This is a genomic window from Tychonema sp. LEGE 07196, from assembly GCF_963890365.1.
Taxonomy (GTDB): domain Bacteria; phylum Cyanobacteriota; class Cyanobacteriia; order Cyanobacteriales; family Microcoleaceae; genus Microcoleus.
The window spans coordinates 57,672-115,342 of sequence record NZ_CAWPRX010000029.1 but is presented as its reverse complement, the minus strand read 5'-3'; the positions used below and the strand labels follow the sequence as shown (position 1 = coordinate 115,342).

General features: G+C 44.7%; 51 protein-coding genes, 2 tRNA genes and 1 pseudogene (2 of these 54 cut by a window edge). 29 read left to right on the top strand and 25 right to left on the bottom strand.

Annotated elements, in window-relative coordinates; translation table 11 throughout:
- The 3 genes from AACV78_RS04295 to AACV78_RS04285 all read left to right on the top strand — a co-directional run.
- Positions 1-175: the 3' end of a nuclear transport factor 2 family protein gene (locus tag AACV78_RS04295; RefSeq protein ID WP_194008189.1), read on the top strand. Its footprint begins 188 nt before the window's first position; the window shows 175 of its 363 coding nt (coding positions 189-363); the start codon falls outside the window, past its left edge; it ends in the stop codon at positions 173-175.
- Between the two features lie 266 nt (positions 176-441).
- Entirely contained in the window at positions 442-1,080 is a 639-nt protein-coding gene (locus tag AACV78_RS04290; protein ID WP_194008190.1) for a bifunctional 4-hydroxy-2-oxoglutarate aldolase/2-dehydro-3-deoxy-phosphogluconate aldolase, read from the top strand.
- 101 nt (positions 1,081-1,181) lie between these two features.
- Positions 1,182-1,697, top strand: a complete 516-nt coding sequence (locus tag AACV78_RS04285; protein ID WP_194008191.1) for a L,D-transpeptidase — start codon at positions 1,182-1,184, stop codon at positions 1,695-1,697.
- A 280-nt stretch (positions 1,698-1,977) separates the two neighbouring features.
- Here AACV78_RS04285 and AACV78_RS04280 read toward each other — a convergent pair whose 3' ends face one another.
- Positions 1,978-3,567 (bottom strand): Hsp70 family protein, encoded by a 1,590-nt coding sequence (locus tag AACV78_RS04280; RefSeq protein ID WP_194008245.1) that lies wholly within the window; start codon positions 3,565-3,567, stop codon positions 1,978-1,980.
- Positions 3,568-3,777: 210 nt separating this feature from the next.
- On the opposite strand from AACV78_RS04280, the gene AACV78_RS04275 reads away from it, so the two are divergent.
- The 6 genes and pseudogenes from AACV78_RS04275 to AACV78_RS04250 all read left to right on the top strand — a co-directional run bounded on the left by AACV78_RS04275 (position 3,778) and on the right by AACV78_RS04250 (position 8,736).
- Positions 3,778-4,464 carry a CPBP family intramembrane glutamic endopeptidase gene (locus AACV78_RS04275; RefSeq protein WP_194008192.1) on the top strand — a complete coding sequence of 229 codons (687 nt, stop codon included), beginning with the start codon at positions 3,778-3,780 and terminating at the stop codon, positions 4,462-4,464.
- Between the two features lie 425 nt (positions 4,465-4,889).
- Positions 4,890-4,994, top strand: a pseudogene (locus AACV78_RS04270) (hypothetical protein); the annotation flags it as partial.
- A 91-nt stretch (positions 4,995-5,085) separates the two neighbouring features.
- Complete coding sequence (locus tag AACV78_RS04265) at positions 5,086-5,268, top strand: hypothetical protein (RefSeq protein WP_228042072.1); 183 nt, start codon at positions 5,086-5,088, stop codon at positions 5,266-5,268.
- A 158-nt stretch (positions 5,269-5,426) separates the two neighbouring features.
- Complete coding sequence (locus AACV78_RS04260) at positions 5,427-6,797, top strand: O-antigen ligase domain-containing protein (RefSeq protein ID WP_194008193.1); 1,371 nt, start codon at positions 5,427-5,429, stop codon at positions 6,795-6,797.
- Positions 6,798-7,208: 411 nt separating this feature from the next.
- Positions 7,209-7,967 carry a WecB/TagA/CpsF family glycosyltransferase gene (locus tag AACV78_RS04255; protein WP_194008194.1) on the top strand — a complete coding sequence of 253 codons (759 nt, stop codon included), beginning with the start codon at positions 7,209-7,211 and terminating at the stop codon, positions 7,965-7,967.
- A 325-nt stretch (positions 7,968-8,292) separates the two neighbouring features.
- Positions 8,293-8,736 (top strand): DUF4079 domain-containing protein, encoded by a 444-nt coding sequence (locus AACV78_RS04250; protein ID WP_194008195.1) that lies wholly within the window; start codon positions 8,293-8,295, stop codon positions 8,734-8,736.
- 57 nt (positions 8,737-8,793) lie between these two features.
- Here the strand turns inward: AACV78_RS04250 and AACV78_RS04245 are convergent, their stop codons facing one another.
- The 5 genes from AACV78_RS04245 to ubiG all read right to left on the bottom strand — a co-directional run bounded on the left by AACV78_RS04245 (position 8,794) and on the right by ubiG (position 14,072).
- Positions 8,794-9,690: an alpha/beta fold hydrolase gene (locus AACV78_RS04245; RefSeq protein WP_194008196.1), complete on the bottom strand. Its 897-nt coding sequence runs from the start codon at positions 9,688-9,690 to the stop codon at positions 8,794-8,796.
- Between the two features lie 1,205 nt (positions 9,691-10,895).
- Positions 10,896-11,633 carry an alpha/beta fold hydrolase gene (locus AACV78_RS04240; RefSeq protein ID WP_194008197.1) on the bottom strand — a complete coding sequence of 246 codons (738 nt, stop codon included), beginning with the start codon at positions 11,631-11,633 and terminating at the stop codon, positions 10,896-10,898.
- Positions 11,634-11,856: 223 nt separating this feature from the next.
- Positions 11,857-12,369: a flavodoxin FldA gene (gene fldA / locus AACV78_RS04235; protein ID WP_194008198.1), complete on the bottom strand. Its 513-nt coding sequence runs from the start codon at positions 12,367-12,369 to the stop codon at positions 11,857-11,859.
- A 162-nt stretch (positions 12,370-12,531) separates the two neighbouring features.
- The gene (locus AACV78_RS04230; protein ID WP_194008199.1) at positions 12,532-12,858 is read right to left on the bottom strand and encodes a cupin domain-containing protein; all 327 of its coding nucleotides are present in this window, start codon (positions 12,856-12,858) and stop codon (positions 12,532-12,534) included.
- A 362-nt stretch (positions 12,859-13,220) separates the two neighbouring features.
- Positions 13,221-14,072, bottom strand: a complete 852-nt coding sequence (gene ubiG, locus AACV78_RS04225; protein WP_339383459.1) for a bifunctional 2-polyprenyl-6-hydroxyphenol methylase/3-demethylubiquinol 3-O-methyltransferase UbiG — start codon at positions 14,070-14,072, stop codon at positions 13,221-13,223.
- Positions 14,073-14,313: 241 nt separating this feature from the next.
- On the opposite strand from ubiG, the gene AACV78_RS04220 reads away from it, so the two are divergent.
- Positions 14,314-15,045 (top strand): TIGR04283 family arsenosugar biosynthesis glycosyltransferase, encoded by a 732-nt coding sequence (locus AACV78_RS04220; RefSeq protein WP_194008200.1) that lies wholly within the window; start codon positions 14,314-14,316, stop codon positions 15,043-15,045.
- A 679-nt stretch (positions 15,046-15,724) separates the two neighbouring features.
- Here AACV78_RS04220 and AACV78_RS04215 read toward each other — a convergent pair.
- A complete protein-coding gene (locus tag AACV78_RS04215; RefSeq protein WP_228042070.1) occupies positions 15,725-16,297 on the bottom strand; it encodes a CNNM domain-containing protein in 573 nt (190 codons plus the stop codon).
- Between the two features lie 334 nt (positions 16,298-16,631).
- Positions 16,632-17,720, bottom strand: a complete 1,089-nt coding sequence (locus AACV78_RS04210; protein ID WP_194008201.1) for a hypothetical protein — start codon at positions 17,718-17,720, stop codon at positions 16,632-16,634.
- 114 nt (positions 17,721-17,834) lie between these two features.
- Between AACV78_RS04210 and AACV78_RS04205 the strand changes: the two genes are divergently transcribed.
- The 4 genes from AACV78_RS04205 (at position 17,835) to AACV78_RS04190 (ending at position 21,247) form a co-directional block, all read left to right on the top strand.
- Entirely contained in the window at positions 17,835-18,722 is an 888-nt protein-coding gene (locus AACV78_RS04205; RefSeq protein ID WP_194008202.1) for a YhjD/YihY/BrkB family envelope integrity protein, read from the top strand.
- A gap of 1,009 nt (positions 18,723-19,731) precedes the next feature.
- The gene (locus AACV78_RS04200) at positions 19,732-19,971 is read left to right on the top strand and encodes a hypothetical protein (protein WP_228042068.1); all 240 of its coding nucleotides are present in this window, start codon (positions 19,732-19,734) and stop codon (positions 19,969-19,971) included.
- Positions 19,972-19,982: 11 nt separating this feature from the next.
- On the top strand, positions 19,983-20,159 hold the full coding sequence (locus tag AACV78_RS04195) for a hypothetical protein (RefSeq protein ID WP_228052061.1): 177 nt from the start codon (positions 19,983-19,985) through the stop codon (positions 20,157-20,159).
- A 110-nt stretch (positions 20,160-20,269) separates the two neighbouring features.
- Positions 20,270-21,247: a glycoside hydrolase family 24 protein gene (locus tag AACV78_RS04190; protein WP_228042066.1), complete on the top strand. Its 978-nt coding sequence runs from the start codon at positions 20,270-20,272 to the stop codon at positions 21,245-21,247.
- Between the two features lie 314 nt (positions 21,248-21,561).
- Here AACV78_RS04190 and AACV78_RS04185 read toward each other — a convergent pair whose 3' ends face one another.
- The 5 genes from AACV78_RS04185 to AACV78_RS04165 form a co-directional block, all read right to left on the bottom strand.
- Positions 21,562-22,734: a citrate synthase gene (locus tag AACV78_RS04185; RefSeq protein ID WP_194008203.1), complete on the bottom strand. Its 1,173-nt coding sequence runs from the start codon at positions 22,732-22,734 to the stop codon at positions 21,562-21,564.
- Between the two features lie 249 nt (positions 22,735-22,983).
- Positions 22,984-23,478, bottom strand: a complete 495-nt coding sequence (sixA, locus tag AACV78_RS04180) for a phosphohistidine phosphatase SixA (protein WP_194008204.1) — start codon at positions 23,476-23,478, stop codon at positions 22,984-22,986.
- 89 nt (positions 23,479-23,567) lie between these two features.
- Entirely contained in the window at positions 23,568-27,176 is a 3,609-nt protein-coding gene (locus AACV78_RS04175; protein WP_194008205.1) for a diguanylate cyclase domain-containing protein, read from the bottom strand.
- A gap of 1,131 nt (positions 27,177-28,307) precedes the next feature.
- Positions 28,308-29,582, bottom strand: coding sequence for a DHH family phosphoesterase (locus AACV78_RS04170; RefSeq protein ID WP_194008206.1), 1,275 nt, complete (start codon positions 29,580-29,582; stop codon positions 28,308-28,310).
- A gap of 588 nt (positions 29,583-30,170) precedes the next feature.
- Complete coding sequence (locus tag AACV78_RS04165; protein ID WP_194008207.1) at positions 30,171-30,668, bottom strand: HNH endonuclease; 498 nt, start codon at positions 30,666-30,668, stop codon at positions 30,171-30,173.
- A gap of 367 nt (positions 30,669-31,035) precedes the next feature.
- Between AACV78_RS04165 and AACV78_RS04160 the strand changes: the two genes are divergently transcribed.
- Positions 31,036-31,500, top strand: coding sequence for a COP23 domain-containing protein (locus tag AACV78_RS04160; RefSeq protein WP_194008208.1), 465 nt, complete (start codon positions 31,036-31,038; stop codon positions 31,498-31,500).
- A 290-nt stretch (positions 31,501-31,790) separates the two neighbouring features.
- Here AACV78_RS04160 and AACV78_RS04155 read toward each other — a convergent pair whose 3' ends face one another.
- Entirely contained in the window at positions 31,791-34,559 is a 2,769-nt protein-coding gene (locus AACV78_RS04155; RefSeq protein ID WP_194008209.1) for an AAA-like domain-containing protein, read from the bottom strand.
- Positions 34,560-34,695: 136 nt separating this feature from the next.
- Here AACV78_RS04155 and AACV78_RS04150 point away from each other — a divergent pair, with 136 nt between their 5' ends.
- Entirely contained in the window at positions 34,696-35,505 is an 810-nt protein-coding gene (locus tag AACV78_RS04150) for a 5-formyltetrahydrofolate cyclo-ligase (RefSeq protein ID WP_194008210.1), read from the top strand.
- 48 nt (positions 35,506-35,553) lie between these two features.
- Positions 35,554-36,072 (top strand): O-acetyl-ADP-ribose deacetylase, encoded by a 519-nt coding sequence (locus tag AACV78_RS04145; protein ID WP_194008211.1) that lies wholly within the window; start codon positions 35,554-35,556, stop codon positions 36,070-36,072.
- A 155-nt stretch (positions 36,073-36,227) separates the two neighbouring features.
- On the opposite strand, the gene AACV78_RS04140 is transcribed toward AACV78_RS04145, so the two are convergent.
- The gene (locus tag AACV78_RS04140; protein ID WP_194008212.1) at positions 36,228-36,827 is read right to left on the bottom strand and encodes a Uma2 family endonuclease; all 600 of its coding nucleotides are present in this window, start codon (positions 36,825-36,827) and stop codon (positions 36,228-36,230) included.
- Between the two features lie 357 nt (positions 36,828-37,184).
- Positions 37,185-39,044, bottom strand: coding sequence for an AAA-like domain-containing protein (locus AACV78_RS04135; RefSeq protein WP_194008213.1), 1,860 nt, complete (start codon positions 39,042-39,044; stop codon positions 37,185-37,187).
- A 364-nt stretch (positions 39,045-39,408) separates the two neighbouring features.
- Between AACV78_RS04135 and AACV78_RS04130 the strand changes: the two genes are divergently transcribed.
- The 3 genes from AACV78_RS04130 (at position 39,409) to AACV78_RS04120 (ending at position 41,533) form a co-directional block, all read left to right on the top strand.
- A complete protein-coding gene (locus AACV78_RS04130; RefSeq protein WP_194008214.1) occupies positions 39,409-39,582 on the top strand; it encodes a hypothetical protein in 174 nt (57 codons plus the stop codon).
- Between the two features lie 31 nt (positions 39,583-39,613).
- Positions 39,614-39,994 carry a hypothetical protein gene (locus AACV78_RS04125; protein ID WP_194008215.1) on the top strand — a complete coding sequence of 127 codons (381 nt, stop codon included), beginning with the start codon at positions 39,614-39,616 and terminating at the stop codon, positions 39,992-39,994.
- Between the two features lie 204 nt (positions 39,995-40,198).
- Positions 40,199-41,533 carry a serine hydrolase gene (locus tag AACV78_RS04120; protein ID WP_194008216.1) on the top strand — a complete coding sequence of 445 codons (1,335 nt, stop codon included), beginning with the start codon at positions 40,199-40,201 and terminating at the stop codon, positions 41,531-41,533.
- A gap of 206 nt (positions 41,534-41,739) precedes the next feature.
- Here AACV78_RS04120 and AACV78_RS04115 read toward each other — a convergent pair whose 3' ends face one another.
- A complete protein-coding gene (locus AACV78_RS04115; RefSeq protein ID WP_194008217.1) occupies positions 41,740-42,111 on the bottom strand; it encodes a DUF4342 domain-containing protein in 372 nt (123 codons plus the stop codon).
- 346 nt (positions 42,112-42,457) lie between these two features.
- The gene (gene glgA, locus AACV78_RS04110; RefSeq protein ID WP_194008218.1) at positions 42,458-43,933 is read right to left on the bottom strand and encodes a glycogen synthase GlgA; all 1,476 of its coding nucleotides are present in this window, start codon (positions 43,931-43,933) and stop codon (positions 42,458-42,460) included.
- A gap of 533 nt (positions 43,934-44,466) precedes the next feature.
- Between glgA and AACV78_RS04105 the strand changes: the two genes are divergently transcribed.
- Positions 44,467-45,963, top strand: a complete 1,497-nt coding sequence (locus tag AACV78_RS04105) for a glycosyl hydrolase family 57 (protein WP_194008219.1) — start codon at positions 44,467-44,469, stop codon at positions 45,961-45,963.
- A 150-nt stretch (positions 45,964-46,113) separates the two neighbouring features.
- Here the strand turns inward: AACV78_RS04105 and AACV78_RS04100 are convergent, their stop codons facing one another.
- Positions 46,114-46,335, bottom strand: a complete 222-nt coding sequence (locus tag AACV78_RS04100; RefSeq protein WP_194008220.1) for a hypothetical protein — start codon at positions 46,333-46,335, stop codon at positions 46,114-46,116.
- A 117-nt stretch (positions 46,336-46,452) separates the two neighbouring features.
- On the opposite strand from AACV78_RS04100, the gene AACV78_RS04095 reads away from it, so the two are divergent.
- Positions 46,453-47,823, top strand: coding sequence for an NACHT C-terminal helical domain 2-containing protein (locus AACV78_RS04095; protein WP_194008221.1), 1,371 nt, complete (start codon positions 46,453-46,455; stop codon positions 47,821-47,823).
- 74 nt (positions 47,824-47,897) lie between these two features.
- Here the strand turns inward: AACV78_RS04095 and AACV78_RS04090 are convergent, their stop codons facing one another.
- The gene (locus tag AACV78_RS04090) at positions 47,898-48,197 is read right to left on the bottom strand and encodes a hypothetical protein (protein WP_194008222.1); all 300 of its coding nucleotides are present in this window, start codon (positions 48,195-48,197) and stop codon (positions 47,898-47,900) included.
- 49 nt (positions 48,198-48,246) lie between these two features.
- Positions 48,247-48,858: a DNA-3-methyladenine glycosylase gene (locus AACV78_RS04085; protein ID WP_194008248.1), complete on the bottom strand. Its 612-nt coding sequence runs from the start codon at positions 48,856-48,858 to the stop codon at positions 48,247-48,249.
- 21 nt (positions 48,859-48,879) lie between these two features.
- Here AACV78_RS04085 and AACV78_RS04080 point away from each other — a divergent pair, with 21 nt between their 5' ends.
- Entirely contained in the window at positions 48,880-49,002 is a 123-nt protein-coding gene (locus tag AACV78_RS04080; RefSeq protein ID WP_096830678.1) for a hypothetical protein, read from the top strand.
- Between the two features lie 420 nt (positions 49,003-49,422).
- Here the strand turns inward: AACV78_RS04080 and AACV78_RS04075 are convergent, their stop codons facing one another.
- Both AACV78_RS04075 and AACV78_RS04070 read right to left on the bottom strand, forming a co-directional pair.
- On the bottom strand, positions 49,423-49,941 hold the full coding sequence (locus tag AACV78_RS04075; protein WP_194008223.1) for a pentapeptide repeat-containing protein: 519 nt from the start codon (positions 49,939-49,941) through the stop codon (positions 49,423-49,425).
- Between the two features lie 101 nt (positions 49,942-50,042).
- Positions 50,043-50,201, bottom strand: a complete 159-nt coding sequence (locus AACV78_RS04070) for a hypothetical protein (RefSeq protein ID WP_194008224.1) — start codon at positions 50,199-50,201, stop codon at positions 50,043-50,045.
- Between the two features lie 251 nt (positions 50,202-50,452).
- Between AACV78_RS04070 and AACV78_RS04065 the strand changes: the two genes are divergently transcribed.
- Positions 50,453-50,956, top strand: a complete 504-nt coding sequence (locus AACV78_RS04065; protein WP_194008225.1) for a hypothetical protein — start codon at positions 50,453-50,455, stop codon at positions 50,954-50,956.
- Between the two features lie 101 nt (positions 50,957-51,057).
- On the top strand, positions 51,058-51,372 hold the full coding sequence (locus AACV78_RS04060; RefSeq protein WP_194008226.1) for a translation initiation factor: 315 nt from the start codon (positions 51,058-51,060) through the stop codon (positions 51,370-51,372).
- A 92-nt stretch (positions 51,373-51,464) separates the two neighbouring features.
- Here AACV78_RS04060 and AACV78_RS04055 read toward each other — a convergent pair.
- Positions 51,465-51,549: transfer RNA gene (locus AACV78_RS04055), tRNA-Ser, on the bottom strand.
- A 48-nt stretch (positions 51,550-51,597) separates the two neighbouring features.
- Positions 51,598-51,670 (bottom strand) — tRNA-Arg (locus tag AACV78_RS04050).
- Positions 51,671-52,024: 354 nt separating this feature from the next.
- Here AACV78_RS04050 and AACV78_RS04045 point away from each other — a divergent pair.
- From AACV78_RS04045 to AACV78_RS04030, 4 genes are all read left to right on the top strand, one after another.
- Positions 52,025-54,880, top strand: coding sequence for a hybrid sensor histidine kinase/response regulator (locus tag AACV78_RS04045; RefSeq protein WP_194008227.1), 2,856 nt, complete (start codon positions 52,025-52,027; stop codon positions 54,878-54,880).
- Positions 54,873-56,309 (top strand): hybrid sensor histidine kinase/response regulator, encoded by a 1,437-nt coding sequence (locus AACV78_RS04040; RefSeq protein ID WP_194008228.1) that lies wholly within the window; start codon positions 54,873-54,875, stop codon positions 56,307-56,309. The genes AACV78_RS04045 and AACV78_RS04040 overlap by 8 nt, the downstream gene beginning before the upstream one ends.
- A gap of 269 nt (positions 56,310-56,578) precedes the next feature.
- Positions 56,579-56,974 (top strand): response regulator, encoded by a 396-nt coding sequence (locus AACV78_RS04035; RefSeq protein WP_194008229.1) that lies wholly within the window; start codon positions 56,579-56,581, stop codon positions 56,972-56,974.
- Positions 56,971-57,671, top strand: the beginning of a protein-coding gene (locus AACV78_RS04030; RefSeq protein WP_194008230.1) for a PAS domain S-box protein. The gene runs 1,906 nt beyond the window's last position; only the first 701 of its 2,607 coding nucleotides appear in the window; the start codon lies at positions 56,971-56,973; its stop codon lies beyond the right edge, outside the window. The genes AACV78_RS04035 and AACV78_RS04030 overlap by 4 nt, the downstream gene beginning before the upstream one ends.

Sequence of the window (57,671 nt, the reverse complement as noted above, 5' to 3'; positions counted from 1 at the left end):
CAAAAAGGGGCTGGAAGTTTATCCCGATCTCAAGTTTGAGCTACTGGATGTGATGTGGGGAGTTTCCAGTGTTGTCCTTTACTACATCAATCAAAAAGGCACGAAAACAGGTGAGTTTATGGAAGTTGGTTCAAGAGGAAAAGTCACTAAAGTTGTTGCTCATTATAACGGGTAAAGCTAGGTTGTACAAATTGCGATCGTTCGGACGGCACAAGCTACCGCTAGGGTGAATATACACCCACTATCCTCAAACCAAGAGCAACTATCTCATAGATCCGCACCTGTTCCATCACTAAGTAGTTCGACAAAATTAATTACACAAAACGTTGTCTAAAATCTTTACTTAGCAAGACTTAGCAAGACTTAGCAACAGAGCGTAGTGTAATTAATTTTGTTAGGCTAATTATAATTTATAGTTACCAATCTAAAATCTAAAATTGTATGAATAATGAATCTTGGTTGACACTACTCAAAAAACACCGCGCCATCGCCGTGATCCGTTCTTCGGAAAAGGAACTCGCTTGGCAGATGGCATCGGCGGTAGCAGCAGGCGGATTTTTGTTTATTGAAATTACTTGGAACACTCACAAAGCTGCTGAATTAATTGCCGAACTCCGCTCCGAATTCCCTACTTTTAGTATTGGTACCGGCACTTTATTAAACTTAAAACAGTTGCAGCAAGCCATAGATTGCGGCGCTCAATTTTTGTTTACTCCGCACACAGATGTAGCTATGATTAAAACAGCAGTTGATGCCGGAGTGCCGATCGTCCCCGGTGCTTTTTCTCCCACGGAAATCGTGACAGCGTGGCAAGCAGGCGCTACCTGCGTTAAAGTGTTTCCGATATCCGGTTTGGGAGGTGCAGCTTACCTGAAAAGCCTGCAAGGCCCTCTGGGGAACATTCCTTTGATTCCCACGGGCGGGGTGACAGTGGAAAATGCGAAGGTATTTATTGACGCAGGGGCGATCGCCGTTGGTTTGGCGGGAGACTTATTTCCCAAACACTTAGTGGAAAATGGAGATTGGCGGGCGATCGTCCAAATTGCCCGAACTCTTACCGAAAAGTTAACAACTTGTTAAGCCCTCTTTCCCAATCTAAAATCTATAATCTACAATCTAAAGTAGTACAAGCTAATCTAAAATCTAAAATTTCAAGTCTAAAATCGTTTTGGGTGTGAGGAATGAACAGCATTATCAACTCAACTTACTTTCGCCGCGCCGGCATTTTCTGTGCCGGCTGCGCCCTCACAGTTGCTGCATTTTGTGGCGGGCAAAATCCTGCAATTGCCGGCTCGCAGCACAACAAAATTGCCAATAGAATTATGCAGTTGCAGCAGTCCAGTCAGCGCTGGATTGAAATTGATTTGTCAAGACAAAGATTAACAGCTTGGGAAGGAAACAAACCAGTTTATGCGGTGACTATTTCCAGCGGCAAATCATCGACTCCCACCCGCACGGGAACCTTTGCCGTTCAAACCAAATACCGCGTTGCCAGAATGACTGGGCCGGACTACGATGTGCCCGACGTTCCCTATACAATGTATTACGACGGAGGAATGGCAATTCACGGCGCTTACTGGCACAATTTGTTTGGCAATCCCGTCACTCACGGCTGCACGAATGTAGCTGTAAATCACGCTAAATGGCTGTTCAATTGGGCCTCGGTGGGGACACCGGTGGTGGTGCACAAATCTTAGGTTTAGGGCATTGGGAATTGGGCATCGGGCATCGGGCATTGGGAATTGGGCATCGGGCATCGGGCATAGTCGAACATTACTAGAACTTATGCACCGGTAGTTAGAAACCGGGTTTTTGACCGAAATACTGCGTTACAGCCGGCAGATTCGGTCAAAAACCCGGTTTCTTCGATCGGATGCACCGGTAGTTAGAAACCGGGTTTTTTTGCGAAATACTGCGTTACAGCCCGCAGATTCGGTCAAAAACCCGGTTTCTGAGCTCCTATGCGTTCAGGAATGCTTAACTTAGCTGCACCACGGGTTTATCCTCCAACAACGTTTGATTTGTCAGCAAATCTTCCACGGTAATGCGTAAAAATCGCTGTTCGTCAACGCGGAAGAAGATTTTGATGCGATCGCCCCCCGGATACCCAGGCGGTGTCAATTGCGCGATACTGCGAGCTCCGTCTTTGTCATTTAGCGGCTGTACCGAGGTTTGGCCCGCGATTTGGCGAGTAATCAGCCTGTCGCCGTCAAAATATATCTCCGTGCCGCCAGTTTCCGCTCCCAATTCACCGATAATTAATTCAATACTCGGCTGATTTTCTAAAGAAGCTCCCAAGACTAATTCTACGGGTTCGCTCATCGGATAAGACTGGCCGGATTTGATTAAACTGTGCCAACTGTGGCAATTTTCGCGGCGGTTCCAGTAGCGAATTCCGTAACTGTGATAGAGAAAATCTTTGATTTCTATGCCTTGACTCAGTTGCAGAGCACCTTGGGCGATCGCCTCAAAGGGTTTGTCGCACCGAATCTTTGCCGGCTCGAAATATTGCTCAACCCAACGCTTTACGGCGGGAATTTGAACCGTACCGCCAACGAGCAAAACTGCATCGATGTCGTCAATTTCTAAGCCTTGGCGGCGCGCTTGCTGCAATACTTGATTCATGCACTCGTCGAGGTTGTCAAAAAACTGATGTTCGGCGAGGATAGATTCAAAGCGCGATCGGTCTAATTCTAATTCGTAACTCTCAAAATTTTCATCATCAAAATAAACTTCAACCGCCTGATTTACCAAAGATAACTGAATCTTTAACCGTTCTGCCAATCTCGTTGTAATCGGAGATTTGGCCAGCCCTTTTGTTTTGACAAAATAGTCAACCAGCCAATTATCAATATCAGAACCGCCCAAATTTTGTCCGGCTTTAGCCAAAACCCGAGCAACTTTTACCTTTTGTGCCGAAGATTCAGCTAATAATTTTTCGCCCCATTTGAGCAGAAAACCCAAGGGCTTTTTGCCAGCCGAAATGTCGAGGCGTACTAAAGAAAGGTCGAGAGTTCCGCCGCCGAAATCAATGACTAAGAGAATTTCGCGATCGGCTAAACCGTAGCCCAAAGCAGCCGCCGTCGGTTCGTCCAACATCCGCACCTGTTCTACTTGCAGAGATTCAGACACTTTACCCAACCAATGGCGGTAAGCTTCAAAACTATCTACAGGCACTGTAAAAATTAAAGAATCTACCGGCAAGGGCAGTTCGCGAATTGAGTTAACAATTTTGCTCAAATACCACTCACCTACTCGTTCAAAATCCACAATTTGCCCGTCTAGTTCCGGCACAAAACCCTGAACAGAAGTGCCAATTCCTCGCTTGAAATTGCGGAAAAACCGAGAATCTCCACTCAGATCGAGACCTCTGTCGCGGACTTGTTGACCGAGTATTATTTTATTTTGAGCAGCGTCCTCAACGTAAAGCAAACTGGGAATTAGGGGCGGGTTTTGAGCCGAAATTGCCGACAATCCCGGTAATTTCAAAGTTTCTGGCTGCTGGATGGCCTGATTCCAGCGAGCGACGACGGTGTTGCTAGTTCCAAAGTCAATGGCGATCGTCATTGGGCCAAAATACACAGCTATTAGGGATTAGATTATATTATGGTATTTTGAGCCGCAAATGCAAAGAGGCGATCGAATTGTTCTTACATGAACATTTTGTTGCAACTGAAAAGGCACGCCACTTTGATAAGCGGCACAAAACTCTCCTGTCTGCAGCAGCCAAGCTTTTACCTTCGATCTCAATACAATTTTTCAAATGTCGCGTAAAAAATGCTGGATAATGGCGATCGCAAAACAGCACTCTTAGCTCTCACATTGCTTGTCCCTGCCGCCAGTATTGGTGCAGTAACAGCATTGTATATTGGCGGAAGCTGGGGACAAACACTGTCAGTTTTGTGTCAAGTTTGGTTGCTGGTTTTTCCGATCGCGTGGTCTGTTTTTGTCGATCGCGTTAACCTGCGTTTCTCCCTCCCCAAGCGCCTAGAATTGCTGTCTGGAGCTATTTGGGGAATATTCATGTTTGCGGTGATTGTGGGTATCTACAGCCTTTTCGGTCAGCACTGGATAGATCCTGTAACTGCCAAAAAAAAAGCGCAGGAATTGGGTATTAGCAGCCCTAATATTTACTTGATGATTGAAGCATATTTTGTGCTAGTTAACTCACTGATTGAAGAATTTACTTGGCGGTGGTTTGTCTGCAACAAATGCCAGATTCTGATACCTGGAAAAAAAGCAATATTTCTCAGTGCACTATTTTTCACCCTCCACCACATTTTTGTAATCGCAGCCTACAGCGATTGGCACGGTGTGATTTTAGGCTCATTAGCTGTCTTCGCCGCCGGAATAATTTGGTCGCAGTGTTATCTGACTTATCGTTCGCTTTGGTCTAGTTATATCAGCCACGCGATCGCCGATTTAGCACTAGCAATTATTGCTTGGCAAATTCTTTTTAATTAGCTAATTGTTTAGCGATAAGCGCTGGTAATTATACAGTGAAATTTGACATTTTACCCAACTCGCTCTCTCGAATATCTCCTCCCATCATCTGACATAATTTCTTTGCGAGTAAGCGATTTAAAGTTCCAAATTCGTACTGCCCTACCGCAGACTTGTCCGCAGGAGTATCTGTGTTTTGCAAAAAGCATTTTGGGAGCATCTGTGTTTTGCAAAAAGCATTTTTTTTATTATAGAACCCATTTGACATCTTTTGTAAAATCCTTACAGGGCAACTATTCTAGCCTAAATCTAGGATTATACTGATTCGGTCCAAACCTAGTTGTGGTAATAAGTCTGGAATAGATGTCAAATGGGTTCTATAGTTATGAAAATTACTTTTGTCTTTCCTACCCTCGGTCTTACGGGTGGGATGAGGGGAATATCCTGTGGCGTATTTGCCGCTGCCACCTGGTACTGGGTATAATAAAGAACCTAGACAAGACCAACTCAAAGAATTTTATAGCAAATGGGATGCTTGGCTGTTTTCCAGCAGCTCCGAAGGCTTCGGTTTGCCAATTTTAGAAGGGATGGCTTGCGGTAGGTACTCCAGTCATCGGTACGACCGTTGGTGCAGCTCGGGAATTGCTGGCTGGCGGGGGCGGAATCCTGGTCAAGCCAGAAGACCCAGAGGATATGGCAAAGGATATGGCAAAGGCGATCGAGCAAATTTGTCAGTTATCTGATGCCGAATGGCGGGTAATGTCCGAGACTGCTTTGGAAACGGTGATCAATTATACTTGGAAGGATGCGACCGACCTATTCTAGGCTGCACTGGACACTGCTCTGGAAGGTCAGCCACAATTAACGAAGAATGCGTAAAATTGAGGTGGATTTAAAAGCTCGGGGTTGGGCGATCGTTTAATCGAGAACTTCGATCGGGCAAATTGAGTTCTCTTTCTGCAATTTTACTGCAAAAAAAAACTATGGTTGCATTAATCCCAATTGCTCTGTTCGGCTGGCTTCCGATCGTTTTTTATCTGTTTGTGAGGTTTCCGCCTCACCGGGCGGTAATTATCAGTTTTATTGTAGCGTGGCTATTTTTGCCACAAGCTTCTTATCCCATCCCCCTGTTGCCACCTTATGACAAAGTTTCGGCATCTTGCTACGCGATTTTGCTGGCTACTCTGGTCTACGATACTTCGCGCATTACCACTTTTAAGCCCGGTTGGTTAGACGTACCAATAGTAATTTGGTGTTTGTGTCCCATTGTTTCACAAGTTACTAATGGCGGCAGCCCGATTTCTCCGACTTTCACCCAAATCATTGCTTGGGGTCTGCCTTATTTTGTAGGACGATTGTATTTCGGTAGTTTAGACGGGCTGCGACAACTGGCGATCGGCATGTTTGCCGGTGGGTTGGCCTACATTCCTTTTACTTTAATTGAAGGAGTTAAAGGCCCAATTCTGCACCAAATGGTTTACGGTGTCAATGCCTTTGAGGACTGGGGTCAAGCAAGGCGTTTGGGGGGGTGGAGACCGGTAGTATTTATGCAGCACGGTTTGATGGTGGGCGTCTGGATGATGACAGCCGCCTTAATCGGAGTTTGGCTTTGGCAAACTGGGACGCTGAAAAAGTTTCAGGGCCGCAACATCAAGACTCTAGTAATTGTATTAACTATTGCTTTTTTCCTGTGCCGTTCTACTGGCGCTTACAGTTTATTTGCGTTCGCGTTAATCGTATTATTTTCAGCGAAGCAGTTTCGCACCTCTTTGCCCCTGTTATTCATAATTGGATATATAGTATTTTATCTGTACGTAGCAGCAGCGGGTCAATTTTCGAGTCACGACGTGATTGACTTCATGACTCAAATATTTGGCGAAGAACGAGCCGCTTCTCTAAAGTTTAGATTTGACATGGAAGAAATATTGGGGGCAAAAGCACGGCAAGCATTTCTTTTTGGTTGGGGAGATTCGGGTGGAAACCGCGTGTACAACGAGTACGGTAAAGATATCTCGGTGACCGACAGTTTATGGATTATTGCTTTTGGGGTCAACGGTGCAGTCGGTTTAGCTAGTTTATTTTCTTCTTTGTTGCTTCCTGTAGTCGTCTTTTGCGTGTCCAAGTATCCCGCCCGAACCTGGGCTCATCCCAAAGTAGCGCCCGCTGCGGTCTTGGCAGTGTCTTTAACTATGTACGTGTTTGACTGTGTTTTGAACGCCATGGTTAACCCAATTTTTGCGCTCATTGCTGGAGGACTATCGGGTCTGGTTTTAAAAGCTCCAGAAAGTCTTAAGACCAAGAAAACCATGTCCCCGCCCAGAAGAAAGTCGCTGGTTCACCACAAATCAGGATGATTTTTAGGAATGCGAGCCGATCGCACTCACAGCTTAAATATATCTGGCATTCGCTGAATACACAAACTAAAAAACCTACCTCCTTTGCCCCAAACCTAGTTCGGGAGTTGCGCTCTCTTGCTCAATTGCTCACCATTAATTTACAATATTTTAACTATTCGCACGAGATAGTCTTGTTCAGAAAATTGTGCTGCGAATTGTAAACAAAAAAAATGGCTTGATACACTTTTCGCTAAAAATAGGTGATTCTTTACACAATCTTTAAAATTTATTACTAGACAGGTAAGGTATACGGGCATATACTGAATAAAGTATATTCACCCCCCGCGCCCAAAAAGTGAAAATACGAGGTTGCCGTGTGGGTTAGAGTTTGAGTTGCCGTTTAATATAAAGGGTGAAAGGGAATAACCAATGAAAACCGTTAATGTATTGAATGTCTCCATAGATAACCTGTCAATAACAGAATTGTTTGAAAAACTCGACAGCGAAGGCGGTGTCGTATTTACACCCAACGTAGACCACTTGATTAAGTTGCAGTACGATCGCGATTTCTATGAAGCTTACAATCAATCTAGTTATCGAGTCTGCGACAGTCAAATATTGATGTATGCCTCAAAATTCTTGGGTACTCCAATCAAAGAAAAAATTTCAGGTTCTGACTTGTTTCCTGCATTTTATATGTATCACAAGGATAACGAGAACACGAAAATATTTTTGCTCGGAGCGGCGGTCGGTATTGCGAAAAAAGCCCAGGAAAAAATTAATCAAAAAATTGGTAGAGAAATAGTGGTTGAAGCACTTTCTCCTTCTTTTGGCTTTGAAAAAAATGAAGAAGAGTGCGAAAAAATAATTGACGCGATCAATAAATCAGGAGCTACAGTTCTAGCCATAGGAGTGGGAGCGCCGAAGCAAGAGAAGTGGTTGATTAAATACCAGAGCAAATTTACACATATCAAAATTTTCTTGGCCGTAGGTGCAACCATTGATTTTGAAGCTGGTTGCAAAGCAAGATCGCCCAAATGGATGAGCGAAGTTGGCATTGAATGGGCGTACCGACTGTTAAGCGAACCGAGAAGGTTGTGGAAAAGATATTTGATAGACGGTCTGCCTTTTTTTCGATTAATAGTCGAACAAAAGTTAGGGTTTTATAAAATGCCTTTCTTTCATTGACAGCAAAAACACGAAGCTAGAATTGTAAGGATGCTCCTAAAAACTGGATCGACAAATCATACCATTTTAGATTGAAGAATTGGGAATGATTTACTGAAGATTAGTTTGGAGTTTGCCTGTAGTTGCATTTTTGGGTAAATTGGTATCAATAACGTCAATAAAGCTGAGTATGAGCTTTAGCGTTTGACTTCGGGTTTGTAAGAAAGATGCAAGCTGTGGATAGCCCGATCGCCCTTTCTGCCAAAAATCTGCATTTTTTGCTGGAAAATGCCAGTAAAATCGGAAGGAAACCTTTTTTGGAAATCCCTAATTAGGGATGCAACGGATGAATCTGCCTTCTTTCTTGTGGTTGTGGAAAATAGCGGCTTGGTCAATGGGTATTTCCCTCTTAGCTTACCTGTTGCTGGCGGTTACTGGAACATGGATGTTTGCCGCCCGCAGTACCAAACAGCAGCGCCCAAAATGGCTGCGTCCCTTTCATTTGGCGACTGGTACGGGAATGGCGACTTTGGTAATTTTACTGCTGGGAATTGGCGTAGTCGGTACGCTGGGATACTACGGAAATTTGGGTCACTCAGGTCATTTACCGGCCGGGTTAGCTGTGGTGGCTTTGGTGTTGGTTTCTGTTGGGAGTGGTTTGCAAATTGGCCCTAAACATCCTTGGGCGCGCCCCATCCACATTGGCACTAATATATTTTTAGGTGCTGGATTTGTGACTGTGTTGCTCACGGGATGGACGATCGTACAAAAATACTTACCGAAAGTTTAATGTTAGTAGTAAGGACTTCAGTCCTCTGATAACAGATGCGGACTGAAGTCCTAATTACTAACCTGCTGCTTTGGCTGTGAAATCTAAGATATGTTGAGCGGTAATTTGCGGTTTTTCTAGGTGAGGAACGTGGCCGCAATCCGGTATCCAAATTAATTGAGAATTGCCGATCGCACTTTCAAGCTTTTCCGCATCCGCCGTCCCCAAAATTCGGTCTTGTTTTCCCCACAAAATCAGCGTTTGCTGCTGAATTTGCGAGAGTTTCCCCCCAAAACCTCCGTAACCGCCGCTTTTGGTAAAAGCAATTAAAGCTTGATTCCAGTTAGGCGTTTCTAAGTGCAAAGCAGCGCAAGTTTGAGCATCCACCGTAGCAAAAGTTCGATCGAAATAAGCATTGACGCTAATTTTTTGGCGGATTTTAGGGTTTCGCAAAAATGAAGTTGCCAAATATCCTAAAGGAGGAATGAGAAATTTTCCCTTGTTAGAAGTGACGGCAAAACCTGCACTGTCGATCAGCACTAATTGTTTGACAGCTTCGGGATAATTGAGGGTAAAATCAATTGCGGCAGCACCTCCCATCGATGCGCCAACTAAGATTACAGGCTGCGAAATTAGCGATTTCCAAAAAGAGTAAAGATGAGTGCCAATTGCCATGGCGCTAAATGCCAAATCCGCCCCTCTTTCTGTAAAGCCAAAACCCAATAAATCGATCGCCCAAGTTTCATTTTTTTCAGCAAGCAGCGGCAGCAGGCGGCGAAATTCAAATACGGAACTGTCGAAGCCGTGAATTAGCAAAATCGGGGTGTTGCCGCTGCCCTGACGCACGTAAGTGGTGGCTATTGGCTGCGGGCTCAGCGGGGTTGTAATTGCTGACTGTTGAATGCTTTGGGCTAAGGCGATTGAGGTAGATTCTGTGAGTTGTGCGATCGACTTTGGCAGAAAACTTGCTGGCATAATTCTTGATAAATTGTAAATTCGTCGCGGCGGTGTTCCCGCGATCGCCCTAACACTCAAGTATAGAACCCATTTGAGATATTTTCACGATCGCCTCACAGCAGTCGATCGCCCCCAAAAGCTCTTTTTTGAGGTCGTTCAGTTTAAATGAGCGCTTGAGAAGGTTTTCAAGTTGGTTGTCCCCCCCCTGAGGGTTTCAAGGTAAAATTACCAGAAAAATACACGCTTTGCCGTAGGCAGTATTCTAGTAATCTCACGGACTGTGAATGGGAAATTCAAAGGAACCATACTGCATCAAATATTGCCACTTAACAAGCCAACTCGGCCGCCAAAATGGACTAAAAGATAAATCTTAGATTGCATCTTCTATCAACTTAAAAATGGTGCCAATTGGTAAAATTCACCTAAATACTTACCTCCTTACTCAACCGTATATTGGTATTATAAACAGTGGCGATCGCAAGGAGTGCTTGAAGAACTGATGATAGTCTTACATTGTCAAGTCCGCGAACAGGTAAAAAAAACCAAAATGGACTACGTTGAGGATTATCAATTCACAGGATGTCACAAATACCTGTAATGCTAGTATTGCATCTAAAGGGTATTGTTTTTATAAATATGCCAATGGTGTTAAAAAGCATCTAGCTGTTGATACGCGATCGTTTCCCTTCTTTACTCACTGCACCAAAGCCAATTTATCTTCTGGATGCAGGTTTGATTGAGATATTGAGTAAAAACATCGATTATTTCAAATCTAAACCTGTTAATATTCCCAAAATTACTATTTTGCTGGACAACGGATATCATCCCGAACCCTTGACTATTGAATTAACAAAAATTTATCCACAAATTATGACTAAAATCAACTTTGAACTCTCAAAAAAAGACCTCAAAACAATAAAAATAAACGCTTGAAAAATAGGAAGTTTTTCCGGTTCGGGCAAGGTGGATACTTGAACGGTCAAATGCTTAGACGGAGAAGTGCAAAATTCTGAGCGAGAACTTCGAGAGAACTTTAGCTAATGCAACTACCAAGATGAATTTTTGTTTTATTAGGCTCGTGGTTAAAAGGCTTGTCGCCTAAAAGATGTCAAATGGGTTATATAAAGAAGTAACAGCGCAGGAGTTTTTCGGCTTCAGGCTCGCAGACTTCTTTCAACCACCAAGATTATTGAATATTGATTTCAATAGTGGCGATCCAGCTTCTAGAACTTCAAATCTAAAACTGGTTGGCGACTGTGTAGAGATAGCCAAAAATTCAATATTTCTTCCCCGACTTGTTCTGGATAGAAGTGATGGAAAAAATGCCGCCCGTCTGGACATTCCCAAAAGCGATCGCCTTTTTTAAGAAAATTTGACCAGCGGCGCATCACAATAGGAGATACCACAAAATCAGTTTTGCTGCTGCATATCAACAAAGGCACTTCTACACCCTCATCGCGGGAATTATTCATCCTAAATAAGGAGTGAGGACAAGGAGAACAGGCTAAGTCATCCTCAAAATATGGTATAAATTTTTGACTGATACTTTGATTTTGACATCCCAGCATATCGTCCACCATTTGAGTCAAAACTTGTTTGCTACTCCACGGAAAACCTGCAAGATGCGTATAGTAATGTGCTTGCCAATTAACAGAAGATGGCAAACCGACAGCTAAAAGTCCTAAAGAACTAACTTTGTGAGGATAGCGGCGCGCATACATTAAACCGACTAATCCGCTGGTACTGTGGCCGATGAGATGAATTGGGCGATCGCGCATTGTTAAAAAATCGTGCAAAAGCTCAACAGCCATATCCAAAGAGCAACCTTCGTCTTCAGTTTGCTGGTATTCCCATACTTGCACAGGTACAGAATCATTTAAATAAGAAAGCAGCGAGCGATCGAAGCATAGCAAACTAGGACTTACACTTAACCAAAGCACATCATCTGAACTAAATTTCATCTATTTTCAGTTGGAGATAGAGTTATTTATTACTTAAGCATAACGTTTAAATGTAGGGTGCGCCCGCGCACCTTACTTCGACTGCTAGGGCGTATTTTATTGCGTCCTCTATCTCCCAGACTCAAAAAAAAAGGGGCTAAAATCCCCTCAAAGTAATTCTCCTTAAGGGGGATTTAGGGGGGTCAGGAGCTAAAGAATTCGTTGAAAAATACACCCTAACAGTCTACAAGCTAAATTCTTTCTTGAGTTGAGATACCCAAGATTTAATTCGCGCTTCCGTCAGATCCGATTGATTGTCTTCATCAATAGCAAGACCCAAAAACTTGCCATTAACTACAGCTTTAGATTCATTAAAATCATAACCGTCTGTGGGCCATAGACCGACTGTTTCGCCGCCTTGTTCGGAGATTTTTTCAGCCAAAATCCCCATTGCATCCATAAAATTATCCGGGTAGCCTTCTTGGTCGCCAGTTCCCAAATAAGCTACTTGTTTGCCGCTAAAATCAATATCATCCAGTTCGGGGAAAAAACCTTCCCAGTCGCTTTGCAGTTCGCCGATATTCCAAGTCGGACAAGCGATAATCAGACATTCGTACTCGGCAAAATCATCATTGTCAATGCTACCGATTTCGTGAAGAGTCACGATATCGCCGCCAAATTCATCTCGGATCATTTCAGCGATCGACTCAGTTTTACCAGTAGTAGTTCCGTAGAACAGACCAATTGCTTTTGACATTTTTACTCCGAATGTGAAATTTGATAGTGCTTGATATTTCTGCTTTTCGATTCACAAATTGGCATTTCTTGCCTGCAATTGAGACAAAACCAGTAGGTGCGATTGTGGCGAACCTGAGAAATAAGAGAGTCAAGGCAGCAAGGGCAATGTTTTTTCATTTGGTTAAAGTTGAAAATTCATTAACCAAGCTGATTCGCTCAAATCTGGGTCTGGTTCGCAGTCAATTAGTAACAAGTTCAGCATTGTTTGTACTTTGAGAGTGCGCGGGATCTCGGCGGGTACAAACACAAATACTCCGGGCTTTAAAGTGACTGTTCGATCGCCCACCGTGAGAGTTCCCACTCCTTCTAAAACCGCTAGGGTGATATCTTTGGAGCGATCGAGGTCGGGTATTTCAGAATTTTTACCCAAACTCATCAGTTTCTGGCTATCGGCGGGTTGTCCGTCGCTGATTCGCGACGCTGACGCGGAAACTATTGCTGCTGTCACGGTGATTGACCTCCAGGTACTGTTAAATTCCGGCAGTTATTGCAATTAATAATCAATAAGCTACCATGCAATTCAGATAATTTGTCAATTGATTTATGTTAAGATTTGTTACAAAGATTGGCTGCTCTAGATGCACGGGCAGCGATTCCAGCCTAAAGTTCAGATATGGCGGTGTTTTTGGGCGATCGGACTGCGAGGGGCGATCGCACTTCATTCGCCAAATACTTGGCAATAATTTGCAGTTAATTATAAAAAATCATCAGTTATCACTAGCAGCTAACTAATAACTGATGACTGATAACTGATGACTGCTAAGCTAAGAGGGCCCGCACGCACCATCCACCGCCCCTACCGACTGATGACTAATTATTCTTGGCCCCTACGCCCACATACATAATCGACGTATCCTCATTGATTTGGATTTTAAACAACCCAGACTTTTTGTAATCAATATAATTAGCGAAATTAACTGTTAAAAGTTGAGCCGCTTGTTTGAAAACTTCCCCCGAAGGAAATAGTTGCTTTCCACTTGTAAAATTCCCCCAAAAACCGTGCATCTGGGCTAAAACAGAACCCATTTCTCCAAACATATCAAAACCTTTAATTTCAATATTCCCAAAACCAGTATCTCGCATTACCGCAGACAGTTCCTCCGGGGTAATAAACTTTTCCCAATCGTGAACCCCCCGCCTAATTTCTTGCAAAATATTTTCCATCAGCCCAATCATCACAACTTGCGAGGAAAAAGTTCGGTTGATGGTATCAAAAAAGAAAAGTCCTCCGGGTTTGAGAATTCGGTGAACCTCTGACACAACCTTTTTGTAATCAGCAACGTGTTCTAAAACATCTACGCAGATGACGACATCGAAGGTATTGTCCGCGTAGGGCATATTTTCGGCAAAACCTTGCCTGTAGTCAATCTCAAAACCGCTGGTAACTGCATGATTTTGAGCTGCTACGATGCACTTGTCCGATCGATCTATTCCAGAAACCACAGCGCCCCTCTCGGCCATAAACTCGCAGGAAAAACCGCCGCCACACCCGACATCCAAGGTTTTGAGCCCTTGCCAATTAGTCGCGTGTCTGTCAAAAAACTCAAATCTGGGTTTATTTAGATGGTAGAGAGCATAGATTTTAGCATTTTCGTCCCACCAATTATCAGCATTTTCGTCGTAAAATTCTAGATCGTTTTTTACTTCTATTTTCGTCGGCACGATTTTTTTAGTCCTAATTCGTGGAAGATATAGATACAGACAGCGGTTGAAACCAGGTTGACAAAAACTTTCGTTTGCGTCTGCAGACTGAACAAGACAACGTAATTTTAACCGCCCGGCCTTCAACCCGCTATGCTAGGGTTTGATTCCTATAGACCTGGTTTTAACTGCCCGGTCTTCTGTTTTGTTGCGAATCGTCACAATGTTTTAGTATAATACTTTTGGCATGAATTTCAACCAGATGAATCGCGTTTCTATTATCATTCCCGCCCTCAACGAAGCGACTTGTCTGGAACGCACTTTGCGCCAACTCAGCATTCTCAATCCTCCGGCTTGGGAGGTGTTAGTGGTAGATGGCGGCAGTCAAGACGATACAGTGGCGATCGCACTTTCGGCCATCACCAAAGTTATTTCTAGCAGTATAGCCGGACGTTCCGCGCAAATGAACCTAGGCGCAGAAACCGCCACCGGCGAAATTCTGTGCTTTCTCCACGCCGATACTTTAGTTCCTGATGACATTGTAGCAGTCATCCAGAAAACATTGTCCGATGCTAAAATTGTCGGAGGCGGGTTTATCTCGCTGATGGCTGGTTCGAAGCAAACAAGATGGGGTTTTTCGCTGCACAATTATCTAAAAACTTACTACGCGCCGCTGTTATTTCGACCTCATTTATTTTTTAAAGGATTGCGCTTGTTGTTTGGCGATCAGGTTATTTTTTGCCGCCGTACAGTTTTTTGGGAAGGCGCGGGTTTCGATGCGGCGCTGCCAATTATGGAGGAAGCGGATTTGTGTTTGAAGTTAGCGCGCCGGGGAAGACTTAAGTTAGTAAATCGGGTGGTGGAAAGTAGCGATCGGCGGGTGGCGCATTGGGGCGAACTTAAAGCAACTGCCATCTATCTGGCGATCGGTTTTTTGTGGGGTTTTGGGGTTTCAGCGAAGTATCTCAAACTGTTTTATGAAGATATTCGCTGACAGGTAATTGTGCAGGGGGAGAAAAATGCGCGATAATTTTATTTGGGAAATTTTCCTTAATTTTTAGGTACGAACTGTCTCAATTTTAACGATGAATAAATCTTGAACAATTGTTGCATTCACATAGAAAAAACAAATTGGTTGAGGGGATTGTTGAGAATTGGGATCTGACATAAAAGAGCTCAACACTATTTTTCTGAGAGTATGAAGAGTATTAACAATTGGTTTTACTGGAGATAATTGCTTAGTTTGATAATAGGACGACAAGTGGTATTGTTGAGGGTATTAACAATTAGCTTAAATTAATAAAAAATTCTGAATATGGCTTTAAAATTTTTAACAACTACAAAAATAGATGTTTACTGTCCTGGGGATTTTAATTATTAGTTTGCCGTCACCAGTAAGGAAAAGCCTTTTTTTAGAAACTTTTTTCTAATTCTTCATCATCATGCTTATTTAACATTTTATACCGTATCAGTTATCAAAACGATGGTATTTTTCCCAAATTTTGCTCCCGGTTTTTAATTCCAATCTTTTGACAGTTGTTGTGAGTATAAATATGCTCAAAAGTCTGGCGGGAGTGACGGCATATATTGCCGTCACACAGCTTAACTGCACCTATGTGACAGTTGGGGTGCGGAATGTGGGCTGTTACTTCCCAAATGCTGGAAATTAGTGCTCAATGAGCATCTTTTTGAATGATAGTGGCTTCGGAAGTTGGCAGCAGGGGCTCCGACTTTTTGCTGGTAATCCAACCTGTCAGCAGCCACACAGTACCGTTGAGAATTACTAGGAGCGGCCACAGTATTTTTGAGCAGATTTCTATGGCTGGCATCAGTAGCAAAGCGGTGCGTTCTGGGGCGTGGGCTGCTAATACTTTCGGGATTAGTTCTCCTAATACTATTTCGACGTAAGTTACTAATATAAATGCTGCGGGAATTGCGATCGAATGAGGGTTCACCCAGGCGGCTAAATGACCGATCGGCAATTTGTCGATCCACGGCTCAATCCAGTGTACAGTCGCACCCTCGCCCAACCAACCCAACAGCAAGCTCCCTGCCGTTGTGCCTGTTTGAGTCACCGACAGGTAATGCGGTATGTTGTTCTGCGCTTGGTGGACGAGTTCGGCAGTTTTGGCGTTTGGGCGATCGCGCAACTGGGCGAGTTGGCGGATTTGATGGCGATCGGCTGATACTAATGCTAATTCTGCCGCCACAAAAAACGCGATCAAAAGTGTTAATCCCAGCAACATTGCTAATCTTAGCAGTGTTTGAACGACTTCTATTTCCAGGCAAGCAAGGTTGTTCAAAATAGATAAATAATACGATAGATGTTTTTGACTAATACCTTTATTTTAGCTGTCGATTCAGATTAATTGACTGCCTCAGCTATCGGATATCCGCACTACCGATATTCCTAGGGTGCGCCGGGCCGTGTACCTTACCCGTACAACTTGTCAACTCTTACTCTTTTCTTGTCTTTTCCTCCTTCGCGCCGCATCCTTGGCGTGCGGCGAAAGCGTAACGCGACTTTCATCGGTTAATTCAAAAAAAAGCCAATTCACCAAACCGAAACTAATTGCTTTATCAACTCTCTTTTACCCCGCGCAACGAGTGAATTTCCGTAAAAGTTTGCTCTGGATCGGAATTCAACCCACCTTGAATGTAATTCAACTTAACTTCTTCCAACAAATCCGACAGCAACGACTGCAATTCTCCGAGAGTTTTCTCGTCTTGCAACTCCCGCCGCAAACTTTGATTAAATTCTTGGCTGAAATTATCGATAATTTTTCGCCCCTTAGCGTCTTCGTAAGTAGTTGCTACCACATCGACAGCAGTTTGAGCCAGATAATTGGCTAGCTGTTCGGTCATTTCTTCAGGCAAAATATTAATCGGAGAGAAAGTTTGCAGGAGTTGATAAAAATCCGACTGTTTGATTGTCGCTTCCAAATTGTGGTGCAGCAATTCTTCCAAACCCGGTTGCACCTGCGGCAAAACTTTGTAAATTGTCAGATCCAAAATCCGCTTGGTAATTCGTTCGATCGTATTTTCCTGATTGACGTGAAGGTAGGGCTGCTGCGGATCTAGCAGTACCCGCGCTGCGTCGCCCTGTTCGATCGAACTTTGAGCTTGATTGATAAACCGCACCATCATGTATTCCGACATCGTATCGGCTAAATAAGCCACCGGTTCGTAGGTAATTTGAGCAACGGCGCGATCGAGATTAACCAAACCCGACTTGTGCAGCCGCACCAATACCGGCAGAATCCGCCACCCCTGCCAAATCGGAATCAGCAGAAACACCTCGTACCAGCGCCTCAGCACAAAATCCAACCAACTTACCCCCGGCTTGCGACGGCTGTGGAACAGACTTTTTATGAAAAATTCCGCCCAAAAATAACCTATAAAAAACGCATCAATTCGCGAAAACTGGTCAGAGGCTTGCAAAGATTCCGCCTTTGGCAAACTCGAATCAATGCCTTTAATCGGATCGTAAATTTTAACTAAAGCCGGAAAATAGCTCAAATAAACAGGGCGCATCTGCAGGTAACTGAAATGGAAAATCACCAACAAGAAATTGACTGCTGCTACTAATGCGCTCAGTTTTGCCCAAGAAATTGCTTTTTTGGAAGATTTGATATCAGTGTTGTTAACAGTTGTGTTGGAATTTGACATAAAAGTAATTTTCAGAATTTGCTAATCGCTCGATCTAACTTGTGGGAGACGCTAAAAAGACCCTAATCTATTATAATCCCTTGGTAAACACTAAGTATGAGGAAACCCAAAACCGTGAACTTAAAAACAGGCATATCGCTGCTCAAAGAAACTTTTAGTCAATGGCAAAAAGATAAAGCCCCAACCCTAGCCGCCGCCCTAGCCTATTACACAGTCTTCTCCCTCGCCCCGCTGCTAATTATCGTAATTGCGATCGTCGGCTTGGTCTTTGGTGAAGACGCAGCCAGAGGTCAAATCGTCGGCCAACTCCAAAGTTTAATCGGCAAAGATGGCGCTCAAACCGTCCAAGAACTCATCCTCAAAGCCTCCGAACCCAAGTCAGGCATGATTGCTACTTTAGTCGGTCTCGCCACACTTTTGTGGGGCGCTTCCAACGTGTTTACTAATCTCAAAGATGCCCTCAATACTATTTGGAATGTTTCACCGCCTCCCGGACGCGGCATTTGGGGATTTCTGCAAGACCGCGTATTGTCTTTTGCGATGATTTTAGGTATAGGGTTTCTCTTGCTAGTATCTTTAGTAATTAGCGCTGTTTTAGCAGCCATTAGCTCGTGGTTGAACGGTTTGCTACATTTACCAGTCGGCCTTTGGCAAATTGTAGATTTTGCTCTTTCCTTTGGCGTAGTCACGATGCTTTTTGCCTTAATTTACAAACTATTGCCCGATGTCGAGCTTGCCTGGAATGATGTTTGGATCGGTGCAGCCATTACCTCTCTGCTGTTTACGATTGGGAAATCCCTAATTGGAGCATACCTCGGAAGCAGCGGTATTGCCTCTACCTACGGTGCAGCGGGTTCCTTCGTGATTATCTTGCTTTGGATTAATTATTCCGCTCAAATTCTGTTTTTGGGTGCCGAGTTTACCCAAGTTTGGGCTAACCGATACGGTTCCAAAATGCGAAGTTCGCGAAACAAGATTCTCAACAGCGAAAACGGGGAATGAATCCTTTGTACCCAAACATCGAAACAATTCCTAAGATTAGACCAACGGTAAATTTGAGGTTAAGCTACAACTCCTGGTTTGACAGAATCAGGAAGTTTTGCTGCCGTTGGGGTGTACATAATTGAGTAGATTTAACTAATTTGACAGAGGTTAGTATAACTCTTGCACTCAATCGCAGACTCCATCGAATGGAGCTGCGTCCATCTGTGTTTATCCGCTGTAAATTTGCGGTCAAAAGACCGAATATTGATGCAAAAATTCTAGTGGATAAAGAAGGTAAAACGCGGAAAAAACCAAAAAGTTGGAAGGCAATAATTTTGCTTTTTTTTGAGCGCCATTTCACATTCTTAGGATGAAGGTCCAAACAAGTTTGTTTCTTGAAAAAACGTGGCTGTTTCTCAAAAAATTTAGATGAATAAACCTGGTTGTTGAAATAGAATGTATCCCGAATAATATCAAATTCTCTTTTCATCGGAATAGTCCATTAACTGTTAACAGTTAACATCATTCCGGTGCAACCGGAATTGATATAAATTCTGTATTCGGGACAATTTACTTCTGGTTTATCCAAATTTCTACCGATTTATCGCAAAAGTTAAAAATCCTGCCTCGGACTGAGGAGAACATCTCCTACCACAAGCTGAAAGCAGGTTCGAGTTAGATGCCAGCCCAAATCCGGGCAATTTCCTTCACCCTCGTTTATTGCCATTTAGATTATCGAGAGTTTTAGCTGTTCCTGGTCTCTGCCAGCAGAAGGAACTCGTATTTCAAATTTATCTGGCAATTTATCCCTGAAGGCTGATTTATCGATCGCCCGCTTTGACTTTAATAAAAATTAGCAGTTAACCTTTATTCCCCCCGCAGTCGCCAAAATTATACTTTTCACCTGCTGCATTTTTTAAAATTTTGGTAAAAATCATGATTTCATTAGCAAAAAAACCTATGGCCCCCAGCTTTGTACAGGGCGATCGCGCTGTGGAAATTGGCAAAGAAGAAGCGGGCGGACAAAATGTTTACGTGCGTCAGCGCTACGCAAGGCCGATTTAAAACAGATCGTCGGCGGTGGCTGGCGCGTGGGGGAAAGCGACAAGAGCGCGATGCGATCGGCAGCATCGTGGAACAATTAGGCTTAAGCGACATTACCAGTTTTCCCGGCAGCTTGAGCCGAGAGATTCTCCCCGCCGACGATTTAGTGGCCGTTGAAGCGATGGCCTGCGGCACGCCCGTCGTCGCCTCGTGGGAGGATTGAAATATACGGTAGTGCCGCGAGAAACCGGTTTGCTCGCGCCGCCAAAAAATGAAGTATGGTGCCAGCAACTCGGACAAGCAGGCCGCAGGCGCGTCCAAGCGTTTCAGTTGGGAGGCGATACCGTCCCAACTAAGTCGGGTTTGCTGAACTCCTCGAACAACAATCGGCCGTTACACTTGACCCCGTGAGCGCTTAATAGTATCACTTAGTATGGTTGAAGCGAGTTTCCATTGATCCCTGTGGATTTCAACCGTTCTAACTGGGAACCTTCAACTAAAAGCGATATCAGGAGGTAATCTTGTACGCACCAGAAAATCTGGGAAGCCATCTGCAACCCATGGACGACATCCAGCTAATTCGCCTGTGGGTGGAGCGCCAATCCAGCCGCAGCAAGCGCTTTAGCTGGCAGGCGGCCAATAGTTTTCGGATGTTTGTAGCAAAACCGCTGGCAGAAGTAACTCTGACAGATGTCCAGACTTTCGCTGCAGCCATGAGGGCCCGCCAAGCTGCATCCCGTTTTTACAAGCAAACTTTACTAGCACTCAAATCCTTGTTCGCCTTCGGCCAGCAAACAAGAATCTTACCCGCAACCATTCCCCTGCAGGAGTGGCCGGTGCGACAGCGCAGCAAGCCGTCAAAACGCCTCCGTTTTAAAGTCTCGTGGAGTTTGTGCATCTGTTTGTCGTTTTTTTTGGGTAGGATGACTCCGAAGTTGTGGGGACAAACTATCTCGCCAGAAATCTCGGAGCCTCCTAAACGCACGCCGTTGGTTGGGGCTATCAACTCACCAGACGGAAGAGAGAATAACATTGAGCGCGATCGAGTCAAAGCCTTTCTCGACACCATCGCCGCCGCCGAAGGCACCGCTAGCCCCGACGGCTATCGCACCCAGTACACAGGCACCACATTTGTCAGTTTCAGCGACCATCCCAGAGAAATGAGATGCGGCCAGCGCTACGGGAAAAAGCTGTGTTCCGACGCGGCCGGGCGGTATCAGTTTTTGAGCACAACTTGGGACAGATTCGCCAAAAAATTTAGCCTCACCGATTTCAGTCCCCAAAATCAAGACCTGGTAGCTGTAGAGTTAATCCGAGAAAAAGGTGCCTTAGAAGATATAGAAGCGGGTAGATTGGAGTCAGCAGTGAGAAAACTCGCTTACATCTGGCCTTCTTTTCGGCGTTTTGGCGGTTCCGTGGAATCGTCGATGCCCAAACTAGAACAAATGTATTTGCAAAATTTAGGGATTTACCGCCCCGGATTGGTTGTTAGCAATTAGCGGAAATAGAACAGAAGCCTACAATTTTGGGAGCATCTACAAGGCGAGCGTTGGCGGTTTCCGTTTCTTGCGGTCAATATTCCTGGAAGCAGAAACCGGGTTTTTGATAAAAAACCTCAGACTTGCAAGTCTGAGGCCCGGAGTTCCTGAAAATCGTCACTTGTGACTATTGTCGCCAACTAACAGCACAACCGACAAGAGGGGTACAACCCAGCAGGAGAGCTTTTGCCAGACAGAAATTGCTTCCTAATTCGCAGGGCGAAAGCAATTTTTTATTCAAAACTTCAAGCATGAAAAACAAGTCCGATCGCCATTTATCGGTCTGGATCGATCGCTATGCTTGAGGATGCGGGCCTGTCCCCGATCGCAATATAAGGTTCGCCGTGAGTCCCTGTATAGATTTGAGTAGGCCGGTAAATGCGATTTGCTTCTAGCTGTTCCTTCCAGTGGGCCAGCCAGCCGGCAACGCGGGCGATCGCAAAAACAGGCGTAAATAAGTCGGTCGGAATTTCCATTTTCCGATAAACCAGACCCGAATAGAAATCTACATTTGCGTAAATTCCTTTATGACTCATTTTTTCCTCAACCACTGCTTCCAACTCGATAGCAATGTCGTAATAATCGTCATGTCCAAAATTTTCAAACAACTTTTCGGCTAACCCTTGAAGAATAGTTGCTCTGGGATCTTTCACCTTGTAAACTCGGTGGCCGAAGCCCATGATTTTTTCCTTATTTTCAATGCACTTCTCGACAAAAGGCCGCACGTTTTCTATCGAACCAATTTGGTGCAACATATCAATCACTTCTTCATTTGCTCCTCCGTGCAGCGGCCCGGCCAAAGTGCCAACTGCTGAAGCAATCACCCCGTAAGGGTCTGTTAGTGTCGAAGCTGTTACCATTGCCGAAAATGTAGAAGCATTGATTGTATGTTCGGCGTGGAGAGTCAGACAAGCATCAAAAATATTAGCCAACAGCGGATCTGGTTCTCGCTCGTTGAGCATATAAAGAAAGTTAGCTGAGTAGTTTAAGTCGTCCCTCGGCAACAGCGGGTCATTACCCCGCCGCATTTGCTGGAACGCCGCCACCATTGTGGGAATTTTGGCTAGCAGCCGCACTACAGCTTCTCGAATGTATGCTGGGTTAGCCAGAGCTCGGCGCGAGTAGAATAAGCCCAAGGCCGCTGCTGAAGCTTGCAGCGCGTCCATTGGATGTCCTCTTTCGGGAAAGCATTTCATCATATCTCGGATGCGATATTTGATCCGGCGGTGATAGCGAATTTCATGCTCGAAAGCTTCTAGTTCTTCCTGTGTCGGAAGTACGCCCCAGATTAATAAATATGCAGTTTCCACAAAGGAACTTTTGAGAGCTAGTTCCTCAATGCTAATCCCGCGATATTCTAGCACCCCTTTTTGTCCATCTACATAACTAATACTGGACAAGGTGGCGGGAACACCTTCTAAACCTGGTTTGAATTCGCCGACGACCATTGCGATACCGTATTGTGTGAGTTGAATCTAATCAAATTACATTACCAGAAAGCAAGATAGTGTCACCGTCTTGACAAATAATCATTTACTCGCTACTGAGGCGCAAGGATGCTCAGAAACGAGATTTTTCCATAGAGTTTGCGATCGCACCGTTAGATATTTTATCTCCTCACGCCCGGTTGCGGAGTCGGAGAATGCCGGTCAAAGAGGGCTGGCGCGCCCTGTGATTGTGGGGCAGATTCGCTGTTTCTAGCAAAGCAAAAACTTGGGCCCTGTGAGCCAGAACATTTGGCTGCGGCCGACTGGGGAGCCTGTTTCGGGGAGGATTAAGCCGATGATACCTGCTTTTTTGAGGATCAGGGCATCTTGCGATCGCCCCCAAAGCAAAGTTTCTGCCCAATTGCCCAAATCTGGTTGGTGCCCCACCAAGACTAAGCTGCGGCTGCCGCTTTCCTGCCACTGCTTGTACCACCTCAGCCAGTCCCCGATGTCTCCTGAAGGTGCGAGGGCGGCGGATTCTTCTATTTGGGAACTCAGGCCCGCTGACAGCAGAATTTGGGCGGTTTGCGTGGCGCGCAGTAGAGGACTGGTGAGAATCAGATCGAACTGAATTTCGAGATCGTACAGTCGCTGGGCGATTTTGTGGGTTTTACGATCGCCCTGTTTAGTCAGGGGCCTTTCCGAGTCTGTATCGTATTCTTCGGGTTCCGCTGCGATGCCGTGACGGACTAGGTAGAGATGCACTGTGGCTGTCCTTGTGATAATTGTGCGATGGCTACGCCCCGGCTTACACGCACTTAGGGATGAGGTTTGGCGCGATCGACATATTTTACCTATTCTACAACTGGATTGACATCTGGCACTGTTATCTGGTATGCGCCACAGGCGTAGCGATCGCGCCCTTGTCGTTTCGCATCGTACAATGCTCGATCGGCTGTGGCGATCAATTCATCCGGCGATTCGCCACAGCAGGGAACTATGCTGGCAATTCCCATACTCACAGTCACGATCGCACTCACATCAGATTGCTCGTGAGGGATGGCCAAATCTCCGATCGCATCTCGCATCGACTCAGCAACTGCGATCGCCCCTGCAGCATCCGTATTTGGCAGAATAGCAGCAAATTCTTCGCCCCCATAGCGCACAAACAAATCCGTCGAACGTTTAACCGCAGCCGCCGCAGCTTTCGCCACTTTCACCAAACAAACATCCCCAGCTTGATGTCCGTAGCAATCGTTGTATCGCTTAAAATAATCCACATCCAACATAATCAATGACAACTGTTGTTTGCCCTCCATCAGTCGGTGCCATTCCGACTCCAATCGCTCATCAAAACAGCGGCGGTTTGCTACTTGGGTTAACCCATCTGTCATAGCCATTAATCTTTCTTGTTCCGCCCGGTTTTTGAGAATCTCCTCGGCCTCCTGGCGTTCTGTAATATCAGCGAAAGTGGTCACTACTCCATAGGGTTGAGATTGATTGAGATGGAACAGCGGTTGAGAATTAATCGAAATCCAAGTCAGGGTTTGATCGGATTTGTGAATGCCCATCACCACATTCGATCGCGCTTCTCCCGTGCGTAGGGTGATCGTTGCCGGATGCTGTTCCCCCGGAAGCGGTTCGCCATCCTCCCCAACGGTGCGCCAGTCTAAATCTATGGATGTACGCCCCATCATTTGGTCTGCTGTGAGCCCCATAATCCTTTCAGCACTAGCATTACAGGCAGTAATTTGTCCGTCTGCTAGCTGAAGTACGACACCTTCGGTCATGGTAGTAATCACAGAACGATACCGTTCCTCGCTTTCCTGCAATTGACTCAGGAGACTGTTTTTAGCATCAAACTCCGAAGCCAGATGCAGGCTCCCGGCCATAAACCCCGCCATTAGTTGTAAAGTTTGGATATCTGACTCTGTAAAGGCAGAGGGTATAGCTGAAACGACTTTTAAGACGCCAACCCGATCGTCCTGATAGAACAAGGGAACAACCACCATTGACCGGAGACCAATGCGCTGACACGCAGCCAGATCCACCCGTGCATCGGTTTCTGAATCCTCGCAAATCATGATTTGGCCGGTCGCAATACATTTTCCCGATAAACTTGTCCCTACTTTGAGCCGTAATCCAAGATAGCTGGTGGCGATACCGCTGGCTGCCCGATACACCATTTCATCCCCTTCCACGATTTCAATCACTGCTCCATCGGCGCGGGTCAAATCTTGAGTCCTCTCTGCAATCACCGCCATTACTGCATCGAGATTGGGATTGCGGATGGCGATTTCCTGTTGAGTGGCAATCACCACAGCCTGACGCTCGAACTCTTGTTGCAATGCTGCTTCTGCTTGTTTGCGATCGGTGATATCCTTCATAAAACAGTAATGCCCGATCGGTCGATCGCGATCGTCGCAGGCTGTCACCATGACCACCTGCTTGTAAAAGAGCGAGCCATCTTTCCTAATACCCCTAGCCTCAGCTTCCACTCGGCCTCCGGCTAGCATTTTTTGATAAGCCACTAGCATCCTTTCGATATCTTCTGGAACAACCGTTTTCTGCCAATTCATACCAACCATTTCTTCAGGCTGATAACCCACTATATTGGCGTAGGCTTGATTGACACTGATATACCTTCCGTGTTCATCCAGTCGCGAGATGCCTTCCACGGCATTAGCAAGGGCTGTACTCATTTCTCTGAGTTCTGTTTCGGCCAATACCAGATCCGTAATGTCTTGGGATGTGCCAAACAACCGAATGACTTGTCCCTCTGCATTTAGTTGGACTTGTCCCCTGCCTTCGATATAGCGGATCGAACCATTGACGCCCAAGACTCTGAGCCGCAATCGATAGGGTTCTCCGTGACTGAGGGATCGTAGAACTACCTGGTGTAGCTGTTCGGCACTTTCGGGATGGTAAAGCTGCAGGTTTTCTTCATAGGTAGGTTCGCCCAGGGCCCTGTTGCGTCCCACAATCTCGAATAGTTGGGGAGACCAGGTAATTTTACCCGTAATTACGTCCCATTCCCAGTTACCGATGTGGGCAACCCGCTGGGCTTCTGACAACCGGGCTTCACTCTGTTGCAGGGCTGTTTCCGTCTGCTGGCGGTCGGTAATGTCCTTTTCGTTCACGAGCAACATCGGGTTGCCTGTTACCGGGTCGTTGCTACATCGCACGTCCATCTCGTGCCACCGAATTCCCGCCAGAGTAATCACTTGAGTCTCAGCATTAAAGACCTTACCGGACTTGAGAATTGCCATTGCTCGCTCTCCTACCCGAGCGTCAACAAAGCGGCTCACAAAAGCATTGTCTGTCTTTCCATAACAGCGCAAGGCCGCCGGGTTTTGCAGCAGCAGCACGCCTTCTAGGCTGTACAGGGAAACCATCAGCGTGGTGTGGCGGAGTGCTTCGATCGATCGCAGGGTTTCCGGCTCAATTCGATCGACGGTTTCGATCGTACCCTGCACCAGCATTGCCAAACGCCCGCCGTCAATCCTGATGCCAGAGCACCGACAGCCGACAGAAACAGGCTCACCGGCCGGGTAAAACGTCCACCGCTCGGACAAGGTTTGGCCTTGCTCAAACTGCTGCAGATAGCTCTGCAAGCGAATCCGAGTAGACTCCGACACATCGCTAAAGTTGCGGCTCGTGAGTTCTTGCCGCGTCGCAGCATTCCACAGGTACAAGGATGCTTGGTTTGCCCACCACATTTGCCAATGCTCAATATCAAATATCCAGATCGGGTATTGCAACAAGTCAAAGGCGTTGATGTTGACAATATCCCTGCTCAGGGAACTGGCACTGTCTGGTTCCAGGCTATTTTGATGGTTGACTTTTTCTATATTGGTGGCAGTTTGATCCGGTGCTGTTTCGAGTTGTGGCGGTTGATTTGGCAGCACCGGGTGGTGAGATTCCAGTTGCCGCATCCTCAAGCTGAGCTGCACTGCAACGTGTTGCAGGATCTGAATGTCGAGAGGTTCCCACTGACGCGGACTTCGGCATTGATGAGCAATCAACAGTCCCCACAGCTTCGGAGATTGCTGCTGTTTGCCATCTAGCAAAATTGGTACAACTAAATTTGCCTGCACTTGGAGGCGATCGAGCAATTCGACATGACAAGCTGGAATCTGACCGCTGTTAATATCAGCAATGCTGCTGGTTTGTCCCTGGCTGTAAAGCTTTAGCCAGGTTGTTTCAAAGCAAGGGTCATCAATCAGTTGTCCCAGGATGGGCGGCCACTCGCCACCAACGGATTCAGCCAATACTGCACTATCTCCATGCGGTAGGAAGCGATAAATAATTACGCGATCGGTTTGCAGCAGCACCCTAGTTTCTGCTACCGCACATTGCAAAATGCTCTCCCGATCCCCCAACTCGTTGATTTGAATTATAATTTCTGAAAGTTTTTCTAGAATTTTCTCTAACGACCAAGAGAAAATCTGTTTTGTTGACATCTCCGTGTTCCTTTTTTTTAGCTGTTTATTACTATTCTACCCCGAAACAAATAAATATAATATTTTTTAAAATCTTCGCAATCTGTTGTTGTTATCAAAACACAATACTTGACTTATCTTAAAAAAATGACACCAATACAAATCTTGGTTCTTTGAATTGAGTAAATTATCTAAACTTTTCTAGATTTATTTTGCTTTTTTGCGGCGTTTATTTTCTAATTGCGATCGCAAATTTTCTGCGCCAAATATAACTAATTATGATTAATTTAGCGAATTTGTCAGCAAATTGAAAAAAGTCAACCCTGTAAAAGTGTTATAATTGAAGAATCATGTCGTGAATTTTAGTAAGCTAGAACCCACTAAATTTTCTCAACTCATGGTTGTTCACGAAAATACTTTGTTGCATCCTTTGACAATAGTTAAAATACCCGGTTTGTTTGGTGTGTATTTTTGGGAAATGGGATAAAATTTATGGCGCAATACGGTTCACTTAACATATTTATGCCCCGGAGATCCCCCTAAATCCCCCTTAAGAAGGGGGACGCAAGAGGGGATTCTTGTTCCCCCCTTTTTAAGGGGGGTTAGGGGGGATCGTCTTAAGTAAACCGTATTGATCTATGGCGTTGCTTAATCAGGGTATGAAAAAAATCAGTTGAAAATCCTCAAGCTTTGTCGATACTGGTTTCTATGACTGCCATATTTAGCATTTCATCTCAAATCCGGTAGTATCGTAATTATGAGTGCGATCGTCCAAATAGATTATTCCGATGCTACCGTCCATGAGATCCTATCAAATCCTATCTTCATCGGAATAGTAAATTCACTGTTAACAGTTAACAGTTAACATCATGAGGAGCGCAACCGGAATTGAGATCGTACCGTAAATCAGCAACGCCGATATAGCTTCGTTCAAACTGACAGAGGTGTGCTGGATTTGATTTCCAACCCTCAATAAGAGTGAAAAAACCCGGTTGAGGAGAGTTGAAATGGGGGGAGGACTGACGATTAAGTTGAGAGTTTGCGCTTCGGTAGAAAAAAATATGGCAAAACCTGGTAGCAACCGGAGGTCGAACCCCGCATCGCATTCCCAGGCTATTGCTGGAATCAAGACCGCGCCTAGAAACTCCAAAGTTAATGATCGTAAATCGGATTCTCTTTAGGACTAACTAAATCTAGCAAATTTTGCTTGATCTGAGCATCAAATACTTCCCATTTCATCCTTGCGTAATCGCTATCCTCATTTCCGCCAGAAAGAAATCCCACCGGAATTTCAAAGCCTCCAGCTTGACTTCTACCACCGCCAAAAAAGCGTCCTTCAGCATTTTTTCCGAAGGCTTCTTTAATAAATTCGTCGGGATCGAGAGTCAGTTTATTCGTTCGCAGCGAGCCAATTACTACTTCAATTTCTTCGTCTTTGTCGTGAACTATTGCATAGACAACGGCTGTGTGCACGTTCTCTTCTGTCATTAAAAAGTCTGCTGCTTGGGGAATAGAATCCCGATCGTCATAGCGGAGGTAGCCGATGCCGGCGATCGAAAAATTGTTCTGGACGATGCGGTGTTTGAGCGATCGCTCGATCGCGTCCATCACCCATTTAGAACGAGACGACTGCAACACCGCATTCAACAACTGCGAGTCATAAAAACGGCTCAAATAGGCAGCAGCTAAAAACTCTTCCTCCTGAGCTTGTCTGAGGGCATTCGTATCCGATCGCAAACCGTGCATCAAAGCCGTAGCGCACTTGACGTGCTGGCTGATACTGCTGTCAAAAGCTAACATTCCCGCCTGCAAATACTCCGTAAAAATCGTGGCTGTAGCGCGGATTTCCGGGCGCAAATCCGTAAATTCTGCGTTCATTTCCCCCTGCAAACTGTGGTGGTCTATAACTGCTGCGATCGGAATACCCGCCCCTAAAATAAACTCAGTTAAGTTACAAGTAGTGCCTTGGTTATCGATAAAAACGCACCCCTTATAAGCCGATAAATTCTTAGTTTTTGCCGTTTCCAACGTCCACCGCTGCAACGGCAACCCTGTTAATTTGACTAAGGCAATATTTTCTTGGTGGCTGAGAGTGCCGGCGTAGAGAATCTCGCATTGGATATCGTATTTTTCGGCGATTAATTTGTAAGTCCAAGCACTTGAAAGCGCGTCGGGGTCTGGAAAATCTTGCAGCAAAATTAACTGGCGACTGCCTTTGTTGCGATCGAACATTTGGCGCAATTGCTCGACTTTACGAGCGTGCAATTCCTCGCGGAGACTGGCGCGATTTTCTTCGGAAGCAACTTCAGCTTTGCTGCGCCGTTTCTGGGGCTCATTCGCTGCGGGTACAGCCTCGCCGATGGGGTCAACCTCACCTTCGCAGTTGCTAGATGTTTCATCTGAATTAGTAGGCGGGCGGTCTTTCATTGTTAAAGTTTAACCATTTAATTAATTTAGGACTTACGGAGGAGCGGCCAAAAACCGGGTTTTTGGAGAAAATTCTCTTGGAAAAAAGTATGCACTATAGTCCATAGATTGGGAGCATTTCAGTTTTGCATTATAGTGCCAGCGTCCCCGCTCGCGTATTGTACAACTCGCGAGCTCTTGATGTGCTCGCACTATAAGAAAAAAAATGCTTTTTGCAAAACTGAGATGCTCCCCATAGATGAGGCAAAAACGCGGTTTCTTTGATAGGAGTTAAGCAAAAAAACCCGGTTTCTCAGAAAAATTGTCGATCGAGCCGAGAGATACTTGATGCAAAAACCAAGTTTTTGACACCGCGTGCGTCCCGGACTGTAATTCTCTCAGAACTTGCGCGCCAAAAGCCCTTAAATCCGGTTTTTTGTAGGTGCTTCGTTATCAAAGCCAATATTTCTGATGAAAAACCCGATTTAAAAGCGTAAGTTCTCTATTATTTAACTTTTAACTTTAAACGATCGGGCGCGCGCGCTCAAGGCGCATCCCTACAACTCAAAACTTCTGCAAAAAACCCCCGCGCTTTCGCTGACAGGGGTGTTAAAGGCCAATTACATATTTTTGCCATTCTTTGTGCATACCACTCTTAACTTGTTTCGTCACTTCAAAATAAAGACCGCTGTGAGGTTTCCTCGGTGGGTAGCGCAGCAGCATTCCCGATTCTTTCGGGGTGCGACTGCCTTTATTCACGTTGCAGCGCATACAAGCCGTGACGAGGTTTTCCCAACTGTCGCCTCCTCCGCGCGATCGAGGAATCACATGATCCAGCGTCAAACCGTCTCCGGTATAACCGCAGTATTGACAAGAGTGCGCGTCCCGGTGCAAGATGTTCCGGCGGGTAAGCGGAATTTCCTTATAGGGAACTCGGACGTAATGCCTCAGTCGGATCACAGTTGGTAGCGGGAAGTTTGGCGCAATAAATTTCCCGTTATGTTCTACCTGTTCTGCTTTTCCTTTCAACAACAAAATTACCGCCCTTCGCCAATTGGTGATGTTGAGCGGTTCGTAGGATGCGTTGAGCACTAGAACATTGCCCATTGTTGATTATTAAAGAGAATATTTTTACTGATGCTAACACAGGTTGCAGATTAGGGGGGGGCGAGAGCGATCGGGGCAAGGCTTAACAAAAAACGGTGAAAAACCGCACCTTTACCCTATAGCTTCGCACCTGCGCCCTTTGTGGCTGCACTTATTTTTTGCCCTCGATGTCTGTCGGCGAGCATTTTTCGGTAAATTTTGACCCTGATGACACCAGTATGGGCGATCCTCTCCGAGGGCTTCGCTAACGGGCAAACTTTGCAGAATAATTTTTATTTTTTTCCCTAAATGCCTAATCTTCCCGGCAAGAAGCAGTCTAATTTTTTAGAGTATTAGTAACCATAAATGAAAAAGCTTATTACCGCCCATGAAATTTCGGCTTTTAAAGTCAGCTTTTAGCGCGTCAATTATTGCCCTGGCAGTTCCGATGTTAGGAAACTGTCCAGCCTTTGCCCAAACCCCCTCATTTTTCTGCGGCGCTGCAGGCGGGCGCCCGGCCACAATTGCTGTGCAACAAGGCAAAAATATTCCCGTTATTCTGTGGGTAGCCGATAACTATTTCAATGAATCAGGAGAAGACGCAATTACTCGCTGCACCAGAGTCTCGGGAATTCTCAACAATTCGCAACCCCAAGGAAACTGGGACAATCTTGTCACAGCAGGTGCATCTCCTAGCGGTCAACTAATTATTTGTGCAGCTAATCCTCAAGACGGTTCCTGTAGATTATTATATCAAGTGCCAAAAGGGCAAAATTCCGAACAAGCCCGGCAAGAACTTTTACGAAGAGTTAAAAATCCGAATGTAAGTGTTTCGCCTGTTAAGGTAAATTGATAGTCATTAGTCATTAGTTGTTGGTTATTGGTTATTGGTTATTGGTTATTGGTTATTGGTTATTGGCTACGAATTTCCAATTTCCAATTCTCAATTTCCAATAACAAATAACAACTAACAGCTAACAGCTAACAGCTAACAGTCATTAGTCATTAGTCATTAGTCATTAGTCATTAGCTCGTTACCAGGCTCTGCCTGGTAATGCAGGTGCGGAGGCTCTGCCTCCTTAGTAATATGGGTTCGTAGTGCCTTATTTATTACGATATATCGACATTGCCGTATCTGTATTCTTAATAATTTGATTGCTTGCAGATAGTTGAAACCCTTCTGAAATACTCCGGTTTACTACCAAGAAAATTGCAACTTTGCTTCAGCAATTCTGCCAACCCTTCAACCTGCCTCAGCCAGACAGTTCCATTGCTTCCAGCTACAGCAATTTGCTTGCCGTCTCGACTCCAACCAACACTAACAACATTCTCCTCAAACTCAAATTGAGCAACCTGTCGCCCCGCTAAATTCCACAGCCGCACCGTCTTGTCAATTCCCACAGTAGCCAGCCTTTCTCCGTCTGGACTAAAACTGATTGATTTAGCATCAAAATGCAAGGTTTGAAATTCATTCATTAATTCTTTTTCTGACAAATTCCACAGCCCGACTTTGCCGTTAAATGTTACTGTAGCAAAGCGATACTGCTGTTGAGCCGGACTGAAGCTGATACCAATTGCCTGCACCGGCAGTATTTTTTCCAGTTGTCCTGACAAATTCCAAATTCGCACTGTAGATTTGCCGTCTAAAGTCGTGACAAAATCTCCTTTAGGGCTAAAATTTACGCTTCTGACTAAGCCGTTATGACCGGGAAGTTTGACAATGGACGATCTTACTTTAGGCTGTTTTGATAACGGCAAAATTGCTGCATTGCTGTCGATTCCTGCCGCAGATAAAAACTTTGAATTGGGACTAAAACTGATGCTGGTAACTGAGCCTTTAATTGCTTGAAAACTCGAAATATTTTTACCTGATAAGTTCCAAAATTTAACTGTGCCGTCCTTTCCTGCCGTTGCTAAAAACTTGCCATCCGGGCTAAAGCTTACCATATTAACTGACTGCTGCAAAGCTTTCCATTCAGCAATTTTAGACCCAGAAAAGTTCCAAATCCGAACTTTATCGTCTATACCTGCGGTTGCTAAAATTTGTCTGTCAGGGCTAAAACTGACGCTGGTAACTGCACCTGCATGAGCTTGCCACTTCACCAAGTGCGGAAGTGATGATGCTTTTATCTGCTGTTTTTTGCTGATTTTATCGAGAATTATTTGTAATGCTAGCAGCGGTCTTGTGGCTGGATATTGTTCTAAATTTGGTTTATTATTAACCAGGGTTTTTAATTTTTCTCCAGAGGCGATCGCCCTGAGTAAAGCTTCTGATAAAGCTTGGCTGTTATCTGTCTTTTGAGATACCGCTAATAGCAAAGCATCGCTGCCGTTTTGTTCGATTTCAATACTGGCTTGTGCGAGTTTGAAGCGCTGGTAAGCGAGAGTTGAAAAGCCGATCGCCCCAACTAACGAGGCTGCGAGTACCGCGGAACCGATGCCGATCCACTGTTGCGCTTTGTGCTTGGCTGCATCAGCTTCTATCAAAGCTGTTTCGGCATCGCGCGCAGCTTTTTTGGTTTCTAGTGTAGCTGCAAGCAGCAGTTGATTTTGGTCGCTCAAAATCATTTTTTGGCTGGCTGTCAAAAACTGGAAATCTTCGTTTCTCAAACTTTTATCTGCCGCCCAAACTAATGCTGACTGCAAATTATCACCGCGCAACAGTTGGGAATTATCCTCGCAGTTTGAATTCAGCCAGACTTTGATAGCTTCGGAATAAGGCGATAGTTTTTCTAACTTTTGGGCGATTAATTTTTTGTTAAATACAGCTTGATAAATTGGATTAGAAATTGTTAATTTTCCCCGGCGCTTGACGATTAATCCGGTTAAGCGCAATTCCATTTGTTCGGCACTGCGATCGGGAACAATGTCAACTTGCTGCAAAATTTGCTGGTACAATCCGAGTCTTCTGATAATGCGTTGGTTTTCTTTGAAAAGCCGATCGCGAATTGTGGACAAATGTTCGGGTACATCCTGAGATTCCCAATTATCCACGATTTTCAAGCGCACCACTTCCTCAACCCAAGCTTGAGGATTTTGAATGCGATCTTGCTCTCCCCCTTGACAAGGGGTGTGAATCAAATCTTGCTCCCCCCCTTGGCAAGGGGGGGCTGGGGGGGGTGCATTTTCAAACAGAAGTTTGCACAGCTTTTGAGTGAGGAAAGGTTGCCCGCCCGTCCAATACAATACTTCTCTCAAAACTTCCCCAGATTTGTCTGTAAGCTCTGCTAACCCCGCTGCTAGCGGTTGCGCTTCTGTTTCGTCAAAACCCGTTAGTTCGATCGCCCTACCGATATTAAAAGGCGTGCTGCTGCTGAGATTTTTGTCGCGGCACAAATCCGCTGGCGATGCTACGCCCAACAGAGCCCACGTCAGGCGATCGAACTCTGGATTGTTGGCGCGCTTGTTGTAGCACGATCGAATTAACGCCAAAAAATCATCGGCGGGAAAATCCAAGGCGAGAATGCTGTCGATTTCGTCAATAAAAATGACAATATTGCTGGAAATGTTGGCTAAAAGTACAGTTTCGATGAATTCGCTCAATCTTTGAACCGGACTTAAAAAATTGCGATCGCGCCACCAAGTCCGCACGTTAACAACATCCGACAGGTTAAAGTTATTTTCCAGAATGCGGAGCAACCCAGCATACCACTGTTCGGGAGTCACGCTGCGGTTGCCAATTTCCGAAATGTCGATCGCAGCACAAGCAATTCCTTCATCTCTCAGCCGCTGAATTGTCCGCACTTGCAAGCTAGATTTTCCCATTTGTCGCGAATTCAAAACATAGCAAAATTCCCCCGCTTTCAATCCGTTGTAGAAGTCGTCATCTGCTTGGCGCTTGACGTAATTGGGAGCGTTAGTGCCGAGACTGCCGCCAACTTGATAGTAACTGGGCTTTGTGGTAAAATCCATAAAATAACAAGATTACGGCTTCGATTATTCGGCGGTTGAAACCGCTGCTTGTCAAACAAAGTCCGCCGGCGCAGACTGAAGAAATGAGGCGGTATTAAAGTTTAATTTTGTATAACATATTGTACCACAAAACAGCATGAAAACTGATTGGATTGGATATCACCAGAACAAAGACATATTAAGAACTGAAATTTGGTCTTTGCTGAAGCAGCAAGCCGCATCTATTGGCGATTGCTTTGGTCATATTCCCAACTTTGTCGGTGCTGACAGAGCGGCAGAAAAATTAGCAACTTTACCAATTTGGCAACAAGCAAAAACGATTAAGTGCAATCCAGATTCGGCACAAATTCCGGTGCGAATGCGCGCTTTGCAAGATGGAAAACGCCTGTATGTGGCAGTACCGCGATTGACAGACGATCGCTGTTTTGTTGAGTTGAATGCTGCGGATTTGCAGAGACAAAATGTATCTATTGCCGAAAGTGCGTTAGCGTTAGCGAAGCGATCCGAAGGAAAGCCCGCCCCTACGGGGGCTGCGCCAACGAAGAGGATCGCCCGCAAAGCACTTGCTTGCGGCAAATTGGTAAGTTTTGCAGAAATGGAACCAATTGATTTAGTAATAGTCGGCTGTGTAGCGGCGGGGCGCAGCGGTGGAAGAACCGGAAAAGGTGCAGGATTTGCCGATTTAGAATTGGCGATGTTGACAGAATTCGGGTTAGTACAAATCGATACGCCAATTGTAACAACAGTGCATCCTTTACAAATTGTGGCAGATTCGCGCTTGCCAATGCAGCCTCACGATTGGCCGCTGGATTGGATTGTTACTGCTGGTGAGGTAATTGAAACTAATACAAGTTATCCGCGTCCGACTGGGTTAAATTGGGATAGTTTGCGATCGGAACAGTTGGCACAAATTCCGATTTTGCGAAAGTTGAGAGAGCAAGACTAGATCGCGAGTTTCTGTGCTAAAATTGTCTAAATTTTACTATGGTAGAAGATGAAAGTTATTTTGGGCGACATCACAAAACTCGAAGTTGATGCGATCGTGAATGCTGCAAATAGCAGCTTACTGGGTGGTGGTGGAGTAGATGGAGCAATACACAGAGCAGCAGGATCGGAACTTTTTGATGAATGCCGATTACTTGGAGGATGTAAGACTGGAGATGCTAAACTAACTAAGGGATATAAATTGCCTGCACGCTTCGTCATTCACGCAGTAGGGCCAGTATGGCGGAAGGGTAATGATGGAGAACCGGAACTCTTAGCCGAGTGTTACCGTAAGTGTATGCAAATTGCCGCAGAACGAGAGTTTGAGAGTTTGGCATTTCCTTGCATTAGCACCGGCATTTACAGCTTTCCTAAAGCTCTAGCAAGTGAGATTGCAGTGAAGGTATGCTCGGAATATATACAAAATAATGGTGGTTCTCCAAAAGTAATTTTTTGCTGTTTCGATCGAGAAAATTATGAAATCTATGAGAGGATTCTATCTAAATACAACCCTAAAAAACCTCTCTAAAACTTCATCTAACGCACCCTACAAGTTTAGGATCGATCTCAAATCCGTTGCTATCGGAATTATTCATCTGTCTCTCTTCTCTGACTCTGCGCCCTCTGCGGCCTCTGCGGTTCAATCATTCAAAAACAACCGCAAACAATATTACTCATTTTATCTTAAGGCAAAAGAGAATTTACAGCGATCGCCCCAATTTCTATTCCTTCAATAATAATCGGTATAACAGCCGATCGCCCAAAATCCAACCTTTGACTGTAATCTGGCTGCTCAACTTCAACAAGAGGTTGAGAGTACACCTCAACCAGTCCTTCCACAAGATTCACAATCCAATAAATTGCAATTCCAGCGCGGGCATAAATCCGTTTTTTTACAGTTCGATCGCGCTGAAGCGTCGTATCTGATACTTCAACAATCAGGGCAATATCTTCAGCCCCCGGATGCCGATCGAGATATTGTCGCGTATTCCCTCGGACAACCACTATATCAGGTTCGGGTTCGCTGTTGGATAGCGCGATCGGTTCTTGGGAATCGACATACCAACCAGGGGGTAAAATATTCTCTAAAGCTGTTCTGACAAGACGAGTTGTGACTCGATGCAGTGGATTTTTGGGCCTTTTGAAAACCAGCCAACCTTCCAGCAATTCTACAGAGTCATCATCCGTGAGAATGCCAGCTTGAATTATCGCATGATACTGCTCGATGCTCAAGCGCAAAATCAGATCGTTCGGAATTGCTGCAACACTTTCGACGGGCGGCATAACTGTATGGGCGAGTTGATTATTGTCTTATTTTACCGTTTTTTTAACGAACCGCGTTGGCGCTTTAGGCGAAGCCGCGCGTCAGCGCTAGGACGCGAAGTAAGAAAGAAGAAGAAGAAGAAGATAATTTCATAATACATCTACTTTGTCGTCAACACGCGCCATGCAATGAAAGCTGTAAAAGCTAGATAACCAAACACGGTTATCCAATCCAGCCAATTATCGGATGTTATCAAAAAAATATCGTTCACGGGCTGTTCACCTGATTATTATTTAGTCCGCGCAGGCGGACTTTGTTTGACAAGGAGCGGTTTCAACCGCCGATTTCGATCGGATATTTTTAACCCAGATTTAATATTACCCGATCGCGCTTAAGTGCGATCGAAAATATTGGCGGTACAGTTCATTCCTCGGCACGCACTCGTTACCCTGCAACTTCACCAACCCCAAACTGTCCAATTTAAACGCCTGCATCGACTTTAATTGAACAGGAATGTCCGCCGCTGCAATCTCTCTCATTCCCTCCGCTAACTCTGGATATTCTTCCAAATTCCACAATTGGCGGCGCAAATGGTCGCTATAAATTCCCGCATCGCTGGTAGCAGTTTCTTGTAATTCATCAAGGGTCAAATCCGATCGCGAAATGTGATATAATGCAACTCGCACTAAATACGGATGACCGCCGATTATTGCTGTCAGTTGCTCAACTTCTGCATCCGACCAATTTAAATTGTGACGCGCGGCTAAATCTTGGATTTGCTGCGGGTTGAATTCCGGTAAATCTACGGGCAGTCCCACGTTGAAAGGCGATTGATTGATGTTCATCGGAATGTAAACTTCGGTGGAGTGAACTACAATTAATCGCAGTTTTTTCCAGATGTCGCGCCGTTTTGATTCTTCGTGCCACGCCCGCAGCAATCCTAAAAAGTCTTCGGCAATATCTGGATATTGGAAAACGCGATCGATCTCGTCTAATCCTAAAATTAAAGGACTGTCGATTTGCGGCAAAATATATTTTTCAAAGTAATCTTTGCAGTTGACTTTGCTCCCAAAAATCTCGTCCCAATAATCGTCTAATTGATTTGCTAAGTGCAACTCGCGCCCAACGTAGGCGCAAAACCATTTTAAAAATTGATCTAAATCGGCGAATACTGCTTTATCTACTAACTGAAAAGTTAGCGGGACAGTGCAATAACCTTGAAGGCTTCCGTGATGCAAAATTCTTGCCATCAAAGAAGTTTTTCCCATTTGTCTGGGTGCTTTGATTCTAATTAACGCGCTGGGCTGTACAATAGTTTGATAGCAGCGTTCTTCGATGGGCTGGCGTTCTACATAAAATTGAGAGGCGACATCGACTTGTCCTCCCGGTAATTCCGGTTCGGCAACTGGTTGGGGTATTTCGTCGCTGCTAATTTCTAATACTTGGTTTTGCGTTAAATCTTCCAGTTTTTCTGGGACTGGTGCGGGAGTTTCTGCTAGCAAGTTTAGCACTTCTTCGATAATAATTGGTGTGTCGGCGGTGGTTTTCCATTCCCTTTGTTTGATGCGGTACAGATAGCCCCGCAAGTCGTGGTTGAGAGGCGCGTTTAGCGGGAAACCGACGCGGATTGGGAGAATTATCGGTTTTTTGTCAGGGCGCGAATCTTGCAGTTCTTTTGCTTGCTGCACTTGATATGTTAGTATTTCGCTTTGGCTGACTGTTGGTGGCAGTAGCAACACCAAGTAATCGCATTCTTTGAGGAAGAAGTTAATGCGATCGAACCAATTATCTCCCAATCTAATGTTATTGTCGGCTGTGAAAACTGTATGACCGATCGCACTTAATGCCGTTTCCAACTGTTTTCCCAACTCGCGATCGGGTTCGGCGCTGCGATAGCTGATAAATACTTTAACACTGCTGGCGGTTTCCCCCGCAGCAGCTAAATTGTCCGACTCGCCGGCACCTTCGGCATCGTCTAGTTTAGCCGATCGGTGGTCGTCATTCGTCAGAGTCAGATCGAAAGCGGCGAACAACTGACGAATTTTACTTAAATCCGCACCTTCTCTACCCTGCTTAATTTTGCTGACTGTATCGATACCGACGCCAGATTCAGCCTCGATTTCCGTCAGGGTACCTCTAATGTTAAGTCGGTCAGACCATTCTTGGAGCGTTTCGTTAAGTTTTTTTAAGCCGGACACTGTGAGAATGCGGCCGCGAGATCGTTTTGACTTGAGCACTTCGCTTGCACTGAAAAGGGAACGAATTTAAAAAGTTTAAGGTCTTAAGTTCCTATTTTAGCCGATTTTGAGCCAGATAGTCAGTTAGCCGGAATTTAAGGAATTTTACTGCGGGAAGTTTTTTGGGCGATCGATTCTTCAAACTCTATCCTGATAACGGCTTCAACCTTTGAATGTATTTGAAAATCAGAAACTTTTCTTAACTCCCCAATCTCCCCCGCCCGGAATCACTGAATTTTTTAGAGTAGATACATCAAAACCCCAGGGTGCCGCAGAAACAAACTGTCTGATTCGCGTCAAATATCTTCTGTGACACACCCTACACTAGCAGAATCGATCCGTCAGGCCAAAAAGGAGCATCAAAATGACTAAAATCTTACACAGACTGGCAATGGCAGCTTTAGGAACCGCTGCAATTTTCACAATTAATACACTTAATAATTTAACAGAAGTATCCGCCGCTGGTAAATTCGACCAACCAGAAGTTCATCAAAACAACGTTTTTCCACTTGCTGTTCCCCCTCTGTTCCACAAATAAAAACATTCATTAATTTAATTAAGGAGAAATTATGAAGTCTACACTTTGTTCGCCGCAATCTACCGCTACACAATCTAATTTGGTTGATGCTGAGGCGATCGACGCCTGCACTGCCTTAGCGTGGATTGAATTGATAGCGTTAGATGACAGCACTCTCACCGGGGATGATTGGCTGGTTCTGTGCGATGATATAGATAGCGGGGAAATCTATCGCGGCTGGTTTCTGTGGCACGATCGCGAAGTTAGCGGTAATTGGGAAGCTTACGATCATTTGAGCGATCGCCGCAAGGTTGCTAAAGGCAAAGTTTTTCTCAAAGCTGCGATCGACTCGATCGAAAATGCTAGAAACCAATCGATTTTAGATTTGGTAATTGCCGAAACCGCAGATCGACGCAGATCGAGGCTTTCTTAACGCAGATAATTTCTCGATTGTTTTCGATTTTTGTCAAAATGTCTGTTCAGTTCGGGCAAGGGAATATTCTAAAACAAAATAATAAACTTTACGGTTGCGGGCAAGAGTTGACTGTATGATGCTAGGTGGTTTGCGTCGAAAGCGGTTGAGAACGCTGTTCTGGCCGTTGTTTCGTTGCAGCCGTTCAACTCTTTCTCTTTAAATATGACTCCAAAACTGCGATGGCTGTTGCCTTCTTTAATTAGTGTTTTGTCGATCGCCCTGCCTGTCAAAGCTGATACACTAACATCGTGGCACTTCGATGCCAGCCAAAATCAACTAAACTTAACCACGGATTCAGGCGTTCAACCCCAAGTTCAACTTATTGCCAATCCCACCCGTTTAGTAATTGATTTACCGGGAATTGTCTTGGAATATCCCGAAACTCCTCAAAGCTACAACTCAGCTATTCAACAAATTAGAATCGGGCAATTCGATCGCGAAACTACCAGATTAGTGATACAATTAACTCCCGGCTATCAGTTAGATCCGCAAAAAGTCCGAGTTATTAGAGAATCTGCAACCCGCTGGTCGTTTCAGTTGCCCAATCCAGAGCAAATCTCCGGCAACGAGTCTTTTCCACCAACAGCTATTACCCAGGTAGAACAAAAACCACGTCAAGTTTCGCCTACTGTTGCTTCAGGAATTGAGAGAAACTATGGCGCTGATTTGGAAATGCGAACGGGTTTGGAAATGAGCGCAATTAAGCCTCAGATTGAAAGTGCGATCGCCCAATACAGATCCCTGAGTGCCGGAATGTTTTTTCTGGATTTAGATACAGGAGAATATTTGGATATCAAAGGCGATCGAGTATTTCCGGCGGCGAGTACAATTAAATTGCCAATTCTAATTGCATTTTATCAAGATGTAGACGCGGGCAAAGTTAGCCTGGACGAAACATTAATTATGAAATCGGACTTAGTGGCCAGCGGTTCTGGAACCATGCAGGACGAACCAGATAACACTCGGTTTAGCATCAGAGAAACCGTAGATAAAATGATTACGATCAGCGATAATACAGCCACCAACATGATTATCGAACGTTTGGGCGGGATCGCTAAACTCAACGAACGTTTTCGCAGTTGGGGATTAACTGATACGAGAATTCGCAACTGGTTGGGCGATTTTCAAGGAACAAATACCACAAGTTCTGTGGATATGGTAAAGTTGCTAGCAATGCTGTCTCGCGAGAAATTAGTTTCGGAATCGAGTCGAGAACAGGCTTTAGAATTATTGCGGCGTACAACAACTAGAACGCTGTTGCCTTCTGGTTTGGGGGCGGGAGCAGTAATTGCTGACAAAACTGGAGATATTGGTTTTGTGGTGGGCGATGCGGGGATTATTGATATGCCCAATGGCAAGCGTTATTTAGCAGCAATTTTTGTAAAACGTCCTTACAATGACCCGATTGTCAGAGATTTTGTACGTCGAATTTCGCGAATTGTTTACAATTATTTAGATCAGCCTGCGGCGAAATTACCCGATAATTTGCCTCGATAGGGCAATTGGGCGATGCAAATCGCTACGAAACAAACAAAGTCCGCGAAGGCGGACTTTAACAGAAGATTTTTAATCACAAATACCAAATCCGGGTAACATAGTCCTTTGATAATTCGGCGGTTGAAACCGCCAGAAAGTCAAACAACGTCGGCCCCAAGGCCGACTGGTTCATCAAGGGTATCCAAGACCCGGATTTTGTATGATGACTATTCTGGGCGCTCAACAGTTACAGTCAAATGAGCCACAACCGCCCCAACTGCGCCAAGTGCAGCAGCAATTGGAAAGACTACACTTCCTGCAACGCCGCCTACCAATCCCGCCATCAGCGGAATGTCTGCCAAAGTCCGCCCTTGCGAGTTTTTGATGACGAGGCGGCGGAGTTTTCCTTGCTGAATTAGTTCTTTGACTTTACCAATTAAACTGTCAGCGCTAATCTTAAACTCTTCTACTCTGACTTTTTCTTCGGTTGCAAATTCTGAAGCGAATAAAGGTGTTTCAACCGTTGGGTTTGCTGCATTGCCTGCCGCTACTGTTTCGTCTTGCAGAATAGTTGCTTGTTGTTCTAGTTGTGAATTCATTTTTTGTAGGGCGGGCGAACACCAGCCGTTTAATTTCTATACTTCTATCTTGTACGATCGCACTTGAGTACGACAGGCAAGAAAACCCTACAATCTGCATTCGTACTTTCCACCCCCGCATTTTTACTCAAAACATTATCTCTGTCTGGATAGATATATCAGTTGACAGTTGACAGTTGACAGTTGACAGTTGGCAGTTGGCAGTTGGCAGTTGACAGTCAACAGTTAACAGTTAACAGTTAACAGTTAACAGTCAACAGCTAACAATTCCCTAATAACTACTGACTACTGACTACTGACTACTGACTACTGACTACTAACTACTGACTACTGACTACTGACTAATTCATTTGTGTCGAATTAGCTCGTAAATTTCCACATAGTCTTTGGCTGGATATTTCCACGAATTATCGCAATTCATGCCTTGAATTACCAGTTTTTCAAATTCATCATGATAGTCATACCACAATCCGATCGCCCGATCGATCGCCGACTCTAAAGCGTAGTAGTCGCTTTGGTAAAACACGTAACCGTTGCGCTCTTCGGGGGGGTGGCTGGTGCCGTAATCGCGATCGAACACCGTATTCACCAAACCGCCCACACCCCGCACCACAGGAACAGTACCGTACCTCAACCCGATCATCTGAGTCAGCCCGCAGGGCTCGTAATTGCTCGGCACCACGATCATATCCGCACCCGCGTAAATTAAGTGCGACAGTTCCTCATTAAAACCAAGTTCCAAGTGGCAGTCTGGATTGTCGTTTAAAAACCATTTCTCGTGCTGAAAATGAGCGTTAATTCCTGCTTCCGTCGCCGAACCCAAAAGCACGAATTGCGCGCCTTTACTCAGAGAATAATAAATTGCGTGGTGGACGAGGTGAACGCCTTTTTGATCGTCCAAACGACCGATAAAGGTAATCATAGGTTTGTCAGCATCGCGCAATAAAAGCCGATCGCGCAAAGCCTTTTTAGTTTTGGCTTTTCCTGCCAGATCCTTGGCAGTGTAGTGCTGCGGAATATAGCGATCGCTCTCAGGATTCCATACATCATAATCGATGCCGTTGAGCACCCCGCGAAACTTATCTTGATACAAATGCAAAGTATGGCCCAAACCGTAGCCGAACTCGCCGACGTGAGCTTCCCAAGCGTGGTGCGGCGAAACCGTGGTAACAAAGTTTGAGTAGACAATGCCCCCTTTCATAAAGTTAAGGGCAAAGGGGTTAAAATTATCTCGGAGGCGATCGTACTGAAAATAATAATCATCTCGATTCAAACCCGTTGCTTGCAAAACATCGCTACCGCCCATACCTTGATGTTTGAAATTGTGAATGGTATAGCAGACTCGCTGATTTTCCATCCAATTGTATTTGTAAACTTCAAACAGCATGACTGGAACCAAACCAGTTTGCCAATCGTGACAGTGAATCACATCCGGGCGCTTGTTGCTTCTGAGCAAAAATTCCAAAGCAGCTTTGCTGAAAAATGCAAACCGCATATTGTCATCATTGCAACCGTAATAACAGCCGCGGTTAAAAAAGTTATCTTGCGATCGAGGTTCGATGAAAAAACACAACACCCCGTGCACCCAGCCGCAGTAGACATCGCAAAGAATTTCGCCGCCGTACCAGGGCACGGCCAAATCCCGATAGGCCTCATGCAGCCCCCAAATGTGGTCGTACCTCATGCAGTCGTACTTGGGCAGAATAATCTCGACGCAGTGGCCGGAATTCTGCAATTCTCGACTCAAACCGTAAACTACGTCGCCCAAACCCCCAGCTTTGATGACGGGGGCGCACTCTGAGGCAATTTGTACGATGTACATTTTTTTTGCTTACTCCTAGATTGAATCCAAAAATATTTTCTTAACTTGACAAAGTATATGATTTCTAGGCAAATAAGCAAGTCGGCCATTGGGAATACAATTAAAATACTTAGAATACAGGTAGGGACAGGGCGCAGTACCGTCTCTGGCTGCTGTTGAGCCAACTCGCCCTTTGTATCCTGTTGTTCCGAAGATCGATCGCACAACTTTCTCAAACCTTCTTGAACTCATCTCTTTCTCTGTCTTCACTTCCTTTGCTATTAGTCCTGCACGGACTCTTTGGTCATAAACCGGATTTGATGGACGAAAATTATTCGGTTTAACCCGCAGTAAGGATAAAAAAACAGTTTCTTTGGTATTGGTGCGTCCCGGATTTGCCGTGCAAGCAGTTAGTTGAAAAATAAATCTAATTCACAAAAGAAAGAGAATTGCTATATATTTTATTTTTGGCAGACATCCTCTGCTACTATTAAATTATCTAGCTATTTTAGGAATAGCAGACAATGCCGCTCCACAATTCTTGAGAAAAATTTATGTCTGCGATCGCCCAATCTCCCAACCTACCAATTTTAAACGAAATTAACTCAGGCTTACCCAATATCTGCGGTTTTGAAGCAGAAATCAGTGCCGCAGCCAACAGCAACGAACCAGTCTTTCTACCTACCACAAATCTGCGCCTCGAAAATATTCAAGCCGGATTTGCCTGCGCCCTGCATATGCACCAACCCACAATTCCAGCCGGTGCAAACGGCGAACTAATCTGCAATTTGCAGAATATGTTTGAAAATCCTAACCAAGGAGACAATCACAACGCCGGAGTCTTTGCTTGGTGTTATTCCCGCATGGGCGAATTCATTCCCCAACTAATTGCCGAAGGCTGCAACCCGCGAATTATGCTCGATTATTCCGGCAATTTATTGTGGGGATTGCGCCAAATGGGACGCGATGATGTCCTCAACAATCTCAAGCGGATTACCTGCGAAGCTCAATACCAACCTTACGTAGAATGGCTGGGGACAATGTGGAGTCACGCCGTTATTCCCTCAACTCCCATTCCCGACATTAAACTCCAAATACAAGCATGGCAACATCATTTTGCATCCATTTTTGGCATTGATGCCCTCAAGCGCGTCAAAGGTTTTTCACCCCCAGAAATGCACTTTCCCAATCACCCAGATACGCTTTACGAATACATCAAAGCTTTGAAAGAATGCGGCTACCGCTGGCTGATGGTGCAGGAACATTCTGTAGAAAATCTCGACGGTTCGGGATTGTCTCAAGACCAAAAATACATTCCCAACCGTTTGCAAGCCCGCAATTCTCGCGGCGAAACCATCAGCATTACGGCTTTGATTAAAACCCAAGGTTCCGATACAAAGTTGGTCGGTCAAATGCAGCCGTATTACGAAGCTAAAGTCCGCCGAAAACAGCAAATTGGCAATGTCACAGTTCCTTCTTTAGTCACTCAGATTGCTGATGGCGAAAATGGCGGCGTGATGATGAATGAATTTCCCAGTGCTTTTATGAAAGCTTGGCACGAAAACCGCGAAGATGGCGGCGGAAAATCCGGTGTTGTCGGTTTAAATGGGACTGAATATTTGGAGATAATTGAGGCGGCGGGTGTTAATCCTGATGATTATCCGATTTGTCAGGGAGTCAACCAGCACAAAATCTGGCAGTTAGTCGATGCTGATAGTGCGACGCCGGAAAAGGTCGAAAGTGCGATCGCCCAACTCAAGCAAACCGACCATAATTTTCATATGGATGGTGCCTCTTGGACTAACGATTTAAGTTGGGTGAAAGGCTACGAAAACGTCTTGGAACCGATGAATCAACTCAGCGCAGCATTTCACCAAAAGTACGATCGGCTGGTGCAGCAAGATGCCGCCGTTACCAAGCAGTTTGAATATCAACAAGCTTTGCTTTACAATTTGTTGGTGCAAACAAGCTGTTTCCGCTATTGGGGACAGGGAACTTGGACTGATTACGCGCGGGAACTTTACAACCGCGGCGCTGCTTTAATGAAATAGGAAAAGTTGGTAATTGCGATCGGGCAAATAGCTTGGATCAATTATTAGCGTTCGTATTTATGCAGGAACACTATATGTAGTGTGCCTGCATAAGTCCTGTGTAGAGTGAGGCTAGCAAGATGCACACCCCACTAGATGACGCGAGTTTCGTTAAACCTTGGTCAGGAGTTCGTAAATAGCTGTTTTTGTTTTCGTCGATTTGACGACTCCAGCATCCTGAATATACTGCAAGAGACCTAGGGCTTCTTCAAGTTTCTTGGTAGCATCAATAACAACTGGATGGCGAGACACCTTGAGGTCTTTGATCAAGGTAGAGATAGGCTTGTCTATGCAAAGAGACAGTTGTTGGTAGTTGGATTGCTGTTTCGTCATATCTTTTAGATTTTTGAATCTGTACATCTATAGCTTTGCACTCCCATAGCTGGTCGGTTCCAAACAAAGGTTAGGAAGTTTGTTAGGATTATCTGTTAGGGACTCGATCGTGTGGTAATGATGGTACGCACTCCAGATTCATCCGAAGACTTATTTGCCGCAGCCGCAACTAATTGGGATCTGCAAAAGTTATACAAAGACTTAGCCGTTGCCAAGCGAGAGTTTGCGCTTCACATGACACGGGGACTCACAGACACAGAAAAGAAACATCTGCGTGGATTACTTTGTGGTTATAGTCCTGCTGAAATGGCTGAAAAGCTATATAAAAATTCTAGAGGAGTGGAAGCTGACCTGTGTAAGACAATATATCGGTATGTTGAACAACTGACCAAACAACCACTCAATACGCTAAAAAATTGGCGGGATATTCCTCAATGGTTAGAACAAAATGGATACAAAATACAGGTATTTGATGCCGTTGATGGTAAAAAAGCGATCGCATCCTCTCTTTCAGATCATTTAGCTGATATTGAACTTGTGTCTGACTTATTGGTTAAAAAAACCTGGAAAAAATCCTCTTTTTCTCATCAAAATTTTCCACCACAGTATTTGAGTCCCGAGGAATTGGTAAGCTCTCAACAGGGTTGTCAGCAACTCGTCGTTCACATAACTGAAGCACGTTGGCGAGAAATATTTTTGCAGGCTGTTGAGATGTTGTCCCCAGCAGATAGCTTATTGCAACTAATTAAGCAACAAGTTGATATGCTCATGGCTACTGATAAAAAACTCCAGGAATTTCTCAGGTGGGTAAGTAAGAAATCGAATTCAGTTAATGTTTCTTACAAACCAGCAGCCGTTCGTCTTTTTTACCTTACCCGCGCTCGCGCTATTGCTATCGCCAGTGACCCAGACTGTGCTGGCAGCGCTATTGGTAGCCTTATTGAGGTTACTACCATTAACACTATTGCCACTGGCTTAGATATTGATATCAACACCACAACTGACATAGATATTGCTATCGACTATATAAGTGCTCTTGCTATTAGTAGAACAATTGCTACCTCTACAGCAATTAATATTTATATTCCTGATGTTATCTTCAATGCTATCACTATAACTCTCGACGATATCCTTAAAGAAAATACTAATTCTGAGTTTAAGGAAAAAATTGAACAATTGAAAAATTATTTGCCTATTTCAAATAGAGATACATTTAAGCAATGGTGGCTAAATAATGGTTTAGAGTGGACTAAAAACTTAAGAAATGTGATAATTAATTATCGTGATATAGGTCAGGATTGGCAGTTCACAGAAGCGCAAAAAAAATTGCTTGTTCAGTATTATCAGGCTAATAAATTTTTGATGGAATGCCTAAACAGTGGTTGTAACGTCTCGCCTGAAGTCCGATCGCACATCGAAGATAACCTATTTTTACCCCTTGATTCCTCGCTCAGCTATAAAAAACAGGGGAAAAGATGCTCAAGCTGAACGGGATTGTCACTCCGTCAGAGTTGAGTCTCAATTTCCCCATGCCCGATGCCCAATTCCCCATTCCCAAAATCTTACATTTCCTGCATCAGCCGCAAATAGTTTTGCCGCATCTGCGTCATATTTTCCATCATTCGATTAGCCATATCTTTCTCAACATCGCTCATTTGCTGCCAAAATAAGGCCGATCGCCTCGCCATGATGGCTTCTTCCCACAAAATCTCCAAAAGTTGCGCCGCCATAGGGTTTTCAGCATCGATAATCGCGCACAATTGCTCGAAGGCTCGGTTTGCTTCGCTGTGAGTGTTGACATCCTGAACCAGGCTTAGGCATTTTTTGAGTTGTACGATCGGATTTTCAGAAGAGTAAGCCATAATTTCACTAAGATAAGCGACAAAATTTACACTGATACCTTTGACATTACTAGAGTTTTGACACAGCCGTAGAGTTCCCTACATACCATCGCCAAGGTAAATCAATTCCTTGAGAAATCCCGATCCGCGTAGTTTGCACAAAATTTATTGTACCCTCCTCCACGGCTTGCTGAAATTGCTCGCTCCGGTGTTCCAACCGCAGCGGGTGGCCTGCATCTAAGGGAGAACCGCTGAAAGTTCGATCGATCTCCAGCACTTTACACAGTTTCCCAGGCCCGGCGGCGAGGCGCGATCGCTTTTTTTCGGGAATTCCAGCGAAACCCTTGGGAAGCGCATCTAGCTGCAAAGCTCGAATCAGCACACCGCTAGCAACCCCCTCTGCATCCGTCACCACGTTAAAACAGTGATACATCCCGTAGATTAAGTAAACGTAGCAGATACCCGCAGGCCCGAACATCGCCTGATTGCGAGGAGTGCGCTGGCGGTAAGCGTGACAAGCAGGATCTCCCGGGCCGTAAGCTTCGGTTTCGACAATAATTCCTCGAATTTCTTCGCCATCAGGAAATTGTCGCACCAAAGCACAGCCCAGCAAATCTGGCGCTACGCCCGTAGACGGGCGCGCCAGCCAAAAATCTTCTACAATCTGAGTATTTTCGCTCACTAAATCAGGAGACACTCAATTATGGACGTTAAGTTAGTTTTAGCAGTCTTGACAGCAGTTTTCACCGTTTGCTGTTTGTTCTTCGGTACAAAAAACGGATTCTACGATAGCGACAAGTATCACGGTAACGGTTCTGCTCACTAATTTTAGGCGACTGTTAGTTGTTTAAAAAAAAAACCGCTGTCTGTTATTGAGACGGCGGTTTTTTTTGATGAACCACAGAGGCCGCAGAGGACGCAGAGATTGATGAGAAAACACAGAACTCAAAGATTGACAAGAATTTCACAAATGATTGTGGGGCTGATGTCTGTTATTGAGACGGCGGTTTTTTTTTGATGAACCACAGAGGCCGCAGAGGACACAGAGATTGAGAAAACACAGAGTTCAAAGATTGACAAGTATTTCACAAATGATTGTGGGGCTGATGTCTGTTATTGAGATGGCGGTTTTTTTTTGATGAACCACAGAGGCCGCAGAGGACGCAGAGATTGAGAAAACAGAGAACTCAAAGATTGACAAGAATTTCACAAATGATTGTGGGGCTGATTGCTATGTTTGCTTTGATTAAGGGTGAATGCTGCCGTCGGGCATTTTTGTTCCCTGCAATTTAGTGTTCTCGAAGTCGGCGCATCCCGGCAGATTTAAACGAATTGTAGCTCCTCGGTCTGTTGATTTCATGTTCAAACCAACTGCGGCATTTTCTGGGTTATTTTTTTCGGGAACAGCACTGATCTTAAAATCCATATTTGCTGCTTGACCATTAGTATCAAGATTGAAACTTATGCCGCTACAGCCTAAATCTGCTCCGGTGAGGTTGGCTTTATTCAAGTTAGCATTTTTGAGGTTGGCATTCGCCAATTTTGCTCCTGATAAGTTAGCACCTTCTAGGTTTGCTCCCTGCAAGTTAAATCCTTGCAAGTCCATTGCTTTCAAGTTGACATTGCTGAGATTGCATTCGGGACACTGTTTGGTTTCGAGCAATTGCTTGACTAGGTTTTGTTGCTTAAAATCAGGTATGTATTTGGTCGCAGCTAATAAAACTGCGAGCGACAATCCAACGGTAACTATATTTTTGGTTTTCATAAAAACTCATAAAAGCTGCGGCGGCTTTCTATCGCGGTTAATTATTAATACAAGAGTGCGATCGACATCTCCAGAATTTCTACAAAAAAATTGCCTCGATATCAGACAAGCTCGGAGGTACAATTAAACACTGCGGGAGTGATAAATCTCGCTTCTTTTCCTTCGCCAGTGCTGCTTTGGGTTTCCGGCTCGCCTCCGTCGGCTTCACTGGGCTCGCTTTCTGCCCGCAAACGGATTTTTTTTGAGCAGAGGGGGTGCATTTGCATATACCTGCGGACTGAAATCAAAGAAACTTTATTTATATCCCTGGAGTGAGCCGATCTTAGACAGATGTAAAGATGATTAAACAGAAAGGAAATACTTTACCTGCGCTGTTGGAAGTTCTCGGCAACTAATTTTGGCAAAATTGCTGCGATCGATGAATTTACTTAAAAAACCGTTGCCAGCAGCTCAGGTTTCCCAACCTAGCCAAAACACACCCTATCTGTAATCCCGACAATTCGGAGCGGCAATGAACACAATCAAACCCGAACCCAGAAGATCGCGCTTCATGGCTCTGCTGCTGACAACGCTACTGACATTTCCGCTTTTGAATGCTTGCGGTTCTGGCCAGCAAAGTTCCACCCCCCCGCCTCCTGTTGACGACACTCGTGCTGGAGCAGTACAAACTAATCGCGGCCAGACTCCTTTGCCACAAGCAAAAAAAGGCTTGAACAATGCTCAAAAAGTAGGGATTACTTTAGTAGGAGCAGCAGCCCTTTATTACCTTTACCGCCAGCACCAAAACAAGCAAGAACAGGGGCCGCAGGGAAAGTATTACCTTTCTAAAAACGGTCGCGTTTACTACCGCGATGCCCAGAATCGCGCTCACTGGGTAACGCCCCCGCCTGAAGGAATTACAGTTCCTGAGTCCGAGGCGGCGCGTTACCGCGAATTCCAGGGGTACAACAACCAAACTACCGGCCGAGACCTCAAAAGCTTGCCGGAAGCTACAAGTCCTGTTCCGGCACAGTAGCCTCATCATTTGAGATTGTCACTGCCGCGATTTTTAATTAAATCTGGTATTCCAAATCTGAAACACCAGTTTTTCAACCCATAAAACAGAGGAACTTTATCATGGTAGACGGATTTTTGCGTAAGTTAAAAGATGCGATCGTCGGGCCAGACAGCGAGCAAGTCGATCCTGATGCCAATTATGACGATCGCGCGAATGCCGGACAGTTCGGCAACGTGCGTCCGGCCAGCGAAGACCCCTACGGCGACCCGGCGGACAACGTAGCGGATGCCGGAATGTTCGGCAACGTGCGTCCGGCCAGCGAAGACCCCTACGGCGACCCGGCGGACAACGTAGCGGATGCCGGAATGTTCGGCAACGTGCGTCCGGCCAGCGAAGACCCCTACGGCGACCCGGCCGATGAGGAAGTTGTTTGAGTTGAATCAGTGGGCTAGAAATTTTACCTGGTAAGCAACAGCACTCCTGCGGGGGTGTTTTTTTTGGCTGTTCTTTTGCTAGTTCTCAAAAACGGAGAGGGTGGGATTTGAACCCACGGAACCTTGCGGTTCACCTGATTTCAAGTCAGGCGCATTCGACCACTCTGCCACCTCTCCGAGCGTATAATTAACCTGAAATCCTTACTCAACACAAGACATATAAAATGAGCACGGAGGGATTTGAACCCCCGACCCTCAGGACCGGAACCTGATGCTCTATCCACTGAGCTACGTGCCCTTGACTTTTGCCATCATAACACGTCTTGCCGAAAATGGCTAGTGGATCAACCAAATTCGATCGCCAGTCTCCAAACCCCTCGCTCCCTAGGGAACTCGCCCACAGAGGGCGCATCAGCCAGTTATCGAAGCCAGAGACTGCAAATTTTGCCTAAATCGTCAATAATTACGACGATAGGTAAAATAATATACTCTCATATAGCAAAGATTAGGTTCGCATTCGATCGCCGTTAAACATCTACCACACCTAATATAGCCTCCATGAATTCCCTCTAGCTCGTCGGGGATGGCGCTGCTGTCAAGACAAACTCTGCAAGGACGCTTCTAGGCTAAGTTCACCAAACCTCTAAATCTGATGATTTCTAAAATTTTAGACAAATTACCGCTGCGAACAGTTCTCATAGTTCCATTTGTACTGCAAATCGTCGGAGCAGTGGGACTCGTAGGATATTTGTCTTTTAAAAACGGACAAAAAGCTGTTAACAACCTTGCCAGTCAGTTAATGAACGAGGTGAGTTTGCGTGTCGAGCAAAACCTGCAAGTTTACCTGACAACTCCCCATCAAATCAATCAAAGCAAGCTCGATACAGTCAAGATCGGGTTTTTAAGAATGGATGATTTGTCAAAATGGGAGAAATATCTTTGGCGGCAAGTAAAACTATATCCCTATATCAATTTTACTGCCGTTGGTAACGAAAAGGGAGATTATCGCTCCGGAGAACAACTTTCTAACGGCTCCCGAACGATGAATGTGATCGAGAAATCTACTGGAGTCAATTTTTATTCTTACAATACTAATGATAGGGGCGATCGCACTACCATAGTAACAGTTATCAAGAATATTGACAGTAGACAACATTCTTCCTACAAAGTTGCCGTAAAAGAAGGCAAGCCCACATGGAGTCCGGTTTACGTTTCCTTCCTAGAACCGACATTAATTATCAGCGCTGTCCAAGCTGTATACAGCGAAAAAAATCAGCTAGAAGGAGTATTGATTGCTGCTTTGCGTATCGACTATATAGGCAGATTTCTCAACAGTCTAAAAATTGGAAAATCGGGACAAGCCTTTATTATCGATCGCCAAGGTAATTTGTTAGCAACTTCCACCACCGAAAAACCATTTCGCACTAGCGGCCAGGAAAAAAAGATATTTAAAGTAAAAGAAAGCAGTAACCCTCTTACTCAAGCTACAGCCAAATATTTAACCACACAATTTAAACAATTAAATATTAAAAAAACTGAATTATTAAAATTTGAAATAAATGGCAAGCGACAATTTTTAAAAGTCCTGCCATTCCAAGACGGCAAAGGCTTAGACTGGCTGATTGTAGTAGTAGTTCCCGAAGCAGATTTTACCGAAGAAATCGATGCCAATACCCGTCTGACGATTTTGCTTTGTTTCGCAGCTTTAGTAGTAGCTGTATCCATTGGTATTCAAACTTCTCGCTGGGTAACAAATCCTATTTTGCGCTTAAATACAGCAGCCAAAAATATTGCTAAAGGTGAATGGGACAAAACAGTAGAAAGTCAACGATCCGACGAATTGGGGGAATTAGCCCAGTCCTTTAACAGCATGGCTCAACAACTGCAACAATCTTTTGAAACTTTAGAACAGCGCGTGCGAGAGCGGACTGCTGAATTGGCTGTAGCTAAGGACAAAGCCGAAGTAGCAAATCAAGCTAAAAGCACCTTTCTGGCTAACATGAGTCACGAATTGCGATCGCCACTCAATGCAATTCTCGGCTTTTCCCAACTGATGACTCGCAGCCAAAATCTATCCCCAGAACATCAAGAAAATATTAGCATAATTAGTAGCAGCGGAGAACACCTCCTCACCCTGATTAATAACGTACTCGATTTATCTAAAATTGAATCGGGGCGCACCACCCTCAATCCCAAAAAATTCGACCTCTATCGCCTACTCCACGACTTGGAAGATATGTTTCAACTCAAAGCAGATGACAAGCACTTGCAGTTAATTTTTGACTGCAGTCCCGACGTGCCGCAATACGTAGAAAGTGACGAGTTAAAGTTGCGACAAGTCTTGATAAATCTGCTCAATAACGCTCTTAAATTTACATTAGAGGGCGGTGTGGTCATCAGAGTTAGCAAGCATTCAGCAGGCATAAACAACGGCGAAACATTAGAGTTTGACGAGCAGTTAAAAAATACAGTAACTCCTGCAAATAACAGTTATGAAAAGTCCGAATTGATTTATTCAGAATACGTAACTTATGCAGCCCAAAACAACCGTTCAGCTTCGACATCCTCATGTTTTATTCATTTTGAAGTCCAAGATAGTGGCCCTGGTATTGCGGCCAATGAATTAGACAATCTTTTTGAAGCTTTCGTGCAAACCCAATCAGGCAAAGATTCCCAAGAAGGGACAGGTTTGGGATTACCAATCAGCCGCAAATTTGTGGAATTAATGGGCGGCGAAATGAGCGTCAGTTCTGCTGTAGGGGAGGGAACTAATTTTAAGTTTGACATTCAAGTGATTGCGGTCGATGCAACTGATATTGAAAGTCAAAAGCCTACCCGCCATGTGATTGCACTCGCACCGAATCAACACCCTTATCGAATTTTAATTGTAGACGATAAACCGCTCAACCGCCAACTGTTAATCAAACTTCTTCATCCTCTAAATTTTCAACTCAAAGAAGCTACTAACGGTGAAGAAGCTATTGAGCTTTGGGACTCTTGGGAACCCCATTTAATTTGGATGGATATGAGAATGCCCGTGATGGACGGTTACGAAGCAACAAAACACATTAAAGGCACGATTAAAGGTCAAGCTACTGCTGTTATTGCGCTGACAGCGAGCGTTTTGGAGGAAGAACGGGCAGTTATTTTGTCGGCTGGCTGCGATGCTTTTATGCGGAAACCTTTCCGGGAAGCCGATATTTTTGATGCTATGCACAAACATATCGGAGTGCGCTATATTTATGAAGATCCGGGTCAAGCTAATTTATCGGCAATTCCCGAGCGCGATCGCGAAATGATTGAGGCTGATTTCGTAAAATTGCCTGAGTCGCTGGTAGCGGATTTAAAGCTCGCCATACTGAATGTAGATATGGATTTAATTGAAATATCCATCGAGCAAATTCGAGAAAAGGATACAGTAACCGCTAGTGCGATCGCCCATTGTATAGAAAATTTCGAGTACGACAAAGTTTTAAAGTTAATCTCTCAAGCAGAATCACATGAATAACAACATTCCTAGCACCGATCGCGGTAATATTTTAGTAGTTGACGACACCCCAGCTAATTTGCGGCTGCTAGCTGGAATTTTGAACGGCAAGGGCTATAAAGTCCGCCCCGTACCTAACGGTGAATTAGCGCTTTCTGCTGCAAAAGGTATGCCTCCAGATTTGATTTTATTGGATATTATGATGCCCGAAATGAACGGGTATGAAGTTTGCGAAAAAATCAAAGCAGACGAACGCACTCGCGACATTCCGGTGATTTTTATTAGCGCGATTAATGACGTACTAGACAAAGTAAAAGCCTTTGCTGTTGGAGGGGTAGACTATATTACCAAGCCATTTCAAATGGAAGAGGTTCTAGTCAGGGTAGAAACCCATTTAGCAATGTGCCACTTGCAAAAAAAACTCCAAGAGAAAAACGATCAACTGACAGTCACTTTAGACGAACTGCAAGCAACTCAGCATCAATTAGTTCAATCAGAAAAAATGGCCGCATTAGGGCAACTGATTGCCGGTATTGCTCACGAAATCAATACACCACTGGGCGCAATTCGATCGTCTATTGGCAATATTACCAACTTTTTGGATAACAATCTCGAAAGTTTACCAGTTTTTTTTAAAGAACTGTCAGCCGAACGCCAGCACGATTTTTTAAGTTTGATGTACAGTGCCCGCCAACAAAATTACTCTTTATCTACGCGAGAAAAACGGGAATTAAAAAGAGGCGTAAAGCAGCAACTAGACTCCGAACAAATTGATAATGCTGACAGTCTTGCTAACATTTTAGTAAATATTGGATTGCAGGGAAACTTGGACAAATTCTTGCCATTGCTGAAAGATCCTAAAAGCGAAAATATCATCAAAACCGCCTACGATTTTGCTAGCATTCACAGAAGCGCCAAAACCATAGCTACCGCTACAGAACGCGCTGCTAAAGTCGTATTTGCCCTGAAACATTATGCACGTTACGATGTCAATAGCGAAAAAATACAGGTGAATATTACGGATGGAATTGAAACTGTATTGACTCTTTATCAAAACCAACTCAAGCAGGGTGTGGAGACAGTCAGAAACTATCAAGCTGAATTGCCTATGGTATTTTGTTATTCCGACGAGCTCAATCAAGTTTGGACAAATTTAATTCACAATGCCTTACAAGCGATGAACAATCAAGGAACTTTAACAATAGATATCCAGCAGCAAGATACCAACGTTGTCGTAAAAATTACCGACAGCGGCAAGGGGATTACACCGGAGATTTTACCGAGAATTTTTGAGCCTTTTTTTACAACTAAACCTGCTGGAGAAGGCAGCGGGTTAGGATTGGATATCGTTGATAAAATAATTAAAAAACATCAGGGTAAAATTGATGTGAAGTCTGTGCCAGGGCAAACAGAATTTATAGTGTCTGTACCGATAAATTTAAGGGAGTAGTTGACACTCCCCAAATATCTATAGCATTTATCAAAAAGGTGAGATTTGAGATTATTCGACTTATTTCGACTGCGCTCAGTACAAGTTTTAGATTGGGGGATTGAGGAATTGAGGGAGTGAGCGATTGATTGGTCAATACTTCATATTTTGCTCTAACTACTATATGTGGGGCTAAAAATGGGCAGTCTACCCCGCAGAATGTAGAATTTAGACAACGATGTGCTTACACGTCGGGGTTCACTCAGCCAGACTAAAGGAGGAAACTAGCGATGTCTAAACCAGCAATTTTGTGTGTTGACGATGAAGTAGCGGTGTTGGAAAGTCTGGAAATTGAACTGCAACAGGCATTTAACGGTAAATATCTGTGCGAATTTGCAGAAAGTGCAGCAGAAGCGTTAGAAATTATTGAAGAGCTATGTGAAAATGAGGTTAACATTCTAGTGATTGTCTCGGATTGGTTGATGCCCGGAATGAAAGGAGATGAGTTGCTGATTGCAATTCATCACAAATATCCGCAAATCGTGACAGTTATGCTAACGGGACAAGCAGATAAAGAAGCAATCGAACGCACAAAAGCTCAAGCCAATCTTCATGCTTTCATACAAAAGCCTTGGAAAAATCAAGAATTAATTGAAGCAATTAAGTCTGGTCTAGCAAATTTATGAAAAAGCCAGTCATTATTTGTGTTGATGATGAGCAGACTATACTCGATAGTCTGGAAATAGACTTACTCAAAGCCTTTGAAGATAAATATTTAATTGAAACTGCCCAAAGTGGCGAAGAAGCTTTAGAGTTGCTATCGGAACTTTTAGCAGAACAGTATGAAGTTCCTTTGGTTATTTCCGATCATATTATGCCGAATATGAAAGGAGACGAGCTACTGAGGAGCGTTCATGCCATTTCGCCGAAAACTCTCAAAATCATGCTGACGGGGCAGGCAGATTTGGAGGCGGTAGCCAATGCTATTAACTATGCTAAGTTATACCGCTACATAGCTAAACCTTGGCAATCTGATGATTTAAAATTAACGGTCACTGAGGCGATTTATAGATATTTTCAAGACAAACAATTAGCTGAAAAGCAAATAGAACTTCAGGAGATGAATCAGGAGTTGGCAAGATTAAACCGCAAGCAGGCGATGCTGATTTCCAAACTCCACGAAAACGAAAGTCGGTTGACGCAATATCTGGAAGCAATGCCGTTGGGCGTGTGCGTGCTGGATGCTCACGGTCAATCTTTTTATGCAAATCAGAAGGCACGGGAAGTTTTTGGTAAAGGCACGGTGCCGCATATTAATTCGGAGCAGAAAGCGGCAATTTATCAATTTTATAAAGCCGGAACTAATGAGAGATGTCCTGTGGA

What these genes read in the sequence shown, in the direction of transcription:
- AACV78_RS04130 (WP_194008214.1), top strand. Translation starts at nt 39,409, where the DNA reads ATGACTAAAATCTTACACAGACTGGCAATGGCAGCTTTAGGAACCGCT.
- AACV78_RS04255 (WP_194008194.1), top strand. Translation starts at nt 7,209, where the DNA reads ATGAAAACCGTTAATGTATTGAATGTCTCCATAGATAACCTGTCAATA.
- AACV78_RS04155 (WP_194008209.1), bottom strand. Translation starts at nt 34,559, where the DNA reads ATGGATTTTACCACAAAGCCCAGTTACTATCAAGTTGGCGGCAGTCTC.
- AACV78_RS04200 (WP_228042068.1), top strand. Translation starts at nt 19,732, where the DNA reads ATGTTTACGTGCGTCAGCGCTACGCAAGGCCGATTTAAAACAGATCGT.
- AACV78_RS04060 (WP_194008226.1), top strand. Translation starts at nt 51,058, where the DNA reads ATGGTAGACGGATTTTTGCGTAAGTTAAAAGATGCGATCGTCGGGCCA.
- AACV78_RS04120 (WP_194008216.1), top strand. Translation starts at nt 40,199, where the DNA reads ATGACTCCAAAACTGCGATGGCTGTTGCCTTCTTTAATTAGTGTTTTG.
- AACV78_RS04070 (WP_194008224.1), bottom strand. Translation starts at nt 50,201, where the DNA reads ATGCACCCCCTCTGCTCAAAAAAAATCCGTTTGCGGGCAGAAAGCGAG.
- AACV78_RS04170 (WP_194008206.1), bottom strand. Translation starts at nt 29,582, where the DNA reads ATGAAAGACCGCCCGCCTACTAATTCAGATGAAACATCTAGCAACTGC.
- AACV78_RS04175 (WP_194008205.1), bottom strand. Translation starts at nt 27,176, where the DNA reads ATGTCAACAAAACAGATTTTCTCTTGGTCGTTAGAGAAAATTCTAGAA.
- AACV78_RS04090 (WP_194008222.1), bottom strand. Translation starts at nt 48,197, where the DNA reads ATGGCTTACTCTTCTGAAAATCCGATCGTACAACTCAAAAAATGCCTA.
- AACV78_RS04065 (WP_194008225.1), top strand. Translation starts at nt 50,453, where the DNA reads ATGAACACAATCAAACCCGAACCCAGAAGATCGCGCTTCATGGCTCTG.
- AACV78_RS04075 (WP_194008223.1), bottom strand. Translation starts at nt 49,941, where the DNA reads ATGAAAACCAAAAATATAGTTACCGTTGGATTGTCGCTCGCAGTTTTA.
- fldA (WP_194008198.1), bottom strand. Translation starts at nt 12,369, where the DNA reads ATGTCAAAAGCAATTGGTCTGTTCTACGGAACTACTACTGGTAAAACT.
- AACV78_RS04275 (WP_194008192.1), top strand. Translation starts at nt 3,778, where the DNA reads ATGCTGGATAATGGCGATCGCAAAACAGCACTCTTAGCTCTCACATTG.
- AACV78_RS04045 (WP_194008227.1), top strand. Translation starts at nt 52,025, where the DNA reads ATGATTTCTAAAATTTTAGACAAATTACCGCTGCGAACAGTTCTCATA.
- AACV78_RS04145 (WP_194008211.1), top strand. Translation starts at nt 35,554, where the DNA reads ATGAAAGTTATTTTGGGCGACATCACAAAACTCGAAGTTGATGCGATC.
- AACV78_RS04105 (WP_194008219.1), top strand. Translation starts at nt 44,467, where the DNA reads ATGTCTGCGATCGCCCAATCTCCCAACCTACCAATTTTAAACGAAATT.
- AACV78_RS04125 (WP_194008215.1), top strand. Translation starts at nt 39,614, where the DNA reads ATGAAGTCTACACTTTGTTCGCCGCAATCTACCGCTACACAATCTAAT.
- AACV78_RS04185 (WP_194008203.1), bottom strand. Translation starts at nt 22,734, where the DNA reads ATGGTCGTCGGCGAATTCAAACCAGGTTTAGAAGGTGTTCCCGCCACC.
- AACV78_RS04245 (WP_194008196.1), bottom strand. Translation starts at nt 9,690, where the DNA reads ATGCCAGCAAGTTTTCTGCCAAAGTCGATCGCACAACTCACAGAATCT.
- AACV78_RS04040 (WP_194008228.1), top strand. Translation starts at nt 54,873, where the DNA reads ATGAATAACAACATTCCTAGCACCGATCGCGGTAATATTTTAGTAGTT.
- AACV78_RS04250 (WP_194008195.1), top strand. Translation starts at nt 8,293, where the DNA reads ATGAATCTGCCTTCTTTCTTGTGGTTGTGGAAAATAGCGGCTTGGTCA.
- AACV78_RS04220 (WP_194008200.1), top strand. Translation starts at nt 14,314, where the DNA reads ATGAATCGCGTTTCTATTATCATTCCCGCCCTCAACGAAGCGACTTGT.
- AACV78_RS04095 (WP_194008221.1), top strand. Translation starts at nt 46,453, where the DNA reads ATGATGGTACGCACTCCAGATTCATCCGAAGACTTATTTGCCGCAGCC.
- AACV78_RS04100 (WP_194008220.1), bottom strand. Translation starts at nt 46,335, where the DNA reads ATGACGAAACAGCAATCCAACTACCAACAACTGTCTCTTTGCATAGAC.
- AACV78_RS04280 (WP_194008245.1), bottom strand. Translation starts at nt 3,567, where the DNA reads ATGACGATCGCCATTGACTTTGGAACTAGCAACACCGTCGTCGCTCGC.
- glgA (WP_194008218.1), bottom strand. Translation starts at nt 43,933, where the DNA reads ATGTACATCGTACAAATTGCCTCAGAGTGCGCCCCCGTCATCAAAGCT.
- AACV78_RS04215 (WP_228042070.1), bottom strand. Translation starts at nt 16,297, where the DNA reads ATGTTGCTGGGATTAACACTTTTGATCGCGTTTTTTGTGGCGGCAGAA.
- AACV78_RS04165 (WP_194008207.1), bottom strand. Translation starts at nt 30,668, where the DNA reads ATGGGCAATGTTCTAGTGCTCAACGCATCCTACGAACCGCTCAACATC.
- AACV78_RS04080 (WP_096830678.1), top strand. Translation starts at nt 48,880, where the DNA reads ATGGACGTTAAGTTAGTTTTAGCAGTCTTGACAGCAGTTTTCACCGTT.
- AACV78_RS04285 (WP_194008191.1), top strand. Translation starts at nt 1,182, where the DNA reads ATGAACAGCATTATCAACTCAACTTACTTTCGCCGCGCCGGCATTTTC.
- AACV78_RS04160 (WP_194008208.1), top strand. Translation starts at nt 31,036, where the DNA reads ATGAAATTTCGGCTTTTAAAGTCAGCTTTTAGCGCGTCAATTATTGCC.
- AACV78_RS04140 (WP_194008212.1), bottom strand. Translation starts at nt 36,827, where the DNA reads ATGCCGCCCGTCGAAAGTGTTGCAGCAATTCCGAACGATCTGATTTTG.
- AACV78_RS04290 (WP_194008190.1), top strand. Translation starts at nt 442, where the DNA reads ATGAATAATGAATCTTGGTTGACACTACTCAAAAAACACCGCGCCATC.
- AACV78_RS04210 (WP_194008201.1), bottom strand. Translation starts at nt 17,720, where the DNA reads ATGTCAAATTCCAACACAACTGTTAACAACACTGATATCAAATCTTCC.
- AACV78_RS04035 (WP_194008229.1), top strand. Translation starts at nt 56,579, where the DNA reads ATGTCTAAACCAGCAATTTTGTGTGTTGACGATGAAGTAGCGGTGTTG.
- AACV78_RS04150 (WP_194008210.1), top strand. Translation starts at nt 34,696, where the DNA reads ATGAAAACTGATTGGATTGGATATCACCAGAACAAAGACATATTAAGA.
- AACV78_RS04240 (WP_194008197.1), bottom strand. Translation starts at nt 11,633, where the DNA reads ATGAAATTTAGTTCAGATGATGTGCTTTGGTTAAGTGTAAGTCCTAGT.
- AACV78_RS04260 (WP_194008193.1), top strand. Translation starts at nt 5,427, where the DNA reads ATGGTTGCATTAATCCCAATTGCTCTGTTCGGCTGGCTTCCGATCGTT.
- AACV78_RS04115 (WP_194008217.1), bottom strand. Translation starts at nt 42,111, where the DNA reads ATGAATTCACAACTAGAACAACAAGCAACTATTCTGCAAGACGAAACA.